Raw genomic sequence first — 47,902 nt, forward strand, 5'->3', positions numbered from 1 at the left:
CTCGTCAGGCTCATAACCTGAAGGCCGCAGGTTCAAATCCTGCCCCCGCAACCACTGAGACTTGTAACCGCTTCCAGTCGGCTTCCTTCTCCTTGAGAATAGCCTGGAAGCGGCTCAGGTAGTAGGCTTTCCCCTTAACATCACTGAACTCGCCGGCCTTCACACGGGTGCTATAGTCCCGATGATAATGCTCGCGCATTCTCGCGCTGTAATCCTGAAACGCTTCCATCGAGGCGAGGATCGACGCCAACCGGCCATGAATGGTCAGGTCTGCGCGCCGGTTGTCGGGGGAGGGCGCAATGACCACCTTCTGAACGAGCGAGCGAACAAACTGGCCGTAACCCGCAAGCGTGTCGTTGCTGTCGCCGACACCACCCTTCAATGCCGTTGTCATGGCATCCAGGACCGACTGGAACATTGCCGGGTTCACAACGATCGTTTCGCCCGGGTTGCGCAGGCCGGCCTTATCGCTCTTCTTCCGCCTAAGTGAAATGGGCGTGGCTGCTTCCAGCTCGAGTGTCAGCCGCGCACGCTCCTTCTCCAAATCGTCGAGCATCTGGTCAAAGGCGGCAATCTTCATCTGGCCAGCAAGCATGCGTTCGGTCATCTGCTCGGCGATCAGTTTCTGTTTGGAGTCGATCGCATTCAGTTTGGCCTCGAGCGTCTCGGTGGCCTTGGCGCTTGCAGCCGCGGCCTTGCGGACCTGGCGATTGATCTCCTCCTGGAAGGAGTTGGTGCGCTCCGGCGTCAGAAGGTTGGTTGGAATTGCGTCCAGCACGCGCGCTTCCAGTTCCCCGCGGCTGATGGTCTTGGCATTGGTGCAGACGATCCCACCGAGATCGTCGATCGGCAGTTTCTTTTGCCGGTTGGTGCAGCCGTAACGGTCCTTGGCCATGATGGCATAAGGGCCGCAGCAATGGTCGCATTCGAGCAGGCCACTCAGAAGATATTGCGGCCGGTGAGCACGGTTGAGCCGGTTGGTCGTCGTGTGGCTGAAGCTTGCCTCGACAGCCAGCTGGCGCTTCTTGACCTTCGCCCAAAGCTCGTCGGAGACAATCCGCAGCTCCGGCACCTCGCCGACCACCCACTCGCTCTTGTCATTCATCCGCGCTTCGCGGTTCTCCGTCTCCGGGTTCTTCCGGAAATTACGGCGGTTGAATACGAGACGCCCGATATAGGTCTCGTTGTTGAGAATTCCGGCACCCCGATCCCGATGGCCACGGATCGCGGTGTCGCGCCATTTGAGGCCCCGTGGACCGAACACCGTCGGGATACGGCTATTGAGTTCGACCGCCAGTTCCTTGGGTGATTTGCCGAGCGCGTATTGCTCGAAAATCCATCTTACGATCTCGGCCTGTTCTCCGTTGATTTCCCGTTCGCCAGGGATGCGATCGCCTTTGGCGTCATAGACTAGCTTTGCACGATACCCATATGCGATCCCGCCTGCAGCCCGCCCTTTCCTCACCGCCGTCTTCATGCCTTCGCGCGTCTTGTAACGCGTCTGCTGGATCATGTCGTGACTGATGATCGAGCGAAGGCCGAGCTCCATGTCGTTGACCGCGGAGCTGTTCTGCACCGTCCAGAGTTCGACGCCGTGGTGTCGCAGCTGCTTCAGAATGCCGGAGCTGTGTTCCATGTCGCGCGAGATGCGGTCGACGGAGACACACAGGAGAACGTGGATACCGCCGCGCTTGATGTGGCGCAGTACGCTCTGGATGCCGGGACGCGACTTCAGCCTGGTTCCGCTGATCGCCCGGTCCTCGTAAATCTCGACAATGGTCCAGCCGCGCTCGCGGGCAAATTCCCGGCCAAGCGCCACCTGTGTCTCGATGGATTGTTCGTCCTGGCGGTCGGTCGAATAGCGGGCATAGAAGAGGACGTTTTTGGTCATGATGGCTCTTCGCGGAATCAGGGTCGACAAAACCTAGTGGGAAAATTTCCCTTTCCAAGCCGGCGCGCGAAATTTGTTGCGCGCCGGCTTGGATGCAACGAACTGATCAATTGGTTGCCAAGCGGCAGATGCCGGACTCGAAAAGTTCTTCTGTTCCGTAGTGCCGATGCATTCCGACCGCATCAACCAGAATACCGGCGCTCTGCTTGATCCGCAGCAGGTCGAGCACGAAACTCGTTTCGAACACGATCCCGAAATACAGATTGTCGGCCACGTCGCGCCAGGTGGGATCGATGACCTTGTTATCGGCGTCGACGAGCCAGGCGTGTTGCATCGGAATCGCCAGTTCGGCGTCCATCGCATAGCCTTCGGCGTAGCGGACGCTGTTATCTCCCGCAGCCAGTCGCGAGATGAGAACCTGCGTGGCGTTATCGAAGCATTGCTTCGCAGGACCGCGGGTGAACCAGGCGGGGTTGGTGTGCGCCGGCTCGAAGGTCTTTGCGTATCGAAGCAAGGCGCTGGCCGGCCCCAAGCCACGCTCCATCTCGGCGTTCATCTGAATGAACGCAACGAGCCGTTCGAGATAGGGATCGGTGGCCGTTTGATCTTGGTGGTCGAGGTTCAAGGCGTCGGTCGTAGTAGTCTCCCTGCGCGTCGCGCATCGTTTGATCTTCGGAAATGTCGGAAAAAAACGATGACGGAACCGTGTGAGCCAGTATTTACCGTCGAGAGCTCTCTGACGAAGGGTCGTTTGTCCCTCACGCTCACAACCGCTTGGGACGACACCGTGAGTGTCCAAATACTCAATGCTGTCGAAATGACAAGGGAGATGGCGGGTGAGTACGAGGTGATCTCGCGGCTTGGTTAAGGAAGCGGCCCTGTTCGTTAACCTTGCTGCTGATCGGTGATGACCGGGTTGCCGACGCCAATCGGCCTAACTCCACCCTCACTTCCGAGGATCGGCGTCCATCTGGACGATGGGTGAGGTGTTGGGGGGATTGCTGTATGGGTAGCGAAAGGGGTCAAAAAACATCCTTACTCAATTGCCTGAAATAAATCATAGGTTGATTTAGTGATAGCGTAATTAAAATGCGAACTAAAAAAGTTTGCCTTATTGAATCCATTGAGAAATCCAGCTCGGCGATTGGCGGAAGTCCCTTATATATAACGAAAAAACGTTAAATTACATAGTGTTGACAATCGTGGTTGTAACACCTTTCCTCAATCCATGTCACCATTATCTCACGGTCGCTGATGAAGGCCGGATGAAAACGGAGACAAGAAACGAATGGTGAAATACACCCATAAGAAGAGGAAGGCGATCGCCGAGACCAAGCCGGGGCCGACCCTCAGCCGGGCACAGGAGGGCGAGCTGAAGTGGCTCCGCGACGCCTTCCAGTCGCTCGGACGTCGCACGACAACGCAGGCCTACGAGATCGGCGGCTACCTCGTGCGCGCAAAATCCATTCTCCCGGAGAAGGCGCTGGGCGCTTGGATCAAGGTGGTGTGCAAGTTCACGCCGAAGGCCGGTCGCAACTACATGGCGGTCCATACCAACCTGATGGACTACAAGGAGCGCCTCGAGGCCGCGGCGGTCGCTCCGACAGTCCTGTTCGTGCTGGCCTACGCCGAACAGCCGGACGTCGAACGGGTCATCTCGGCGATCGAGGCGGGAGAGGAGCTCACCGTCGCCCAGGTCAAGGCGATGGTCGGTGCGGTGCCTACGAAGAAGGCGAAGAATGAAGCGGTCCTCGACGTCGGCGGAATGGCCGGTCTGCGCAAGATAGCTGAGATTAAAGTCGAGGAGGACTCGGTGAAGTTCCTCCAGCTGACAACTGGCATCCTGAAGCGCGTCGAAAAGGCCATGGAACCGCTGGCGCAGAACCGTGCGGTGTTCAAGGGTCCGTTGCAGGAATTGATCATCGACGACTGCAAGCACGCGCACGATCTGATCAACAGCATCGCGGCCCCCTTGCAGCCGGCGATGGTTGCGAGCGTCAACTGGCGGCCGGCCAGGCTGACGGAAGGCACGACCTGGCGCAAGGTGCAGGAGCTTCTGTCCAAGATGGGTGGAGCCCACGGCTGGCCGGGCAGGGAAGACTTCGTCCCCTGGCTTCAGGCCGAGGTCATTCCCCTGCTTCGCTTCGTCGTCCACGGTGAAGCCCTGCAAGGCGACGCGGACGGGGAAGATCGTGCGGATGCCGCCGCTCCGCTCGACAAGGCGGTTGACGATGGGCCGCTCGCGTTCGACGACATGCCCTCCAAGGTACAGGAAACCGTCGAGAATGCCCTGGAGATCGTGTCACCCGAGCGCCGGGACGAGATCCGGAGCCAAATCGTCTTCGATCCCAAGCCCCTGAAGCGCCAGTACAAGACGCTGGCAGCTTGAAGATGATGTCCAGGAGCCCCGCCACCGTGCGGGGCTATTTTTTTATCCGCTGGCTGCCGCGTGTCCCGTTAACCATACCGGAGCTCTGTCGTTCCGGGTGTGTTCCAACCGGCTTGCCGGACACTGAACTCCGGGCTATGTCGACGGTGTCAGCAGAAATTGAATATCTGCAGACACTTAGCGGCCCCCGCCGATGCGCCAACATCGAAAGAGGGCCTGACCCGCAACCTTCTCTCGAAAGGCCTTGGGCTATGTCGACCCATATCTGCTTCGCTTCCGAACGGGAAGCTTCTCCGTCTCCTGATCCTGTTGACGACCGCGCTTCGCCGCGGCGCCGGTTGACTTGCTGTGCGATCGCCCACGCCTCTGGGCTGGCGCTCGCCTGATCTCATTCAACTGATCATCCCTGACTTCGGACACGGCTTCGTTTGAAGCCAGCCGGCCACCGGATGCGGAAATCATTTCCGCGTCGGACGCCGTGCGCCTGAAGTTGGCCGGCCGGTCGCCACCGTCAGCAGGAGCAATACCATGACGACCATTCTTTCCGGTGCGCCTGCCGCGCCAGCCTATCCGCATTCCGTCGATCTCGAAGCCCTCGAGTCCCGCTTTGAAGTCCTCATCGACGAGCTTTCGTCGCAGCCCTTCTCCGCCGCCGCCCTTTCCACGGCGCTTGCCGGCGGTGTCTCTGACGCCGCCGCGATCCTGCGCGCCATTCCTATCCAGGAGGGGAGGCTGCTCGAGCGCGGCATTGGGATCATTGCCGACCTTAACCCGGACCTCGTGGTGCTGACGCAAAATCTGCGGCTTCCGGTCACCAAGACGGCGCTCGAACTGGTCGAGAAAAACGATCCGAAGCACTTTCGATCCCTGACCCTCGATGCGGATACCGGCGGACGCAAAACGTATACGCCGGACCTGATCGTCGTGAACCGGAAGACGAAGCTTGCGCACGTCATCGATGTCAAGCGCAGCCTCGGCTCATACGAAGTCTCACGCATCAACGAGCTGAAGAGCCGCATGCTGGCGGCGGCGCTCGTCGTTCCCGATCTCCTCTACCGCGATCATCATCGGCTGGTGGCCGAAGAAGTTCGCGTCGTCATCCTCAACGCGGAAAACCAGCGCTCCGACATCGCCGGCGGCGTCTGGCCGCTGAGCGATCTCGATCATCTCGTCGAGGTCGGCGGGGCGGGGAAGGCGATCGGCATGTTGCGCGAACGCTTCCATGGTCGGATCGACGAGAACTGGAAGCTGGCTCGAAATTCCATTGCCGGGCCTGAGGAGCCGGGTCGCCGAGGTGCCTCGGCGGACATTGCAGAGGCGAACGGAAACGAGACTTGCGACGCGGGCTCGATCACCGAGGTCCATCAGCCAGCCGGTCGTGGCCAAATCCGTGTCGGCTTCGCCCGCATCCCACGGGCCGGCACGGGCTGACCGGCCCGCCGACCTTCCATTCCGCTTTCTGTTCCATTCGTTCTCGCCGAACCATGCTGTTCGGCGACAGGAGACGTCTGTCATGAGCCGACACCCTTCCAACGTGATCCCTTTCCCCAACAACCCTGCGCACCAGGTGCCTTCGACGCCGAAGCCATCCAGCCGGCTGAAGCGACTGGCGAAGTTGCAAGAAACCACAAGCCAGAGTTCGACTTCCAGGTCACAAGCCATTCCTCAGGCCATGGCCATGTGCGCGGCAACGCCTGATGCCTTGCCCGATCCGGCGATCGTCGCGCAGGTCGTGATCGGCTTCGCCCGACGCAAGGGCATCGCGATGGACAGCATCCCGAAAATCTTCCGTGTGCAACTCCTCACGCTGTGTGCAGCCGGCGATCCGACGGCGCTGATGTTACGCGATTGGCTTGGGGGCAATCGCAAGCTGCTCGCCGTCGATGGGGTGCCCGAACTTGGTGAGGCCCATGGAACCGTGGAGGGTGCATGATGGAAACCCTGACCGATCGCATCACGCGTTACCTCCTTGCCCGCATCCGCCGACTGGCCATCCTCGATCTCTACGAGCGCGCCGCTGTCGTTGGCTTGCTGGAGGCGGACTTCATCGTCGAAGGCGATGAGACGTCCGGCACGATCTGGCGTGTCCCGGAACAGTCCTTGCGCCTACTCGACGCTGAGGCGGTCAAGGCGCGTGCCGAACTCGAGCGGCGTCTCGGGAAAGCGCCATACAAGACGACAACCCTCGACGTGCTGATGCAGGACCTTCCCGGAGAGCCGCCGCGTGACAAGGCTCGCTCTGTCGGGAAGACCAAGAGCAAACATGAAACCCGTGCGGCCGCCGGCCCACTGAAGTCGACTTCGGGCGCGGCTCCGGAGAAGACGCCATCGACGTGCCGCGAATTCCTGGCACTGCTTCGGGAACATATTGCTCCACCTGTTGTCGCCCACGTCGCTGTCGCCCTGCTGGTCGCCCGTGCCGTTGGTTCAAGCGTTCCCGATCTTTCGGCGCTCTCAGCCGTCCTTCGGAACCCGGGAGCCTTCGTTCTCATCAAAGCGCCGGTTGGCCGTTTCGAACGTCGCTTTGGCCTCATGCTCGAGGACGGCCTGATCGTTCCTTACTGGACCAAGCTCGAAGACGTCCATCGCAGCAGCCCGCTCTCGGACGGATACGGTGATCGCCGCCGGGGCAAGACCCGCAAGACGATCAAGACACTTGCCGGGACAGATGTGCAGAAGGCGGTCGAGCGGTCGTTGAGCAGGTTTCTGGTGGATGTCTTGCTGGAGCGGTCAGCGCCCGTGGTTCTTGCCGATGAGACAAAGACCGCGCTTCCGCCCTTTGTGTCCATGACAGCCGATCTCGTTCTTGAGGCCGGTGGTCTCGATCATGAACTGATCGCGGAACTCCTGCAGACGTGCTGCGGCATCGCGCCGAAGCAGTCGCTGCGACAGATGGAAAGGATGGCGCTCGATCTTGAGGGCCTCTCGATCGATGCGCTGGCGCTGGCAATTCGTCCCGGGCGTGGTCTCGAACACATCTTGCCTATCCTCGCAGTCCTTGGCGAACGGGCGCGCTCCTCCGACAAGTCGGACGATGATGACGATGACGGCCGCGGCTCCGGGCGTGGCAGTGATCGGTCGGGCCGGCCGAAGGTCAAGAGCCGGTTTTTGATCAAGGACGGTGATGACCCGCCAAAATCTGTGGACGGGATCGACGTCGTTCAGCCGGAGAAGCCGGCGGAGGCATCCGGGAAGGAGGACGGCGGCAGCGCATGCGATGATCCGGCCAATCCGGAACACAGCCGACTGCGTCAGCTGCGAGTCGAAACACTCTCGGGTTATGGCGAGGCGCGGGATTGGGCGCTCGGCCTCAAGACAGACCTTCAGCTTTGGCGTGACGGTAGGCTGGCCTGGAGCGAGATGAGTACGAAACTGATCCTGTCGGGTCCGCCCGGCACCGGCAAAACGACTTATGCCCGCGCGCTCTGCAATACATTGCAGGTTCCGCTGCTGGTGACGTCGGTCGCTTCGTGGCTTGAACCCGGTTATCTCGGGGACGTCCTCAAGCGCATGTCCAGGGCCTTCGAGCTGGCACGGGAAAATGCTCCGGTCATCCTGTTCATCGACGAAATCGACAACATCGGAAGCCGGTCCGCAGGTCGACGGGAGCAGCATGATGACTACTGGGGCTCGCTGATCAACCGCCTTCTCGAGCTTCTCGACGGGACTTCGAAGACCGACGGCGTGATCGTCGTTGCGGCGACGAACCTCCCCGAAAAGATCGATCCGGCCCTGCTGCGATCCGGGCGGCTGGAAAAACATGTCGCGATCCCCATGCCGGATACGGAGGCGCTCACCGGCATCCTCGCTCATCATCTCGGTGACGATCTGGCCGGTGTGTTGGCGTCTGCGCCGTCAGGCCGTCCCAAAACGATCGAAACAGCACGGCAGCAACAGACTCATGTCGGCGGTGATGCAGATGTCATCGACCAATCCAATCGCGGAGTATCCCAAGATGCCTGAAGCCAGCCAGACGATCACAACTGAGCAGCACTCCGATCTACGACGGCTGGCCTTGCTGGCGACCGGCAGCACGGGAGCCGACATCGAACGACTTGTTCGTGACGTTCGCCGGAAATCCAGACGACAACAGCGGTCGCTGACCTGGAACGATCTCGAACAGGCCCTGCTCGCTGGTCAGATGAAACTCTCCGACGATGTGCGCTGGCGTACTGCCATTCATGAAGCCGGTCATGCCATCGCGTTCTGTGACACCGGAATCGCCGAGGTCATGACTGTCAGCATCGGGATTGGTGGTATGGGGCAGGTCGTTAGTCGGCAGCATCACCATCTCCTTCAAACCCAGGACTGGCTGATGCGCAGTATTGCCTGCATGCTGGCCGGGCGGACGGCAGAGGTGCTGACATTTGGCGATACCGTCGCCGGAGCGGGTGGCTACGACGATAGTGATCTCGCCAGGGCGACCGACCACGCGGTTGCCGCCGAGACCAGGCTCGGGTTCTCCGATCATCAACCGCTGCTCTATCGGTCCGTGGGCGGAAGCATCAACGAGCTCAGCCTTGACCGGCACCTGGCGGATCGGGTCAACGCTCGCCTGATGACCGCCGAAGCCATGGCCCGAAATCTGCTGGAGAGCCGCCGGGACGCTCTGATCGTCATTGCCGAACGGCTAAAGGATGTCGGTGCGATGACCGGCGAGGAGGTCAGGGCGCTGCTTGAGGCCTCCAGCGGGTCTGAACCCTAACGAAAATGATCGGAGTGGCTCCGAAACCGCGATTCCGACCGGCGCCACTGCGATTCACCGTTCCCGAATGCCGATTCCGAAGTCGCGAAAATCGATTCCGATCTGCGGCAGTTCGATTCCTGCATCCGCCCCAGCGCCGTTGCGCCGCGTTCGGGTGACCTGCCGTCGTCAGCAGCCGTCCGAGGTGGCGAAGGCTACAGGAAGACGATGACATAGTGTAAGGGGTGACCGTCGATTCCTCACCACAATCTAGCCGGAGAGCTAGTTGGACAGGCCTCAGGGTACGTCGTCGAGAGTTGTGATGCTGCCCCCGCCCGAAGGCGGCATCTCAACGTGGCCGCAATGCGCTTCACGCTGGCTCAAGGCTTCTGCAAATCAACACCCGTCGGATCAAAGCACCATGCGTTGTTCTACGTTCCGGGCAACTCGAGACACATCATCTCAATTTACTCTTCCGCGATTCCTGTTCCAATTTTCTCGTTGCCAAAGTCCTGATTGGCGATTCCAGCAGACCGCGTTTGCAGGCCGCCCACCGTCCGGCTGGCGATTGGAGACGATCCGGCGCTCCTTGTCCGAAATGTCAACACAGGTAGCCCCGCTTGTTCCTTGCGTGGCCGGCACCGAGGCTGAGGCTCCACAACAAGGAGACAGGCAATGCCCCGGAAATCGAAGAAACGACGCAGCGCAGAACAGGTCGCCCGGCAGCAGCGGGTGAGGGATGCGGCCAAGGCCCGACGCCGGCCGTCACGCGACGATCTGGCGAGGGTGCTGCTCTGGCAGATGATCACGGCCGCTCAGGGACGGGAAGATGCGCGGGTCGCCCTGGACAAGCTCTCCGAAGCTATCGTCGGCGAGCTGGAACGCCAGGGTTTTGATGTCCGGGAAAGCGAGGATGTCTTCGAAGACCTGGCCGATCGGTACTCGGATGGCCTGTTTCCGTTCCGGCCTAAATGGCATCTCAAGGCTCGACCTATGGTTTCCCAACCATGATGTTGATGGCGTGTGCGGCGGTGTCAGCTCACACTTCCTCTGAACGCTTGAAGCATCATTCCGCAAACGGCGTTCCATTATTTCCCAACGTCTTCCCCCCATTACTCCCGATCACGGCGTTTGCACAAGAATCGAAAATACACAGCAGGTCGTCATCGCCTGTTCTCAGGGTTGCATTGACGCTGCGAACACTATTCATATTGCGTAATCAATGGGAATGCGGGGGAACGGCATCCGGATGGACAAGCGCTCTTTGACGGAACGCGATATCTGCACGAAGTTCATCTTGCCGGCCGTAAAGCAGGCCGGCTGGGATATGATGCTGCAGGTCCGCGAAGAGGTCTTCTTCACGAAGGGGCGGATCACCGTGCGTGGCAAGCTGGTCGCCCGTGGCAACGCCAAGAAGGCGGACGTCGTCCTCTACTACAAGCCCAATATCCCGATCGCCCTGATCGAGGCGAAGGACAACAATCATGCGGTGGGCGACGGCCTGCAACAGGGGCTGGATTATGCCGAAACGCTCGCCATCCCCTTCGTGTTTGCCTCGAATGGCGACGGCTTCGTGTTTCACGATCGCACGGGCCTGCGACACCTGAAGGAGGAAAACCTCCGCCTCGACCAGTTTCCGTCGCCGGACGAGCTTTGGCGGCTCTACAGCACATGGAAGGGTCTGGACACGCCCGCCGAAGCGCTTGTGCTTCAGGACTATTATGATGACGGCAGCGGCAAGGCTCCGCGCTACTATCAGGTCAACGCCATCAATGCGGCCATCGAGGCTATCGCCAAGGGGCAGGATCGCGTCCTGCTGGTCATGGCGACTGGGACCGGCAAGACCTATACCGCCTTCCAGATCATCTGGCGTCTCTGGAAGGCCGGGCGCAAGAAGCGCATTCTGTTTTTGGCAGATCGCAACGTGCTAATCGACCAGACCATGGTCAACGACTTTCGCCCGTTCGGCGGTGCGATGGCAAAGCTCTCGACCAAGTCGAAAACGATCGAGCGCTCGGACGGAACTGAAGTGAACGTCCCGCTTGCGCTGGACAGGAAGCGCCGTATTGACACCTCCTTTGAAATCTATCTCGGCCTCTATCAGGCCATCACCGGCCCAGAGGAACGGCAAAAACTGTTCCGTGAGTTCTCGCCCGACTTCTTCGACTTGATTGTCATCGACGAGTGCCACCGCGGCAGTGCTGCCGAAGATTCCGCTTGGCGGGAAATCCTTGAATACTTCTCCGCAGCCAGCCAGATTGGTTTGACGGCGACGCCGAAGGAGACGGAATATGTGTCCAACACCGCCTATTTCGGTGAGCCGGCGTTCACCTATTCCCTGAAGCAGGGCATCAGCGATGGCTTTCTCGCCCCCTACAAGGTGATCAAGGTCCATATTGACCGCGACGTCGAAGGTTATCGGCCGGAAAAGGGCCAGCTTGACCGCGACGGCGAGGAGGTCGAGGACCGCATCTACAATGCCAAGGATTTTGACCGCACCCTGGTGCTGGATGACCGCACCAAGCTGGTCGCCGCCAAGGTGACCGAGTTCCTGAGGGAGAGCGGTGACCGCTACCAGAAGACTATCGTCTTCTGTGTCGACGAGGAGCATGCGGCCCGCATGCGCCAGGCGCTGATCAACGACAACAAGGACCTCTGCGACGAGAACGCCCGCTATGTCATGCGCATCACGGGAAGTGATACGCTCGGCCAGGCGCAAATCGGCAACTTCATCGATCCGGAATCGCGATACCCGGTGATCGTTACCACCTCACGCCTCCTGTCCACCGGCGTCGATGCCCAGACCTGCCGTCTCATCGTGCTGGATCGCCCCGTCGGCTCGATGACCGAGTTCAAGCAGATCGTTGGCCGCGGCACGCGCGTGCATGAGGATACGCAGAAATTCTACTTCACCCTCATGGATTTCCGCGGCGCGACGAACCACTTCGCCGATCCCGAATTCGATGGCGATCCCGTGCAGATTTACGAGCCGGGCGAGGCCGATCCCGTCACCCCGCCGGATGCGGAGCCCCCGGGCTTCGAAGACAATGGCCAGGACGGCTACACCACCGAGCCGCCGACCACCGGTGGCGAGGATGTGACGTTCCCGGGCGGTGGTGGCGAACGCGAGAAGAAGGTTTATGTCGATGGCATCAGCGCTCGTGTCGTTGCTGAACGTGTCGAGTATCTCGATGCCGATGGCAAGCTCGTCACCGAAAGCCTGCGCGATTTCACCAAGGCAGCACTTCTTCGGCATTTCGCCAGCCTCGATGATTTTCTGAAGCGCTGGAAATCTGAAGAGCGCAAGGATGCGCTGGTGAAGGAACTGGCGGCCGAGGGCCTGCCGCTCGACTTGATCGCTAAGGAACTCGGCATCGACCTCGATCCGTTCGATCTCGTCTGCCACATCGCGTTTGATCGCAGGCCGCTGACGCGCCAGGAACGCGCAGACAATGTGAAGAAGCGCGATGTGTTTGGCCGGTACGAAGGCAAGGCGCGGGCAGTGCTGGATATGCTGTTGACCAAGTATGCTGATGAAGGCGTCTTGAACCTCGACGACACCAATGTGCTGCGTATACCACCCGCCAACACGCTGGGCATGCCCGTTGAGCTTCTTCGTGCCTTCGGGGGAAAAGCGGCGTTTGAAAATGCCGTTCATGAGATGCAGAACGCACTTTATGAGGGGGCGGTATAACTTTGGCAGTTGAGTGGGAAGATATCGAGAATGCCGCTTCTCACATATTCAAGATGTGGGAGTCTGGCGGCGATTTGATTTTTGCCAAGGAATGCTGGGGTCATTTCGCTGAGGCCGGTTTGACTTGCGACGACAGTATCGTGATCCGAACTGAAACCCTTTTGCGGCTGGTGGCTCTCCGCCAGATCGTAGCCGAATTCAGCGCGGCCAAATGGGATGAGAATGCAGAAACGGAAATTTCCTATTTGGTTGAACACCTTGAGGTTGACAGGCTGTCTCTAGGGCTGCTCGCGGCTCCCCATCTCGAACACGGCGGAGCACTTTGTGAGGACGAGTACGAGTTACGGGAAGCCGCTCTGGCTGCCGTGGCTGACGCCTTGAAGGCTGAAACATTCGATTGCATTCGAGCGGCGTACGGGGGCCAGACTGCTCTGTATCGGCGACTTTCAGGCATGGCCGGAACTGAGGATGTGGATTACAACGACGGCGAATACGACTTCGAACCCGATGGGAATAATCTGGCTGGTTTCGAATTTAGCGAGCATGGCAGAAGGTAAGTGAATGTCAGTCCGTAATACCGTCAAATCCATCCAGGATATCATGCGCCAGGATGCCGGCGTCGATGGCGATGCCCAGCGCATCAGCCAGCTCTGCTGGATGTTCTTTCTCAAGATCATGGACGATCAGGACCAGGAACTGGAGCTGACCCATGACAACTATGTCTCGCCGATCCCGGAAAAATTCCAGTGGCGCAACTGGGCGGCGGACCCGGAAGGCATCACGGGCGAGGCGCTACTGAACTTCGTCAATGGCGAGCTTTTCCCGGCGTTGAAGACGGTGCCGATCTCGGCGAAGCCTGGAGACCGCCGCCGCGTGGTGCGCGATCTGTTCGAGGATGCCTATAACTACATGAAATCCGGCCAGCTGATCCGCCAGGTGGTCAACAAGATCAGCGATGTCGATTTCAACAGCCTGACGGAGCGCCAGCACTTTGGTGAAATCTACGAACAGATTTTGAACGACCTGCAATCGGCCGGCAATGCGGGCGAGTATTACACGCCGCGCGCGCTAACATCCTTCATGGTTGAACGCATTGATCCCAAGCCCGGCGAAACCCTGTTCGATCCCGCCTGCGGCACGGGCGGCTTTTTGACTTGCTCCATCCGCCACATGGAAAAGAACCATGTGCGCACGCCGGACCAGCGGGAAAAGATGCAAGCCGGATTGCGTGCCGTGGAAAAGAAGCCGCTGCCGCACATGCTCTGCGTCACCAACATGCTGTTGCACGGCATCGAGGACCCGAGTTTTGTGCGCCACGACAACACGCTCGCCCGTCCGCTGATTTCCTGGGGCAAGGATGAGCGCGTCGATATCGTGCTGACCAACCCGCCCTTTGGTGGGCGTGAGGAAGACGGCATCGAAAACAACTTTCCGACCTTCCGCACCAAGGAAACGGCAGACCTGTTTCTGGCACTGATCGTGCGCCTGTTGAAGGATGGTGGACGTGCCGCCGTGGTCCTGCCGGATGGCTCGCTCTTTGGCGAAGGCATCAAGACGCGGCTGAAGGAACATCTGCTGGAGGAATGCAACCTTCACACCATCGTCCGCCTGCCCAACTCAGTGTTCAAGCCCTATGCCTCGATCGGTACCAACCTGCTATTCTTCGAGAAGGGCACGCCAACCAGGGACATCTGGTACTGGGAACATCGGGTGCCGGAGGGTCAAAAGGCCTATTCCATGACGAAGCCGATCCGCCAGGAGCACCTGCAGGATTGTGTGGGCTGGTGGGGCGGCAAGGAGCGCCGGGGCCGCGAAGAAGGCCCGCAGGCCTGGCGCGTCAGCCTCGAGGATGTGAAGGCACGCGGTTACAATCTGGATTTCAGGAATCCGCACACAGTGGCCGATGACCACGGCGACCCGGAAACGCTGCTGGAAGACCTGATCACGGCCGAAACCAATGCGGCCCGCCTGCGCGATCAGCTGAAATCCATTCTGGCAGAGGCACTTGCCCGATGAATGCCGAGCGCCTGTTGCAGCATTACGAAAAGATTGCCGATGCACCGGATGCGATTGCACGGCTGCGGCGGTTCACCCTCGATCTGGCGGTACGGGGCAAGCTCGTGCCGCAGGACCCAGCGGATGAGCCGGCGTCGGAGTTGTTGAAGCGAATTGCTGACGAGAAGGTGCGATTGGTGAAGGCGGGGGAGATTCGAACTCCCAAGCCCACGAGTGATTTAGCTGACGTTCCGTTTCCGATTCCACCAAGTTGGTCTTGGTCGCAGATAGCTGAGATCGGCGTGCTGAGCCCGCGAAATGGCGCTTCTGATACCCTTGAGGCATCATTCGTTCCCATGCCTCTGATTGCCGCTGAATATGGCGTCGCCAATAAGCACGAAGTCCGTGCTTGGGGTGAAATCAAGAAAGGCTATACGCATTTCTCGGAAGGAGATGTCGGTCTCGCCAAGATCACTCCTTGTTTCGAGAATGGTAAATCGACAGTTTTTCGGAATTTGACAGGCGGCGTTGGGAGCGGCACCACCGAACTTCACATCGTTCGTCCATTGCTGATAGCAGCAGATTACATCCTGCTTTTCTTCAAGAGCCCCTATTTTATCCAGACCGGCATACCCAAAATGACAGGTACCGCTGGCCAGAAACGTGTGCCGACCGAGTATTTTGCAAACTCTCCTTTTCCCCTCCCGCCGCTCGCCGAACAACACCGCATCGTCGCCAAGGTCGACGAACTCATGGTGCTGTGCGACCAGCTGGAAGCGGCGCGAACGGAGCGGGAGGCGAAGCGGGACCGGATGGCAGCGGCAAGCCTCGCCCACCTCAACAATCCCGCCCCGGAGACATTCCGCGACGACGCCCGCTTCGCCCTGGATGCCGTCCCGGCCCTGACCGCCCGGCCGGACCAGATCAAGCAACTGCGCCAAACCATCCTCAACCTCGCCGTCCGCGGCAAGCTCGTACCGCAGGACCCGACGGATGAGCCGGTTTCGGTCTCACTCCGTAAGCTAGCGATAGCGCGCAATATACTTGAGACAGAAGGAAAAATTCGAAGGCTGAAGTCGGCTGTCGCCGTTGAAAACGATCCCTTCAAAGTGCCGAGTTACTGGGAATGGGTACGGTTGATACAAATATGCGATGTGGTTGACCCTAATCCATCACACAGAATGCCGGCTTACGTGACAGAGGGTGGGCTTCCATTTGTCTCATCGGAAAACTTCGCGGACGGCGACACAATACGATTTTCCATAGGCAAACGAGTCAACGCAGCCACTGTCCAAGAACAAATAGAACGGTTCTCCATACTGGAGGGTGCCTTTGGTTTCACTCGTATCGGGACCATTGGAAAAAGCCGCCCCTTGCCAACTGAAAGAAACTACGGGCTGTCACACGCTGTTTGCATTGTAAATCCCTTGGATGTGAACCAATTGTCTATGCGCTATCTTCGGCTCGCCATGACAGTCGATGGGGTTCTGGCCCATGCACACGGAGGAACACGAAGCATTGGTGTTCCAGATTTGGGCATGGCAGTCATTCGGACTATGGCGATTCCCCTCCCACCGCTGGCCGAACAACGCCGCATCGTCGCCAAGGTGGATGAGCTCATGTCACTATGCGACCAATTGGAGGCGAGCCTGACGAGCGCCGACGGTACCCGCCGCAAGCTGCTCGACGCGCTGCTGGCCGAGGCGCTTGCGCCGGTGGATGTCGTGGCCCTTCAGGAGGCGGCGGAATGAGCAGCCTGCCGCTTAAACCCCGCTCCATCCGCCTGCGCTCTTTCTACGGCTTCAGCCCGGAAGAGGACGGCTATCTCGGCTGGAGCAAGGAGGCGGCGCGTGACCGGATGCTGGAACTGATCGAGGACGGCGATCTCTTCCTGATTTATGGTGCAGCCTCTTCGGAAACGGCCAAGAACCAGCAACTCCGCATCCTCGGTTTCCTGCAAGTCGAGCGCCGCGCCATTCGCGATGCCGACAAGGCGTCGCCCACGGGCTTGAAGCGCAAGAAGGACAATGGCTGGCTGGACAAGTGGTGCCATGCGGTCCCGGTTGTCAGAGCCTGGCGGGTCGACGAGTCGGTACCTGTGGAATCCGTCGCAACCGTCACCTACCGCCCGGAGGCAGGCCAGCCCATTGCCGTCTGGAGCCCGGAGCTGACGCCATCGGAGATCGATCTGGCGCTGAAGGTCAAGGTAACGGAGGTCAACGTCTTCGGCGAAGCGCCAGTGACGGAAACGGCGGCAAAGAAAAGGCCGTTAGCCGAGGCGTTTCAACCCTCCAAGGCGTTTCCAGGCAGTTTCGGCGAACGGACATCCATCTACGAAGATGGCCCGACACATCTCTACCTTGCCCGCTTCGATGGTGACGGATTTACCGTGATGGGTCTGCCAAAGCCGCAATTCGACAAGTCCGACCTCATCAAGATCGGCGTTTCCAACGACGTTAAGCGGCGTTTGGAGGAACTGAACTGCGGCTTTCCGCCCGCTGCCAAAGGGCGCTGGAAGATCGAGATCACCTCGCAACCCTACGACAGCAAGGCCGCTGCCGAAGCGGCCGAGCAGATTTTCAAGGACCGCGGTCAGAAGGAGCTGACCAGCCTGGGCGGCGAGTTCTTTCGCGGGGATTGGACCAAGACGCAGATCATATTTGCTTCCGTGCCCGGCGTTGCGCGGTTTGGTGGCAAGTAGAGAGGTCCGACGGCTAGTGGGCAGACACGCTGCATATTCCAACACGACATTTGGAAAACAATGGCAATTCCTGACTATCAATCCTTGATGCTTCCCGTCCTGCGGCTCGCTGCCGAAGGCGAAACACGGGTGCCGGATGCAGCGGAAAAGCTGGCCGATCAGCTCTGCCTGTCCGTCGCGGAGCGGGAGGAAATGCTGCCGAGCGGCCGCCAGCGCATTTTCCACAATCGTATCCACTGGGCGAAGTTTTACATGACCAAGGCGGGCTTGATCGACAGCCCCGCGCGCGGCCGCTTCGTGGTAAGCCAAGCGGGCAAGGCCCTGCTGGCCACCAATCCCGCCTTCATCAATGTCGACACGCTGAAAACCTATCCAGCCTTTGCCGAATTCTATGCCTCCAGCACGTCGGGTGCCGGAAGCACGGATGCGGCTTTAGCCGGCGCGGGCGAAACCATCGATGCCACCACATTCGCGACGCCAGAGGAACAGATCGATGCCGCGCAAGCCGTACTGCACCAGGCGTTGAAGACGGACCTGCTGCAACGCATTCTGGCGCAGAGCCCGGCTTTCTTCGAACGCGCGATCGTCGATCTCCTGGTCGGCATGGGCTATGGCGGCAGCCATGAGAACGCCGCCCGCCGACTCGGCAAGACGGGCGACGGCGGGATCGATGGCGTGATAGACGAGGACCGTCTCGGTCTCGACCGCATCTATGTGCAGGCGAAGCGCTATGCCGGCCATGTGAGCGTCGGCCGGCCCGAGGTGCAGGGGTTTCTGGGAAGCCTTGTCGGCGTCGGTGCAGGGAAGGGCGTCTTCGTCACGACATCCAGCTTTTCGGCCCCGGCCATCGACTTCGTCCGCCACCTGCCACAGCGCATCGTGCTCATTGACGGTGACCGTCTGGCTGATCTGATGATTGAGCACGGCGTCGGCGTGCGCATCGCCCGTGCGGTGGACGTGAAGCGGCTCGACGAGGATTTCTTCGTGGAGGAGTGATGCTGCCTACTTACCCCTGAGCAGGATGCGGAAATAATTTCCACACTTGCGTATGTATCATCGTCGTCCGCGTTTGCGAGTGTAAAGGGGGAATTATTTCAGCTTTGGCCCCCAAAGCTGCCATCGTACTCGAGGTACTTGCGAGGTTGACAGTGGAGGAATAGCCGTGGGTGGGAGGTTGTTCACTCTCCCAGCGTGTCTTGCGATATGCCGTTCGCTTTGCTGACGGCATCCTGTGACGTCGTAGAATAAAACACGGCATTACCGCAACCAAGGCTTGAAAATATTCTGAGCACCTTTCAAGAGTTCCTATGAAGTTTCAACCAGCCGCGATATCTCGCTGGCCGGTCTGACGGGGGCAGGAATGAGCGACGGAAAAGACATAGTAGTAATCTCACTACATTTGCCAGATACCGCTTCGCTGCCGCCTGACTTCATCTGGATCAGGCCAAGCAATATGTCCTTTAACGATTTCACTTACATCTCTCAGGCCCAGATTCATCGAGTTGAGGCCCGCAAGATCACTTTTCGCTATGAAGCAAAAGCCGCGTATTTGGACGATAATACAAAAAGCTTCACTGGAGTAGGGAACGCCCTGAACCGGGACCGCCCGAACGATCCTGTTGTGACCGATCAAGCACACGTGTTTTCTCTGGCAGAGTCCCAGGAAGCCTACCGGGCATTGATCCGAGAGCTAGGCGTTGATGAGGGCATCGCATTTCTGTTAGCAACAAACGATCTTGTTGCAATATCGGGAAACGCACAATTGAGAGATTTGGAGCGCCGAGCGCTCGAGTCGGAGGTCTTCCGCTATTCTCTCGCACGATTTTCAGAGGCGTACTATGCACTCAAAAATTCGAAGCCCATCCTTCGCGGACTAAACCAGGAGGATGTGTCTTCCGGCCCGAGGTCCATTAAGATCGAAATTCCCGACCAGCAAGGTGGGATGCTGCAGGTGGACTTCGAATTCAACCACAACATTGGTATCCCCAAGCGCACATGCGTGCTGATCGGCAAAAACGGGGTGGGCAAGAGCAGCGCGCTTGGCAGTGTCGCGCGCAAAGCGCTTCGCGGAATTCGCCGCGGGGCCGCTGGTGATGATGACAGAGTTGTCGCGAGTCGGGTCCTGGCGTTTACACCAGGCAACGAATTCACCGGGACCTTTCCCAGCGAATGGCGAAAGAAGCCTGCGACATACTACAAGCGCCTCTCAACAAGCCGGCTTCGTCAGAGTGCGGCAGGCAACACGGCCGCATCAAGCATTGTCGAACTGCATAGAAATGACCGGGAAATCGCTGGAAAATCCCGGTTCCAGATTTTCCTCAAGGCTGTGTTCGAGATCAATCGGCCCCAGGAGATCGCATTCCGCTCGCGGGCCGGGAAGGGTTTCATATTCCTAACCGATTTGCAGCGAAGTAACGAGCAGCGTCGCCTCCAATTACTGTTCGATATCAATACGTCGATCGAGCCCGGACGGGTATCTGAAGGGTCCTATTTCCATTTGAGCACCGGCGAAGTCCGGTTCATCAAGTTGCTTGCACAGGCGTGTACCCATATCGAAAACGGGTCGCTCATCCTACTGGACGAGCCGGAAACGCATCTGCATCCCAACTTTGTCGCCCGGCTCATGAGCGCTCTTGAAAGCCTGCTGTCCGACACGGGTTCCTGCGCGATTATCGCCACCCACTCGGTATACGTTGTCAGAGAAGTGTTCCACGATCAGGTCTTCGTCATCGAAAAGGGTGATGATGGTCGAGTCGGCGTCAAAGTTCCAGGAATGCGCACTTTCGGCGCTGACATTTCGTCCATTTCATCGTTCATTTTCGGGGAGGACAGCCAGTCGTTTCTTGCCGAGGACGTGGTCCGCCGTTTGGTCGCGCAACATGCGTCCTTTGACGATGTGAAAGCGCAGTTTGGTTCGTACCTTTCGCGCGAGACTTTGAGCAGTATCAGGGACGCATTCTCGCAAAATCCATGAAGAGCTTCGATCATCATTTCAAAGGACAGTTTCCACTGCTCAAGAAGGTCGCCGCGAACAGCAAGTTCCCGCACCGAGCCACAATCGGCAGTGAAATCCCCCACCTTGTGTCAGCGTACATTGACTATCTTCGGAACCAGGGCAATCCGTGGAAGATCACCGGATACCCAAAAGACCCGGTCCTGAGCGAGGCCATGGGGGCGCTGTTCGCTTCCAAGATGAAGCTGATGGCGTATATCCCGGCCATTAGGAGGGCCAATTCTGGCAAGTGCTGTTCGATGTGCGGGTCGTTGGGCAGCACGCAGGTCGATCACTACCTTCCGCGCAAGCACTTTCCAGAGTTCGCTGTATTCAAGCCAAATTTGTTCCCGATCTGCGGTTGCAACCAAAGCAAGCAGCACAAAACGATCGGCTCCAATCCCGGTGAACGTTTTCTGCATCCGGCTTACGACAGGAAGATTTCGGATCGAGGAATTTTTGTCCGGATAAGGGAGCATGGCGGGACGCCGACATACACGGTGAGCTTTGTGAAACCAAAACGGGTTCATGACGCGGCAGCCTTCGATTTCCACGCGAGGACGCTGATATCGACAGACAGGCTGCAGCAGCATGTGAAGGAAGGCTTTGAAAGATTTTGCCGTCGGCCTTCAAGTGTTTTGACCGTCCTCAAGCGGAGAAACCCGGCTAGCAAGGCAGAGTTGAAGGAAATGCTCTGCGATGAGATTGAAGAAGCTTCGCGGCAACATCGAACCAAGAACAACTGGGACTCGGTATTTTTGCATGCACTGCTTGAACGGCGCACGTTGGACTGGATTTGGCGGCGGATGTCTGTCCCTGGCCGCGCGGTAAATGGTCCATTAATTGCTCTTTGAGCGACGGTACCGGGATTGGTGTTCCTTTTGTCGGACGCTCCCGGGCAGTTCGCGGGCCTTACCCTATAGGAACAATTTGAGAGCCCGATAAAACCCTCGTAATCAATCTGTGGTTTTAGTAGTTCTCTATGGAAAACGACGACCTTGCCGAGTCCACCGGAGGCTTTCGTCGCTTTCGGAGGGGTATACATGGCGCGATTGACGAAGTTCGAGCTGGAGTCTCGTCTACTCAAAGGCAACGAGCTCCAATGGAGAGACGCAGCCAATAAGAAGCACAAGCTGAAGCTTTCGACGCCGAAATCTCGTAGGCTCTTCAATTACATTTTGACCTCGACGGTCAGAAAACCAACCGAGCTTCCCGCCAGTTTCGTCACGGGGCTTGCAACTGCCTTGAACGGAAACACCGATCCCGCGGATGATCTAAGAGGGACCGCTACGGAAGTGGATGCCTCTACCTGGAGGCTTCAGACCGTCGTGACCGAGGGGCTGGGTGGCGTCAACCTCTTTGGGGGACCGTCATTCGAGTATGACTTTGAAGGTGCAAGCTGGCTAGCGGAGGGTCCCAATGGCAGCGGGAAGTCCTCGCTCTTGGGCGCTATCATTTGGGCGCTCACTTCAGTGAAACCTCGTGACTTCGGTGAAGTCCCACCGGGGGAAACCCGTCCTGTATATCATCTCGTGGGTGAGGGGGCCGCCGACAAGCCGTTCGAGTGGCCGCCACTTGCGGCGTTTCCGACCGAGGCGAAAGACCTAGTGGGGCACCCGCGGGTCTCTGTCACTCTCATGTTCAAGGACGGCTCCGGCGACACGGCCACCGTACGCCGATCCCTCGAGGGCGGTAAGGTAGGTGGTACGAGATCGAAGAACTTCGACGTCCCGCCTATCCTGTTGGAGGCGGGAATGCTGATGCCTGCACGATTGGCCGCCATGAAATTCGGAGAGGGCGATAACCAAATCTCCACGTCTGTGCAACGCCTCACTGGTCTTGATGACCTGATATCCATTGGCCTGCTTTGCGAGGGGCTCTGCAACAAAGCGCGCGAGTATCTAGCCTACAGGAAAAAGGAGTTGTCGACGTCGAGAACGGATTTCGACGCCGCAATAAGCGACGCGAAGACTGAGCTTAGGAAGATTGATTGGAAACTTCCTGAATTTGGTGTGGAAGACACCGATGACAACAGTGGCGAGCTCGCCAAACTTGGAAAGGACCTCGACGGAAGAGCGGCGCAACTGGCAGAAGTTGTGACGCAAGACCTCGCGAAGGAAATCGATCTCAAGACGCCAGCGAACCAGCAGGCTGTAGCAGCGGCGATTATCGCTGCCGAGCAGGATGTGGCCGTGGGTCTCCTTGGCATAGCCTTCTGGAAGAGGCTTGAACTGATACAGAGTGAGATCGATGAGAGCCGGCAGGAGGACATCCGCGGAGCAATCGAAAGTGCCAAAAATGAGGCGGCCGATGCCTTGGCAGTGTTCGCGAAGACTCAAAGTGACAGCCGGTTTCAGCTAAAGGCCATGGCCGCATCCTGGCACGTATCCCACTCCCATGGTGAGTTCGAGCATTGCCCTCTATGCAGTAAATCCCTCGACAACGATTTGAAGGGGGAGCTTGACGCCCTTAGGACCGTGGGAGAAGCAGCGTCCCGTACGTTTGCCGACAACCAGCGTGCGATTGTCGGCAAGCTTGTTGATCTGGTTCCGCAGAAACTCCGTGGTTTGACCGGCGCGGAACTCTTTGGATCGGCTAGGGATCGCCTTTGCAATGAGCTGCAGTCCAGGTTCGCGGATAACTCCAGATACTCGGACAAACTGGTGAATTTCACGAAGATTGTCGAGAAGTCGTTGGCCGATGCCCCAGTCGCAGAATGCTCACCGAGTGTTTGCAAGGGAGGCGACCCAGCGCTGCAGGCTGTCTGGGATCAAATAGCCGTGGCGGAGGCGCTGGTGGACCTACGGGCGTGGTTCGACGATGCCAAGGCCGGGTGGCAGCAGTGGTGGAAAGCGCAGGTTTCGCCGACACTGGCGTTTGAGAAAGGCGACGAAGCCGAGCCTGCGGAACCTCTACACGAGAATTGGATAGATCATCTCGGTCGGTTGTCTGAGGCGCTGGCCAAGGCCGAGCCATATAGACTGGGTGCGGCGGCACTTCGCAGGGCATGGAAGCACGGCATGGTGGCCCGAGAGATCGAAGTCGAGCTCACAGTACGACAGGATGTGGCCGACTCGATCGAGCCGCTGAAATCGCTCGGCTCGCTCGTAGAGGCGGAGGTCCGGGAAGCCATCGATGGCCTATCGGGGCGAATGGAAGCCATGCTCGAACGCACCCTTATATCTGATCGGGTTCGGTTTAAAGCCGCCAAGTACAACAAGAAGGAGGGCGTATCGGTACGCGCTGCGGTGAGCGAAAACCTGGTGGTTGACGCGTCGTTGATTGTCAATGCATCCTGGATGAGGGCGGTGCTCTGGGCATTTATTTTCGCCATCCGGGAGGAGGCCGTGGAGCAAACTGGCATCGACCAATTTCCCCTAATGGTGTTGGACGATCCGCAGGTCACGTTTGACGATCAGCACAGACACCGGTGGTCACAGCAGATTGCGTCACTCCAGGCCGGTCCTGGCGCGGTTCAGGTTATCCTGGCCACTCACGATCACAACTTCCTGGACCTCATCCGAATGTCTGGCATGACTGGCCGCACAGCCCTTGTGTCCGCTGCGGGAAGCGATGTGGGGCACTTAACAATTTTCGAAGGCGAGAGCCTCGAGAGGATGTGGAAGAACGCGGAGGAAAGCAAGCTGGACGCAGACGGTCGCGCATACATTAGCGCGGCGCGCGTGCAGGTCGAAACCGTTCTTCAGATCATGTTACGGGGAGAGGAAGCGGGGGTTGCACTCGTCGGCGACGGCTTCGTGGTGGGGAAATGCCGTGACAAACTGGAGCGCCTTCATGTCAAAGGAACGCCGCCTTGGGATAAGCACTCCGTTGCCGCATTGAAGAAGGAACTACGGCAGGACCTTACCGCCATCAAGCATCTGGAAATGTCACATCACGCGAGCGGCGTCCATCTGGGGATGGCGGAGGCTCTGGATGTTCGTACTCATTTGCAGAAAAAACTTCTGCCGGCGCTGATGGAGGCTTTCAGAACGCAGCGGGAGCATTTCCGGCTTCATGGCGGACTAAATAGACTCCACGCATCTGCCGACACGCTTCCTTTACCGGATGGCCACTCCGATGACGTTCGGAAGATTCCTTTTAGGCTTGTCGGGCGAGCTGCGGCCCTAACCGATGGAAAACTCGCCGACGGCATGATTGAAATGGCCGAGTACGATGAGGCGCGGTCTAAGAAGCTCGTTTTGGCGCACCATTCCGCCTATCGACTTTGCTCCGCAACATTGGAACCGGTAGCGAGTGCGGGAGATATTCTGATCGTCAGCGAGGCATCACCTACGCCGAACTCGTTCGTGGTTGCATCGACAAACGAGCGTTATTTCGCACGACGTCTGGAGTTCGCAGAGAACCACGCCGATGTTGCAGTCTTGATCGCCCAGGCCAACAATCCCCGCAAGATCGCGGCACCGGTGATTGCGCAGCGTTCAACGTTCGATCTGAAGAAAGTCGTTGGTGTCATTTACGACGACCCAATAACGGCACCGCAGCCGGCGGAATATGAGGTTGCGTATATCGGCGGTAGCGCCGCTTTATCTCATGTTCTGACGGGGACCATGGGTCTCGTTGAAGTCGTTGGAGACAGTGCCGAGCCGATTGCACTTAATAAGCAGTTCATTATCGTGAAGGACCCAATCGCTGCAGATGCCAGTTACGCCAGTTTAATTGGGCGTCCGGTAATCGCCGAGGATCGAGACGGCCAGCGGTACTTCAAACGCCTGCAGGTGGTGGCCAACGGCTTAGTCATATTGGAAAGCCTGGATTCCAGCGGCGAGCATGGTCCTGTCGTACTGACTTCACAAGCCAGCGGAATTGGAGGTGGGACGCTGACACGGGTGTGGCCTGTAGCTGGGATTTTATTTGAGATGCCAGGTCATTAAGCTACGTGCCTTGGTGCGCGGTGAGAGAATTGGCACTCACCGGGGCAGTGACGGTTTTGACCGTTTTATTCGCAATCTGAGGACGTCCGCTTCTTGGCGCGAAGCTGACATATCGGTGTGTAGCCGATAGACTTGTTCGTCCGTGGCTGTCCACCTCCCTTCGATCCAAAAACTATTTACTACAAGTCTCTGTGGACTCAGGCCCCCGCAACCAAAAATACATACCTAAAAGCCCGCTGGACAATAACGTCCGCGGGCTTTTTGGCGTTTTAACATTCCGACTATCCCGCCAAAGCCAACCAAGGGTCGCAAAGTGTCGCTGGAACAAGCACATGGCAGGCCGTGTGACCCCCTGACCTGCCACTGAAGTTTCATCCGGCTGCGATTAGAGCCTCGGCAGTTTTTGATAAGCCAAATGGCAGGGTGGGAGCAACCGGCGGAAACACGAAGCTTCCACATTGCGTAGCGTTGGAGCCGGTTGCGGTGATGACCCCGGCATAGTCCGCCGGGGTCTGATATCCGAGCGATGAGTGCGGCCGGAAATTGTTATAATCGTCGGCCCATTCTGCAATGGCGCTGCGGGCATGATCAAGACCGAAGAACAGGCTCTCGTTGAGCAGCTCGTCGCGCATGCGGCCGTTGAAACTCTCGACATAGCCGTTTTGCATTGGCCTTCCCGGCGCGATGTAATGCCACTCGACCTTGTGATCCTTCGACCAGGCAAGGATGGCATTCGAGGTCAGTTCGGTCCCGTTGTCCGAGACAATCATGCCAGGCTTGCCTCGTCGCTCGATGAGCGTCGTCAACTCCCGCGCAACACGGCGACCTGATATCGATGTGTCCGGGATCGCCGCCAAGCATTCGCGCGTGACGTCATCGACCACATTGAGGATGCGGAAGCGCCTGCCGCAGGCGAATTGATCGTGGACGAAATCCAGCGACCAGCGGGCATTGACCCTTGCTTCGACGAGGATCGGCGCACGCGTGCCAACGGCCCGACGCCTCGCTTTCCGCTTGCGCACGCAAAGACCTTCCTCGCGATAGAGCCGGTAGATGCGATTGACACCGGACGGTTCTCCATCTCGCCGGAGCAAGATGAACAGACGACGATAGCCGAACCGGCGGCGCTCATTGGCCAGATCGCGCAACTTCGCTCGCAACTCGATCTCCGGCGGTCGAGAGGATCGATAACGGATCGTCTTTCGGTCTGCGGATATGATCTGGCAGGCCCGCCGTTCCGAAAGACCCATGATGGCCTTCAGGTGCGCGACAGCGTCACGCTTGGCGGCAGGCCCTACCACTTTTTTGAGAGAAGCTCGCGGAGTGCGGCTGTATCCAACATCTGTTCGGCGAGCAGCTTCTTCAGCTTGGCGTTCTCGTCCTCCAGCGCCTTCAGACGCTTGGCCTCAGACACTTCCATGCCCCCGTATTTGGCCTTCCAGTTGTAGAAGGTCGCCTCGGAAATCCCATGCCTACGGCAAAGATCAGCCGCTTTCGCTCCGGCTTCCTGCTCCTTCAACACCCCAATAATCTGCTCTTCCGTAAATCGCTGCTTCTTCATAAGTCCGTCCTCAATGGGCCGAACTCTAATCCTTTCTGGAGGAAATTCTCAGTGGCAGGTCACCCCGCATCGAACGAAATCGACTGCTATGACGCCACCCGGTTCGGCGCGAGCGCTGCGGCGCAAGAAGGATCGGAAGACGCGGGGATTGCCGCCGCTGGCTATGCCAGGTTGGAGAAATCTCATTCCGCCCCGTCAGAGTTTCGGAGGTATTCGTGTTGAAATCCCGCTCAGGGATGCGCAATAGTCAGCGCATGCGCACCGCCTCTATTTTACCGGCTAGAAATCGCAACAGACATCTGCAGTAAAATGAAGAATACTGGTCTCGGTATGACAATGCGAATCGCCCATGATCTCGGGGGAGAATCTTATGCGACTGCGTCTGTTCAATGTCCCAAATCTGCTTCTCATCGCGGCAGTTGCGGCTGGCGGTCCTGCGGCCGCGCAGCAGGCGGTGAAGCCGGAGCAGGCACCACCCGCCGCGAATGCGACGCCGGAGCGCTGGATCCCGAAACTGCGGGTTGGCGACGACAATGCCTACCTGGAATTCTACGGACAGATCAACAAGGGTCTGCTGATCTATGATGACGGTGGTTCGACCGAGAATTACTTTCCGGTCGACAATGGCAACTCATCGTCGCGCGCGGGTTTCCGCATCTACACCCTCATGGAAAAGGGTTGGTCCTTCGGTGCCAATCTTGAATGGGAGTGGAACCCCTATTCGACCACCAATGTAAACCAGCTGAACGAGGGCGACTACGATTGGGGCACGGACCTGCTGCGAAAGGCGGAAATCTATCTGGATTCCAAGGAATACGGCAAGTTCTGGTTTGGCCAGGGCAGCATGGCGTCCGATACGACGGCGGAAGTCGATCTCTCCGGGACCGATGTGGTCGGCTATTCGCTGGTGTCGGATATGGCGGGCGGACCGTTCTTTCGCAATGAGGACGGCACGCTCTCGACGGTCCACGTCCGGGACGCGTTTACCAATTATGACGGCGTGAGCCGCAAGCTGCGCGTCCGCTACGACACCCCTTCGCTCGGGGGCTTAACTTTCTCGTCGTCGGTCGGCACGCAGGTGGTGCCGGACAGAACCGATGTGACCGTGTGGGACATGGCGGTTCGCTACAGCGAGACTTACGATGCGTTCAAGGTGAGCGCCGCCGTGGCGTTTTCGCGACCTGGTGCCGGCAATTCGATTTACGATGGATCCGTTTCGGTGCTGCACATCGATACCGGCCTCAGTCTCACCCTGGCGACGGGCTACTCCGACAAGGACGTGGTCGACGGACGCTACGGCTACGCCAAGCTCGGCTACCAGACCGAAATTTTCGACGTCGGCAAGACGGCGTTTTCGATCGACGCCTATTTCGGCAAGGACATTGCGGGCGAAGGCAGCACGAGCCAGGCCTTCGGTGCGCAGATCGTTCAGAGCCTCGATTATTTGCAGACCGAACTTTATCTCGGCGCACGGACCTACTCGCTCGAACAGCGCAATGCCGACCTCCAGGACAGCCTCGCGGTTCTGGGCGGTGCGAGGATAAAGTTCTAAGGGACGACCTGCATTTCATCCCGTCCGACGCGCACTTTGCGTGTCGACGGGGGGACTGTGGCTTTGGGTGGCGAGGCCACCCGATGCATGCGTAAGTCGACCTGGCTTGCGCCGATCTCCAGTATGAACGGTCAGCATCTGGCCGGGCGATCCGTTCAAATGCGCCTGTGATCCAGCGGGATCGCAGAAACGCTCGGCCCTATGCCAGCGGGCATTTCATGGCGGAACACCGCTTGGCCCTGTTCCTGAAGACGCAACAACGGGTCACGCGCGATGGTGACGCGGCCCAAGCCCTTCGCTTGGAACGGGGTCCGCTGGATGCGGTTCGCATGGCGTTGCGAACCGCAGCTATATTCGCGCTTTCCGCCACTTCGAGCGCGGTGCATGCCCCTCGTCACGGCTTGCCAAGCGCGGGCAACAGGCACAGCGCGAAACGGCGAACCCGCTGTTCCTGGCCGTCTCAGCTGCGCGGTTTTGAATTTTCCGGGTCGTAGAGCGGCTTGTAGCCAACGCCGGCGACTTCGACCGGATACGTCTCGGCGAAGTATTCGACGTTGAGCTTGCGGCCGACCTGGCAATGCGACCAGGGCAGATAGGCAAGCGCGATGTTCTTGCCGATCGTGGGGCCAAAGGCGATCGAGGTGGTGTAGGAGCGCCGGCCGAGTTCGTCGACGAGCACAGAGCCCGTTTCCGGGTCCATGACCGGCAGGCTGCCGACCGGGTAGCGCTTGACGCCGTTCTTGTCCGTATTCTCCGTCAGGATGAGCGTGCAGAGCATGGCCGGCTGGTGCTCGCGGGCCTTGTACTCCAGGTGCTTGGCCTTGCCGCGGAAGTCGACGTCCTTCACCTTCGGACGCGCCAGATCGGCCTCGATCAGGTTGTACTGGGTGAGAAGATCGGCGTTCTGCAGGCGCAGGCTCTTTTCCATGCGGCGCGAGTTCGCATAGGTTTCGACGCCGAAAGCCATGACGCCGGTCGCGCGCAATGCGTCCCAGACGGCGAGGCCGTCCTCGTATTTCATGTGCAGTTCCCAGCCCTGTTCGCCGACATAGGAAATGCGGAAGGCGGTCACGGTCTTGCCGGCGATCTCGATCGGCTTGATAGCGGCGAAGGCGAAGTTCTCGATGTCGAGACCCGCGGGATCGGCAACCACCTTCTTCAGCGTTTCGCGGGCGTTGGGGCCCCAGATGCCGATGGTGATGAACTTTTCCGAGACGTCGGTGATGGTGACGTCGAGGTCGCGGTCCTCGGCCACCCGGCGCATGTACTGGAAGTCGCGCGGGCCGGCATCGGCGCCATTCACGAGACGGCAGCGATCGGCCATGCGGAAGACGGTGAAGTCGGCGCGCACCATGCCTTCGTCGTCGAGGAAGTGGGTATAGATGCCCTTGCCGATGTTGGCGTCGCCGCCGATCTTGGCGGCGCACAGCCATTCGAGCAGCGCGACGTGGTCAGGGCCCGCAATGTCGACCATGTGGAAATGCGAGAGGTTGACGATGCCGCAATCCTCGCTCATCGCCAGATGCTCGGCGTTTGAAACGCGCCAGAAATGGCGGCTGTCCCACTCGTTCTCTCGGACCGGAACACGGTCGCCGTATTTTTCGAGCAGATGCTCGTTGGCGGCGTAGCCGTGGGCGCGCTCCCAGCCGCCGAGTTCCATGAAGTAGCCGCCGAGCTCCTTCTCGCGCTCATGAAAGGGCGAGCGCTTGACGTTGCGGCCGGTCCCATAGGGCTCGCGCGTATGCACCGCCGGATAGTAGATCTTCTGCGCCGCCTCGAAGCAGCGGCCCTCGATGAATTTCTCCTCGAGCTGGTGCGGGTAGAAGCGCGAATAGTCGATCGAGTTGTGGTCGATCTCGGTGCGCCCGTCCGTCATCCAGTCTGCGATCAGCTTGCCGTAACCGGGGCCGTCCTTCACCCAGATGGCGACGCAGTACCAGAGGCCGCGCACCTTCTGGCTCTCGCCGCAGGAGGGACCGCCGGCCGCCGAGACCTGCAAGAGGCCGTTGAAGGAATGGCCCTCATTGTAGCCGAGTTCGCCGAGGATCGGCGTCAGCTCCATGGCGCGCTCCAGCGGCTCGATGATCTGTTCCATATCGAGGTCGCGCTGCGAGGGCGACAGGCGCGCCTCGTGCTTTTCAAGAATGTTGCGCGGATGGCAGAGGCGCGGATTGGTGGTCTCGTAATAGCCCCACTCGATCTGGCCGCCTTCGGTGGTCTTCGGGTCGCCGGTGTCGCGCATATAGGCGGAGTTGCCCTGGTCGCGCAAAAGCGGAAAGCCGATTTCCTTGCCGGTGCCTTCGAATTCATTGTACGGGCCGAAGAAGGTGAGCGGATGGTCGACCGGCATAACCGGCAGGTCCTCGCCGACCATTTCGGCGATCAGGCGGCCCCAGATGCCGGCGCAGACGACGACATGGTCCGCCATGATCGTGCCGCGGTGGGTGACGACGCCCTTTATGCGGCCACCCTCGACGATGAGCGACGTTGCCGGTGTGTTGCCGAAGATCTGGAGCTTGCCGGATTTCTCGGCCGCATCGACCAGCTTACCGGCAACCGTCTGCGAGCGCGGGATGACCAGGCCGGCATCCGGGTCGAACATGCCGCCCATCACCTGATCTTCCTCGATCAGCGGGAACATCGCCTTGATTTCCGCCGGCGAGACATAGTGGGCGCGGGTGCCGAAGGCCTTGGCCGAGGACAGCTTGCGCTTGATCTCTTCCATCCAGACGTCGTCGCCGGTGCGCGCGACTTCCAGGCCGCCGATACGGGCGTAGTGTCCCATCTTCTCGAAGAAATCGATCGAATACTGCGTCGTCCAGACCGAGAGATAATCGTGGCTGGTGGTGTAGCAGAAGTCCGACGCATGCGCCGTCGAGCCGATATCGGTCGGGATGCCGGATTTGTCGATACCGACGATATCGTCCCAGCCGCGCTCGATCAGGTGATGCGCGATCGAGGCACCAACGATGCCACCCAGCCCGATGATTACGACCTTCGCCTTTTGCGGAAACTCTGCCATTGATTGCGACCCTGATTGAAACTGAAGCCGGATTTTAGGATTTGCGGCGCTGCGACCAGAGCCTGTCTACGACATAATTATCGTGCTGCACGACCAGAGCCTGCACTCTGCAAACAGGATTTGTTCCTCACCGGCCGCTCGACGACAAGGGCCCATCGTCTGGCATGCAGGATTTTCCTCGCAAGACCGTTGTCGCAGCGCGTCCTTCCGACCGGCTTGTCCCTGCCGCCGGCCGTTCGCCACGGCCACGCAGCCCGTCGTTCGGGGGCAGCCGAAACGATCGGGCGGCGTGGCACTCGCGGTTCCATCAGAAATCATCGCTCAGGCAAAGTGCTGTCACCGGCAAAATTCGAGACATTTCAGACAAATAGGAGGGTGTCGGCAAATTGATGTTGACATTGCACAACAGTCTTTGGCAAATGTCATCGCCGACCGCATTGGGTCGGCCGTTGCGGCAGCCGGGCGCGTGAACAGCCCCGGCGCACGATCATGGAGCATGCGCCAGACGCAGGCTGGGAGCCATGATCGCGCCGGCTCGCCAACGAGCAGGGTGGAGGGTGTGTCTTGGAATTTCGGGTTGATCGCCAGTTGGCATTCTTGGCCGTCGTCAACGTTGCCGTCCTGGCTGCGGGCGGTATTCTGGTCGGCGCCAGCTTCCTCGACATCTACAACCTGCAATCCATGGCCGGCCAGGTACCGGAGCTCGGGCTTCTCGCGCTCGGCGTGATGCTGGCGATGATTTCCGGCAACGGCGGTATCGACCTCTCGGGCATAGCCCTCGCAAACCTGTCGGGTGTCGTCGCCTATCTGGTGCTGCGCGATACGGTTTCGGCCGACGATGCGCCGCTGCTTTTCAGCTGGAGCTTTGCCGCGATCGCGCTCGTCGTCGGCCTTGCCGGAGGCATGCTGAACGGCTTCCTGATTTCCAGCGCCGGATTGACGCCGATCATCGCCACGCTCGGCACGCAATTGTTCTTCACCGGCATTGCCATCGCCTTCACCAATGGTTCTGCGCTCGGCCTCGGCTACATCGAGCCGCTCGATGCCTTCGGCAATACGCCGGTTCTGGGCGTGCCGCTCTGCTTTGCCCTTTTCCTGGCGATCGCGCTGATGCTGGGCGGCGTCTTGCGCTACAGCCCTTTTGGCCTGCGGCTCATGCTGCTCGGCAACAATGCCAAGGCTGCGCGTTATGCCGGCATTGCGGAAAAACGAATCCTGTTTCTGACCTATACCACCTGCGGCCTGCTGGCCTCGGTCGCCGGCATCGTGATTGCAGCGCGGACCTCCAGCGTGAAATGGGACTACGGCAATTCCTACGTGCTGATCGCCATCCTTATCGCGGTCATGGCCGGTGTTCGCCCGGAGGGTGGCTATGGCCGGGTAATCTGCGTCGTGCTGTCGGCGACGTCGCTGCAGATCCTGTCGAGCCTGTTCAACTTCATGGACATCTCCAACTTCTTCCGCGACCTCGCCTGGGGTGTGCTGCTGCTGGTCTTTCTCGCGACATCCGGCTTCGACGCAAAGGCCTGGGTCAGGGCATTGCGCCGCTGACCCCCAAGTTCCAGGGCCGGCGAGACGCCTTCGCACGCCGGTCGATCTGTCAAAATTCGAAGGTTCTTTGGGAGGAATGCATGCTTGCCATTTGTAAACTCGCTGCCTGCGCCGTCGCGCTCGGAGCCCTGACTGCGACCACGGCCGCCATCGCCGAGGAAAAGCCCAGCATCGTGACCGTGGTGAAAGTCACGGGCGAAAACTGGTTCACCCGCATGAACGAAGGCGTCGACGCCTATGGCAAGGACAATCCCGGCGTTGCCACCAGCCAAGTCGGTCCCGGCAAGGCCGACGCCGCCCAGCAGGGCCGGCTGATCGAAGACCTCGTTGCCAAGAAGGTCGCCGCGATCGCCGTCGTGCCGATGGATGCGTCCGCGCTCGAGGGCGTGCTGAAGCGCGCCAGCCAGCGCGGCATCAAGGTCATCACCCACGAAGCCGACAACATGAAGAACACGCTCGTCGACATCGAGGCCTTCGACAACAAGGTCTTCGGCGCGCGCTTCAACGAGAAGATCGCCGAATGCATGGGCAAGTCCGGCAAGTGGACGTCCTTCGTCGGCTCGCTCGGCAGCCTGACGCACGTTCAGTGGGCAGACGGCGGTTCGGAAAATGCCAAGAAGTATCCGGAGATGGAACTGGTCTCGGAGAAGAACGAATCCTTCAACGATGCCAACCGCGCCTATGAAAAGGCCCGCGAGATCCTGCGCAAGTATCCTGACATCAAGGGCTTCCAGGGCGGTTCGGCGATCGACGTCATCGGCATCGGCCGTGCCGTCGAGGAGGCCGGCCTGCAGGACAAGACCTGCGTGTTCGGCATCGGCCTGCCGAAGGATACCGGCTCATACCTGGAATCGGGTGCCGTCGACGGCATCAGCTTCTGGGATCCGAAGGATGCCGGCTACGTCATGAACAAGGTCGCCGACATGGTGCTGAAGGGCGAGGAGCTCAAGGACGGCATGGACCTCGGCGTCCCTGGCTACGACAAGGTCATCGTCAAGAAGGGTGCGGGCGATGGCGTGATCGTCGTTGGTCAGGCCTGGGTCGACGTCGACAAGTCGAACTACGCCAAGTACCCGTTCTGATCGGGTAGAGCAGACAGCGATGCCGGGCACGTTCACGGGGCCGGCATCGCACGTGGAATGTCGCAAGTGCCCGCGTCGAACGTAAGACGGGGGTCAGTGGCAACGGATTAACCTGCTGCGCCACGTCTCACCGGATCGATGGCGATCGAGATGCCGTGCAGCGGGACACGTTCTTTTTGGTCAGGACAGTGCCATGCAGCTGAAGCACGAAACCGGCGCGCCGCCTCAGGGCGGTGAAACCGCCAAGGCCGCTCTGCCCTATCTGGAAATTCGCAATGTCCAGAAGAGCTTCGGCGGTGTTCGCGCGCTGAAGGGCGTCAGCCTTTCGATCGAACCCGGGCAGATCTATCACCTGATGGGCGAGAACGGCTGCGGCAAGAGCACGCTCATCAAGATCATTTCCGGCGCGCAGCCGGCCGATTCAGGCGAGCTGTTGATCGACGGCAAGCCGGTCGGCCACCTCACGCCCGTCGCGGCGCTGGCGGCCGGGATCGAGACCGTCTACCAGGATTTTTCGCTGCTGCCGAACCTGTCGGTCGCCGAAAATGTCGGATTGACGCAGCAGGTGGTCGCGGCCTCCGGCAGGCTTGCCCGACGACTTGATCTCACACAGATGCGCGCGACGGCTGAGCGCGCGCTCGCCGCCGTCAACCTGCCGACGAGCCGCGCCTTCCTGGCGACGCGCACGGATGAATTGCCGATGGCGACGCGCCAGCTTATCGCCATCGCCCGCGCCATCGCGTCCGATGCCCGCCTCGTCATCATGGACGAGCCGACGACGGCCCTGACCAAACACGAAGTCGACAATCTGATCGGCATCGTCGGTCGCCTGCGCGCCAAGGGCGTCGCGGTGCTGTTCGTCACCCACAAGCTTGACGAGTGCAAGGAGATCGGCGGCCGCGCGGTCATCATGCGCGACGGGCAGAAGGTCGCCGAATGCGACATTGCCGATCACACCAAGGCCGAACTCGGCTTCTGGATGACTGGCAAGGTTCTCGACGAGGCGCGCTATCGCGCCCAGCCGAAGTTCGGCGAGGATCTGCTTTCGGTCGATGGCCTGTCGCTGAAGGATGCCTTCGCCAACGTCTCGTTTTCGATGCGGCGCGGCGAGATCGTCGGCATCACCGGACTGCTGGATTCCGGCCGCAACGAACTCGCCCGTGCCATTGCCGGCGTCGTTCCGGCCGATGCGGGCCGCATCCGCCTCGACGGCAAGGATGTGACGCCCCGCAAGCCGGCCGACGCGATTGATGCCGGTATCGGCTATGTTCCGGAGGATCGACTTTCCGAAGGTCTCTTTCTCGAAAAGCCGATCGAGGAAAACATCGTCGTGCCGGTGCTGGACCGCCTGCGCGGTGCCTTCGGCATTCTCGATGGAAGGCGCAGCCGCGATCTGGCCAAGCGCTCGGTCGAAGACCTGCAGGTGGTCACGCCCGATGTCGCCAACCCGGTGCAGTCGCTGTCCGGCGGCAACCAGCAGCGCGTGCTCATCGGCCGCTGGCTGACCATCAATCCCAAGCTTCTTGTGCTGCACGGCCCGACGGTCGGCGTCGATGTCGGATCGAAGGACACGATCTACAGGATCATCCAGCGCCTCGCCGACGAAGGCATGGGCGTTATCATCATCAGCGACGACCTGCTGGAGCTGCTGCAGAACTGCGATCGGATCATGGTGATGCGCAAGGGCGAGGTGGTTGAACGCTTCGAGGCCGAAACGCTGAAGGAAGAGGCGCTCTATCGCGCCCTGGTGGAAGAAACGACTGCGAGGACCGCGCGATGACGGACACGACCTTCAACGGGGCAACACCTGACGGCAATGATAAGGCGTCGCTCGGATCGGCCTGGCGTTGGCTGCTGCGGCATCCGCCGGTGGTGACCTTCTCGCTGATCGTGCTCGTCTGCCTGGTGGTCGGCGCGATCAACACGGACTTCTGGCAGGTGTCGAACCTGTTCGACATCCTGCGTGCCTCCGTCGTGCGAGGGCTCTTCGCGCTCGGCGTGCTGGTGGTTCTCGCCTCCGGTGGCATCGACGTTTCCTTTACCGCCATCGCCGCCTTCGTCATGTACACGGTGACGATGCTGGTGACCAATCTGCTGCCGGGAATGCCGATGCCGGTGATCCTGCTGGTGGCGGCCGCCGGCGGCGCCTGCTTCGGCGCGCTCAACGGCCTGCTTGTCCATACGCTCCGTGCGCCGTCGCTGATCGTGACCATCGGCACGCAATACGTCATTCGCAGCTTCCTGCTGACCTTCGTCGGTACGGCTCTCTTCATGAACATTCCGGGCTCGATGGAGGCGTTCGGCAAGCTGGCATTGTTCACCCACCAAAGCGCCAACGGCTCGATCTCTGTATTGCCAGCCTTCGTACTTGTGCTTGCAGTCGCGGCCGTTGTCACCTGGTGGATCCTCGAGCGCACGCTGATCGGGCGGGCGGTCTATGCCGTCGGCGGCAATCCCGGCATTGCCGAGCGTCTCGGCTACAATCTGCGCACCGTGCACATTTTCGTCTTTGCTTATGCGGGTCTGCTCGCGGGCATTGCCGGGATCATGCATGTCGCCAGCAACCGGCTTGCCAATCCGTTCGACCTTGCCGGCACCGAGCTCGAAATCATCGCCGCGGTGGTACTCGGCGGCGCCCGCATCACCGGAGGCTCCGGCAGCGTGATCGGAACGCTGCTCGGCGTGGTGCTGATCACGCTGGTCAGCAACGTCCTCATCCTCGTTGGAATTCCGAGCACCTGGCAGCTCGCCATCATCGGCGTCTTCATCGTTCTCGCCGGCACCGTCTTCTCGCTTCGTGCAAGGGGTTGACGGGCTTCGCCTGGCGTGCAGCGGTCACCAAATCATTAGGGAAGGTTCAAGTGCATGGCGCACGACGTATCTGTAATCGGACTGTACATTCTTGATATTCTCGGCCGGCCGGTGGACCGGATCCCGTCCGGCGGCAATGTCGAATTCATCGACGAGATCCGCCTGACGGTCGCGGGCACCGCCGGCGGCACGGTCGTCGACCTTGCCAAGCTCGGGCTGAACTGCCTGGCGGTCGGCGCTGTCGGAGACGATGAGAAGGCAGACTTCGTGCTCGCCACGCTCGACCGCTTCGGCGTCGACACCTCGCAGATGCAGCGCATTGCCGGCGTGCCGACGTCGGCCAGCATTCTCAACATTCGCCGCAATGGCGAACGGCCGGCGCTGCATGTGCGCGGCGCCTCGGGGCATTTCGAGGTCCCGGCCGACGCGCGCGAGCGGGTGCTGGCGCCGCCGATCGTCCATCTCGGCGGCACGGGACTGCTCGATCGCCTGGATGGCGAACCGAGCCGCGTTCTGCTGGAGGAGGCCAAGCGCTTCGGCCGGACGACGACCTTCGATCTCTTGGGCGCCAACGACAACACACTGTCGCTGATCCGGCCGCTCTTCCCCTTTATCGACTACTTCATGCCGTCGGTCGAAGAAGCGATGTTGATCTCCGGCCAGAAGAGTGCCGAGGACGCCGGCCGCTTCTTTGCCGATCTCGGCGTCAAGCACTGCATCTTCACGCTCGGCGGCGATGGTGTGTGCTTCCTCGATGCGGATGGCAAGAGCCTTAGACTGCCGGCCTTCGAGATCGACGTCGTCGACACCACCGGCTGCGGCGATGCCTTCAACGCCGGCTTCATCGCCGGGCTGCATCATCGCATGGAGACGGAGACCGCCTTGCGGTTCGCGCAGGCATCGGCAGCACTCGTGGCGACGGGCCTGGGGTCGGATGCCGGGATCACCTCGTTCGAGGCGACCTGGGATTTCATGAACAAGGCCCGTGTGAAGGCCAGCTGACGCCGGTTGGCGCACGGACCAACTGTTGCCCGATACGCCAACGGGCAACAGATCGACTATCGCAGCAGCATCTCCGCCGTGGCGATGTCGGTGACGAGGTGCGTGGCATAGCCACCCTTCAACGTTGCGTGGATCGCCGTCAGCTTGCTGGCGCCGCCGGCGACGCACAGCCGCCGCGGCACCTGGCTCAATTCGTTCAGTTCGATGCCGACCATGCGGTTGTCGAGGTCGCCGCGCACCGGCCGCCCTTCGGCGTCGATGAAGCGGCAGATCAGCACGCCCACGGCACCGCCGGCCTGATAGGCGTCGATGTCTTCCTGGCCGGTGATGTTGGCCGAGCGGATCAGCGTCTCGGGGCCGATGTCGCCGACGCCGAAGAGGATGATGTTGGAGGAGTGGATGAGCTCGAACTGCTTGACCAGCACCTGCTCGGCCAGAAGCGCCTGCTTCAGCTCCGGCGTCGACAGCAGGGCGGGGGCGAGCAGGTTGATGCAGCGCGCGTGAATGCGGCGCGACATCAGCGAGGTGCAGAATTCCGGAGCGAAATCCGGATTGGCGATCGAGCTTCCAGAGACCTGCACCACCGTCAGGCCCTCCACCGGCTCGGGCAGCGAGATGCTGTCGGCGACGGCCAGCACCGTGCGGCCCCAGGCAACACCGATCGTGTCGCCCGGCTGCACCATGTCGGCAAGCAGGCGCGCGCCGGCCTCTCCGAGTCGCTGCACCGGGTCGCCGCTGGCAAGGGCGGGGATGACCAGCGCGCCCTCGAGGCCGAACTTGTCCTTCAGGCGGCGTGCGATGCCGGTTCGGACGCCGACTTCGGTGTTCAGGCGAATGTTGACCAGGCCACGCTCGCGCGCCTCCTGCAGGTAATTGACGATCGTCGCCCTGGATACGCCGAGCATCTTGGCGATCTCGCTCTGGGTCAGCTGGTCGACGTAATAGAGCCACGCGGCCCAGACGACGCCGTCGTCGAATTCCGCGGGCAGGACTATGCCTTCGCCGACTGCCCGGTTTCCCCGCGCGGTATCCATCATCACCTGCTCCCCTGGATTGTCATGGTTTCTCCTGAAGCGGAAAAAGTGTCCGCCGTCAAACAAATTTGCCATCCGTGTTGACACATGACACCACATGGTGGCAATTGTCTCGACAGTGATTTTGGGAGGCGCCGAGATGCAATGGACGACTATAGGCGCATGCAGGCGGGTTGGAAACGAACCCGTGGGCCGAGACCGGCGTGCTGACCTTCGTGCCATTGCAACGAGGCTGCGGCCCGCTCCCGACATGGATTGCAGTTTCAGGGGCGCGCGGCCCCGAACCGGTGACACAGACGCGGGTCTCGGCATGCACTCGATCGACGGATAGTGGTGCGTCCTGACGGAGCGGGCGGCACGGTCTGAGTGTTGCGCGCAGACCGATCGGGGATGGCCGACGACAGGACTTGAATTGAACCCCCCAAGGAAACGCTGCCAAGCGCGGGAAGACAGGAGCCTTTGATGAAATCCAGATGGTCAGAAACCGAATTCGCCCGGGTCGTCGACACCTATGTCAATGCCGGCGTCAACCGCGACCTTGCGATCCGCACCTATACGACCCGTCTTCTCGGCTGCGACCCGGAGCTGGTGCTGCATGGCGGCGGGAATACCTCGGTCAAGACCACCTTTACCGAGATGGATGGTTCCGAGGTCGGCGTGCTCTGCGTCAAGGGCAGCGGCTGGGACATGGGCACGATCGAACCGGCGGGCCTGCCCGCTGTCAGGGTCGAGCCGCTTCAGGCCATGGTCAAGTTTCCTGAGCTGAGCGACGACGACATGGTGATGCTGCAGCGTCGGCTGCTCATAGATCCCGCAGCGCCGAACCCCTCGGTCGAAGCGATCCTGCACGCCAACCTGCCGTTCCGCCACATCGACCACACCCATGCCAATGCGATCGTGTCTCTGACCAACCAGCCGCATGGCGAGGATCTGGTGCGCGAGCTGTTCCCGGATTCGATCATCGTCCCCTATGTGATGCCCGGCTTCGATCTCGCCAAGGCCTGCGACGCGGCGTTCCGCGCCGATCCGGGCGCTGATGGCATGATCCTCTTGAAGCACGGCATCTTCACCTGGTCGGAAGATCCGCGCGAATCCTATGAAAAGATGATTGCCGCCATCGACAAGGCCGAACGTCGCATCGCACGCGGCAACCCGCGTCCGTTTGCGGTCGTCAAGCCGTCAGCGCCGCTCGCAACGGCCGCCGAGATCGCGCCGGTCCTGCGTGGCGCGATCGCCATCGACAGCGGCGTCGAAGGCTGCCCGCGTCGTTTCGTGCTCGAGCATCGCTCAGGTCCCGAGGTTCTCGACTTCTGCAATGCCGAAAATGTTGCTGACCTGGTGCATCGCGGCAATGCGACACCTGAACACGTCATCCACATCAAGCGCTTCGGCGTGGCTCTGCCGGCCCCTGTTGCCGGCGACATGGCGGCCTGGGCCGATAAGGTGCGCGCCGCCGTCGCCGCCTACAACGACGAGTATCGCGCCTATTTCGAGCGCAACAACGCCCGCGTCGGCGGCATCAAGCGCATGCTCGATCCGATGCCGCGGGTCTTTTACGTGGCAGGTGTCGGCCTGTTTGCCGCCGGTCCGTCGAAGAAGGCCGCCCGTGTCGGCGCCGATGTTGCCGAGGCGACGATCGCCGTCATCCGCAATGCCGAGGGTATCGAGAGCTTCGAGGCGCTGTCGGAAGAGGATCTGTTCGACATCGAATACTGGTCGCTGGAACAGGTGAAGCTGACGAAGCAGGCGGAAAAGCCGCTCAGCCGGCAGGTTGCCGTCGTCACCGGCGGCGCCGGTGGCCTGGGGCTCGCGATCGCCGAGGCGCTGCACGCCGAGGGCGCTGAAATCGCCCTGCTCGACCTTGCCGAGGATGCCCTGAAAAAGGAATCCGCTCGTCTCGGCGGCATCGGCCTCGTCTGCGATGTGACCAGCCCGGAGGCGGTCGACGCGGCACTTGCCGATGTCGCCAGGCACTTCGGCGGCGTCGACATCGTCATCTCGAATGCGGGTGCGGCCTTCCAGGGCGCTCTGCTGGATGTGTCCGAGGACGTTTTCCAGAAAGCCTTCGCACTGAATTTCTGGGGGCACCACTACATCGCCCGCAGCGCCGTCAGGATCATGAAAGCGCAGAAAACCGGCGGCGCGCTGGTCTTCAACGTCTCCAAGCAGGCGGTCAATCCCGGCCCCGACTTCGGTCCCTACGGAACGTCGAAGGCGGCACTGATGGCGCTGATGCGCCAATACGCCGTCGAACATGGCGCCGACGGCATCACGTCGAACGCCGTCAATGCCGATCGCATCCGCACCGGGCTGATGACCGACCAGATGATCGAGGAGCGCAGCCAGGCGCGCGGCATTTCACCCGAGAGCTACATGCGGGGCAACCTGGTCAAGCGCGAAGTCACGGCCCGTGATGTCGCAGCCGCCTTCGTCCACCTCGCAAAGGCGCGCACCAGCACCGGCGCTGTGCTGACCGTCGACGGCGGCAATGTCGCCGCGATGATGCGCTGAGTTTCTCCCGCCGGCGCGCGCGCCCGGCACGAAAACGGCCCAACCCCGCGACGCCAAACGTTGGCGGGGTTGGGCAAGACCCAACTTCGACAGACGCGGCTCGCCACACCATCCCAATGTTCCGGGCGCCGGCAGTCACCAGGGGACAAGGATCCATGCACGGCTTGCAGGGGTGGGCTGAGGTCTTGGCGCTACTGCCGGAGCGGGTGTTGGCCTATATTCCTCTCATCGAAGCGAACGAAGCGCCAAGGACTGGCAGCTGAGCTTCGAAAGCCCAAGGAAAGGGGATCATCATGAACGTAGCACGCTCTTTCAACAACTGGCGCAAGTACCGGCAGACGGTCTCCGAACTCGGCCGCATGTCTTCGCGCGAACTGCGCGACCTGGGCATCGAGCGCGCCGACATCCCGGCGATCGCCCGGGCCGCCTTTGGTCGCTAACCGCGGCTGAGACGACTAAGTTTCATAAAACGCCCGCTCGGAAACGAGCGGGCGTTTTCGTTCGTACCTTGAGCGTGCGCAAGGAGCGCGCGCCGGGCGACGGCGCGGTTACATGGCGTCCATGCCCTTGACCGCATTGCTCAGATGCGACTTGCATTTTTCCATGTCGTTGGCCGCCATGGCGTCCTTTGCCATTGCAAGCTCCTTTGTCGCCTCGATCTTCTTGGCGCCATCCGGGATTGCGCCCACATCCGTTTCGAGCTTCATCAGCGACGCCTCGTCGCAGACGACGTCGGCTTGCGAAAAGGCGGGTGTCGCCAGACCGAGCACCATGGCGGCTGCGCATAAGAACTTGCCTTGCATTGGGGTATCCTCCGTGGCCGCCTGGCGGAATTGCCGGCATTGGCCTCGTCACTCAACGCGCGAGAAATGGCTCTGTTCCCGACGTAAGGCAGGATCCGATCGTCATTCATGACTTACGGTGAGGTGGCCGCGTGGAGGGCCGCGTTCAAGAATGCCGGCGTGATGGGGCACGGCGTGGAGCCGTGGCGTCGGCAAGGTCCGAACCGTTGGGCAGCTTGACTGGGCCGACGGTATGCCTGCCTCAGGGGGCCACTTGCGGTAGCAGGCGCCGGCGCGCCTTCGTCCTGGCTGCGGTTGCAAGCGGCACGCTCGGCCGCTTCGTCAGCGCCTCGATCGCCGCGTTTGTCATGTCCGCTGCCAAGAAATCGGCGCCCGGGACCTGCTCGGCGTCCTTTGCGGGCTTGCGCGGGCCGGCTTCTCTGTCGGTCGAGGTATCCCATATGACAATGCCGACCCTCGCCCTTGTGTGGAGGCGCTTGAGGCGACGCACGACGAAGCGGGCGTGCTTGTTCGAATCCCGGTTGAGAAAGCAGACGACGATCGTATCGACCGCATCGGTCTCGAGTTTGCGAATGCTGGCGGGCTCGATCGCCTTGAAGCTCACGGCCGTGGCCGTCGCGCCTTCGGCCCGCAGCACCTGGGCGAGCATGGCGGCGGAGACGTCGTCGATTTCGCCGCGCCCGCCGACGCAGAGGATCGTCATGCCTTCGCCGTCCGGAATCGGCTGGTTGCCGGCTTCGCCTTCCGCGTCCTCCCTCTCGTCCTCATCCTCGTCGTCCCGGCTTTCCTCGATCGCGATGTCTTCGAGGTTGGAGACCAGCGTCTGGCCGCTTGCCGCGACCCGCAGCCGCTGTTCGTCGCTCATCACGCCGCGGGCGCGATCCTGCTCGGCCAGCGCCAGCGCGGGCATGGCCACCCCGCCGTAATAGTCGAGCAGATATTCCTCCTCGAGGATCTCCTCGGCCTGATCCGTCGCTTCATCCGGGTCGCCGGCCAGAAGCCGCTGATAGAGGCGGGCATGCGGCGCGAGCACCGGGTCGCTGCCAAAAAGCACCTGCAGAAACTCGAACTGCGGCACATGCTTGCCGAGCACGACGAGGCAGACCGTGAGCGGCGTCGACAGGATCAGGCCGACGGGCCCCCATATCCATGCCCAGAAGATCGCGGACACGATAATGGCCAACGGCGAAAGCCCGGTCTTCGAGCCATAGAGCATCGGCTCGACGACGTTGTTGATCACCAGCTCCATCGCGATGAACAGGCCGGCGGTCCAAAGCAGCATGGACCAACCGCTGTCCACTGCCACCGACAGGAACAGCGGCAACACCATCGCGATGATGGGCCCGATATAGGGTACGAAACGCAGGACGATTGCCAAAAGCCCCCAGAGCACCGCGTTGGGTATGCCGATGAACCAGAGGCCGATCGCCACGGGCAGGCCATAGGCGGTGTTGACGATCAATTGCATCAGCAGATAGTGGCCGACACGCGTGCCGGCATCCTGAAGACCCTCGGTGGTTCGGTGCAGGTCGCCGAAACCGGCAAGCCGGATGAAGCGGTCGCGCAGATCCTCCCGCTCCAGCAGCATGAAGATGACGACGACCACGACGAGGCCGGCCATGGCCACGGGGCCGATCAGCGGCGCGATGATGTTGGTCAGCACCGCAATCGGGTTGTCGCGGGAATAGATCTCGACCAGCAACGGGTCCGGCCTCTTGCTCTGCGGATCCGTTTGCGTTTCCGTCGTCGGGCGATCAATCTCGCGGTTGATGCGTTCGAGAACGTTGCCGATGCGGTCGATGATGCCGTTTTCGGATCCGGCCTCCTTCAACTCCTTCACCTTGGTGACGATATTGGATTGATAGGCCGGCAGGTTCCTGGCGAGTTCCGCCACCTGCAATGCGACGATCAGGCTGAAAATGCCGATCAGCGTAAAGGTGATCAATGCGGTGGAGATCACCGCGAATGCCCTTGGTAGACCGACCCGACGCAGCGCTGCCACAACAGGGGCGAGCGCGAATGTCAGGAGCAATGCGACCGCAATCGGCAGGAAGACGTCGCGTGCGAGGTAGAGCACGGCGGCAGCACCGACGAGCGTCAGCGATGTCGGCATGGCCGGACGCACGCCCTGCATCGAGGGCGCACCGAGGTCCCGGATTTGATCGATTGCCTTGCCCAAGCCTGTTCCCCCTGGAACGCGTCAGAAATGCTACCATGAAAGCCGGCCTCGCAGTCGAGGGGCCGGCCGCCTATTCGTCACGTGGTGAATGGAAACAATGCGGCATCCGGGTCTGCATGCCCCAGGATCGCCGAGGAGATGATCTCGGCGGCAATCTGGCTGAAGGTGATGCCGTTGCCGCCGTAGCCCATGGCTGCAAAGACATTCTGCATGCCGGGCGCACGCCCGATCATCGGCAGCCCTTGCGCGGTGACGCCGAAAGCGGCGGCCCAGCGGTATTCGGGCTCGCCGATGCGGAAGCCGATGAGATCGGACAGCTTCCGTCGCAGAATGTCGGACTTTGACTTGAGTTTGGCCGGATCCTGAAAGGCGTCGTCGCTTTTCTCGTCCTCGCCGCCGACGATGATGCGGCCGTCCCGGGTCGAGCGGAAATAGATGTAGGGATCCGCGCCTTCCCAGACGAGATAATCGTCCAGCCAGTCCGGGCGGGGGTGGCGCGGCGCCGTTGCCAGCGCCCAGGTCGAGACGATGGCGTGGTTCTTGTTTGCGACCGATTTCAGAAACTCGTAGCCGGTGCAGAAGACCACATGGGTGGCCAGAATGATCTGGCCGTCCGCGGTCGCGACCGCGTTTCGACCGCCGATTTCCCTGATATCGGTGATCTCGACATTCTCGATGATGGGGATGCCGCTCGCCTGGGCATGTCGGAGAAAGCCTGATGTCAACTGCGCAGGGTTGGCCGAGGCCGAGACCCGGGTCTCGATTGCGGCGGTGCGATCGATATCGAACCGCGCGCGCAGTTCCGCCTGCGTCAGTAGTGTTGCTTCAAGACTGGCCGCTTCGCGCGCCTTCACTTCCGCTTGCAGTGCGCGCGCACCGTAAGATGAGCCCGAAAGATACAGCGTGTTCCTGCGCTCAAACTGGCAGGGGATGTGCAGGGCATCGACGAGCGACGCCAGATTTTCGACTGCTTTTGCCGAGCGTTGCCAGATGCGCTGGGCGCTGGCCGAGCCGAGGGTCCGGTTCAACTGGTGCAGCGGAACGTCGAGTTCGTGTTGGATCATGGCGGTGCTGGCCATGCTGCTGCCGCTGATTGGCTTTCGCCTGTCGACCATCAGGATGCGCAAATCATGGGCGATGAGCGCATTGGCCATCAACGCACCACTGATCCCTGCGCCGACGATCAGGACGTCGACATCGTGGGCGCTGAGCCGCCTCTGCGTGCGCACGGTATGGCGCGGCGTGTCTGCCCAGAGAGGCTCGGCCTTTCGAAGATCCCGCTTGCGGGTCAGTGTCTGCACATGTGCCTCCAGATCTGCGCACACGTGAATGCACAGGTGACGATTAAGTTCCTCTTTGTCGCGCGTAACCTCAGGCGGTCGCAGCCGACAGCCGCCGCAACGCCACATACTCCCACGTCGCGACGATCAGGAGCACGGCGGTCGCCACCGCCTGAACGACGTAGTTGAGGGAGAAAGGCACGAGTAGCGCCGAGGCGGCGAGCAGCACCAGCCCGGCGATGTGCGAGACCGGGAACTGCCGCGTGGCGACAACCTTGATCCAGATGTTGCCGGCAAGGAACAGCGCAGGCCCGCCGAGCATGGCGAGCGCATATTTGAGAGAACTTTGCTCTTCGGCGTGCGAGAGGCTGAAGTCCTCCCCGACCGCCGTCAGGATGATGCCGGCGACAATAGGCAGATGACCATAGGTGAAGAGGTTGAGTGCCACTGTCTCGGGCCGCGACGTCGCCTCTGCCTTGGAGGCTGCCTTCTGCTGGCCGTGATGGAAGTAGATCCACCACATGAAGCCGGTGCTGAGGAAGGCGCTGCAGAACACCACGAAAGTCATGTCGTCCGTCATGTGTTCCGTGGCGTTGCGGCCGGTGGTCAGGATGGTTTCGCCGAGACAGATGATGACGAACAGGGCGCAGCGTTCCGCCATGTGGGCACCGGATACGTCCAGCGTCTCGTCGGGCGAGCGCCCCAGAAACGGCACGTAGTAGCGCAGTGCCGGCGAAGCGTATTCGACGAGGAGCGCAAGCGTCCACAGGATCAGGCGCCCTTCGAGTTCCATCAGCCCGCCGGCAAGCCAGAAGGCGCTGGACAGGAGCATCCAGACGGTGATGCGCAAGAATGTCAGGAACGACGGCCGATCTGTATGGCGAAAGGCATAGAGCGTGAAGGCAGACCTGCAAATTTGCATGCCGCTATAGATTGCCGCAAACACGAGCCCTTGCTCCGCGAATGCTTCGGGCAGCGCAATTGCCAGGAGCACGCCGGCAAACATCAGCCCGAACAGCAGCAGGCGGACGGGCTCCTTTTCAGTGTCGAGCAGGTTGGTGACCCATGTGGTGTGGATCCACACCCACCAGACCGCCAGGATCAAAAGCACCGCTTCAATCACCGCCGTCGTGCTGAAATCCGACGCGAGCTTGTGGGCGAGCTGGATCAGCGCAAAAACGAAGACGAGGTCGAAGAACAGTTCGGGAAAACTCGCCCGCGTCTGTTCGGCATCCGCCTTCCGGATCCAGTCACTTTGCCGTTTGCTTGCCATTCAGGTGCCCATGTTGATGCGAATAGAAATTTCGATGGAAGTAGGGCGCTGGCGACATTCAACAACGGCAGCCGCCGACGGCAAGGGCAGTACGCACTGACAGCCGTTCAACCGCCGGGTTTTGGCCTCGGTTTTGCCGTGCACCCTTCCTGCGAAGGAATGCCGCCGACTTTCTGAACCTTCCCGCTCGGCATGCGTTTGGCTTGGCGCTGTCACCGGACCGGCGGGCTTCATCACGTCTGCCGGAATGTACGTGGTTCGGTCGTAACATATTCAGTTGATTGGATAATTTAGAAAAACTTCGGCACGCTGACAGGAACCATCATCAAGCACTCGCGTTGTCCCAGCATCGATGAATGACCGACCAAGGAGACAACGATGAAAAGAATGATCGCCGCAACGGCCTTTCTGGCGGCAAGCACCTTTGCCGTTTACGCCCAGACTCCGACGCCGTCGCCTGAGGCGGAAACGCCGGCTGTCGCAACCCCCGACACCACCAACCCGACCGCTCCTGTCGCCGGTGCCAACAGCTTCACCGAAGAGCAGGCCCGTGCCCGGTTGCAGGAGGGCGGCTACACCGCCGTCAGTGGATTGAAGCTCGATGACAAGGGCATCTGGCAGGCCACTGCCACCAAGGACGGAAAGCCCGTCAATGTCGCTCTCGATTACCAGGGCAACATCGTCGCCAACTGATGTTGGCCAACCGATCTCAACACATGCATTCAAGGAAGACCGATATGAAAACTGTTTCTGGACTGTTCGACACCTATGAGCAAGCTTCGCAGGCCGTGCGCGATCTGAAAGCCGCAGGCATCCCCGACGGTGATGTCAGCATGGTCGCGAGCAATGCCGAGGGGCGATACAAGGTCGATGACACCGAAGGCGCTGCAGCCGGTGCCGGCACCGGCGCCGGTCTCGGCGCTGCCGTCGGCGGCGCTGGCGGCTTGCTGACCGGCCTCGGGCTGATGGCGATCCCGGGCGTGGGTCCGGTCGTGGAGGC

General features: G+C 60.6%; 34 protein-coding genes and 1 pseudogene. 25 read left to right on the forward strand and 10 right to left on the reverse strand.

Annotation, left to right across the window (positions count from 1 at the left end):
* Positions 1-10: 10 nt before the first annotated feature.
* The gene (locus tag RTP54_RS30365; protein ID WP_312367736.1) at positions 11-1,891 is read right to left on the reverse strand and encodes a recombinase family protein; all 1,881 of its coding nucleotides are present in this window, start codon (positions 1,889-1,891) and stop codon (positions 11-13) included.
* A gap of 106 nt (positions 1,892-1,997) precedes the next feature.
* Positions 1,998-2,516, reverse strand: a complete 519-nt coding sequence (locus RTP54_RS30370) for a hypothetical protein (RefSeq protein WP_312367738.1) — start codon at positions 2,514-2,516, stop codon at positions 1,998-2,000.
* Between the two features lie 663 nt (positions 2,517-3,179).
* On the opposite strand from RTP54_RS30370, the gene RTP54_RS30375 reads away from it, so the two are divergent.
* From RTP54_RS30375 to RTP54_RS30445, 15 genes are all read left to right on the forward strand, one after another.
* Positions 3,180-4,280: a hypothetical protein gene (locus tag RTP54_RS30375; protein ID WP_312367740.1), complete on the forward strand. Its 1,101-nt coding sequence runs from the start codon at positions 3,180-3,182 to the stop codon at positions 4,278-4,280.
* A 528-nt stretch (positions 4,281-4,808) separates the two neighbouring features.
* The gene (locus RTP54_RS30380; protein WP_312367742.1) at positions 4,809-5,711 is read left to right on the forward strand and encodes a hypothetical protein; all 903 of its coding nucleotides are present in this window, start codon (positions 4,809-4,811) and stop codon (positions 5,709-5,711) included.
* 82 nt (positions 5,712-5,793) lie between these two features.
* Positions 5,794-6,213 carry a hypothetical protein gene (locus RTP54_RS30385; RefSeq protein ID WP_312367744.1) on the forward strand — a complete coding sequence of 140 codons (420 nt, stop codon included), beginning with the start codon at positions 5,794-5,796 and terminating at the stop codon, positions 6,211-6,213.
* On the forward strand, positions 6,210-8,243 hold the full coding sequence (locus RTP54_RS30390) for an ATP-binding protein (RefSeq protein ID WP_312367746.1): 2,034 nt from the start codon (positions 6,210-6,212) through the stop codon (positions 8,241-8,243). The genes RTP54_RS30385 and RTP54_RS30390 overlap by 4 nt, the downstream gene beginning before the upstream one ends.
* Positions 8,200-8,985 carry an ATP-dependent Zn protease gene (locus RTP54_RS30395; RefSeq protein WP_312367749.1) on the forward strand — a complete coding sequence of 262 codons (786 nt, stop codon included), beginning with the start codon at positions 8,200-8,202 and terminating at the stop codon, positions 8,983-8,985. The genes RTP54_RS30390 and RTP54_RS30395 overlap by 44 nt, the downstream gene beginning before the upstream one ends.
* 654 nt (positions 8,986-9,639) lie before the next feature.
* Complete coding sequence (locus RTP54_RS30400) at positions 9,640-9,975, forward strand: hypothetical protein (protein WP_312367751.1); 336 nt, start codon at positions 9,640-9,642, stop codon at positions 9,973-9,975.
* A 238-nt stretch (positions 9,976-10,213) separates the two neighbouring features.
* Positions 10,214-12,658, forward strand: coding sequence for an EcoAI/FtnUII family type I restriction enzme subunit R (hsdR, locus tag RTP54_RS30405; protein WP_312367752.1), 2,445 nt, complete (start codon positions 10,214-10,216; stop codon positions 12,656-12,658).
* A 2-nt stretch (positions 12,659-12,660) separates the two neighbouring features.
* On the forward strand, positions 12,661-13,215 hold the full coding sequence (locus RTP54_RS30410) for a hypothetical protein (protein WP_312367754.1): 555 nt from the start codon (positions 12,661-12,663) through the stop codon (positions 13,213-13,215).
* Between the two features lie 4 nt (positions 13,216-13,219).
* On the forward strand, positions 13,220-14,674 hold the full coding sequence (locus tag RTP54_RS30415; protein WP_312367755.1) for a class I SAM-dependent DNA methyltransferase: 1,455 nt from the start codon (positions 13,220-13,222) through the stop codon (positions 14,672-14,674).
* Positions 14,671-16,404, forward strand: a complete 1,734-nt coding sequence (locus RTP54_RS30420) for a restriction endonuclease subunit S (protein WP_312367756.1) — start codon at positions 14,671-14,673, stop codon at positions 16,402-16,404. The genes RTP54_RS30415 and RTP54_RS30420 overlap by 4 nt, the downstream gene beginning before the upstream one ends.
* Positions 16,401-17,354, forward strand: coding sequence for a GIY-YIG nuclease family protein (locus RTP54_RS30425; RefSeq protein WP_312367757.1), 954 nt, complete (start codon positions 16,401-16,403; stop codon positions 17,352-17,354). The genes RTP54_RS30420 and RTP54_RS30425 overlap by 4 nt, the downstream gene beginning before the upstream one ends.
* Positions 17,355-17,441: 87 nt before the next feature.
* A complete protein-coding gene (locus RTP54_RS30430) occupies positions 17,442-18,350 on the forward strand; it encodes a restriction endonuclease (protein ID WP_312367759.1) in 909 nt (302 codons plus the stop codon).
* 364 nt (positions 18,351-18,714) lie between these two features.
* Positions 18,715-20,328 (forward strand): AAA family ATPase, encoded by a 1,614-nt coding sequence (locus tag RTP54_RS30435; protein ID WP_312367761.1) that lies wholly within the window; start codon positions 18,715-18,717, stop codon positions 20,326-20,328.
* Positions 20,325-21,200 (forward strand): hypothetical protein, encoded by an 876-nt coding sequence (locus RTP54_RS30440; protein WP_312367763.1) that lies wholly within the window; start codon positions 20,325-20,327, stop codon positions 21,198-21,200. Before RTP54_RS30435 ends, RTP54_RS30440 begins: the two co-directional genes overlap by 4 nt.
* Before the next feature lie 189 nt (positions 21,201-21,389).
* Positions 21,390-25,241: a hypothetical protein gene (locus RTP54_RS30445; RefSeq protein ID WP_312367765.1), complete on the forward strand. Its 3,852-nt coding sequence runs from the start codon at positions 21,390-21,392 to the stop codon at positions 25,239-25,241.
* A gap of 371 nt (positions 25,242-25,612) precedes the next feature.
* Here RTP54_RS30445 and RTP54_RS30450 read toward each other — a convergent pair.
* Both RTP54_RS30450 and RTP54_RS30455 read right to left on the reverse strand, forming a co-directional pair.
* Positions 25,613-26,551 (reverse strand): annotated as a pseudogene (locus RTP54_RS30450) (IS3 family transposase); the annotation flags it as partial.
* Complete coding sequence (locus tag RTP54_RS30455; protein WP_045021219.1) at positions 26,536-26,802, reverse strand: transposase; 267 nt, start codon at positions 26,800-26,802, stop codon at positions 26,536-26,538. The gene RTP54_RS30455 and the pseudogene RTP54_RS30450, both read right to left, overlap by 16 nt.
* A 370-nt stretch (positions 26,803-27,172) precedes the next feature.
* Between RTP54_RS30455 and RTP54_RS30460 the strand changes: the two genes are divergently transcribed.
* Entirely contained in the window at positions 27,173-28,354 is a 1,182-nt protein-coding gene (locus RTP54_RS30460; protein WP_312367772.1) for a porin, read from the forward strand.
* A gap of 460 nt (positions 28,355-28,814) precedes the next feature.
* Here the strand turns inward: RTP54_RS30460 and RTP54_RS30465 are convergent, their stop codons facing one another.
* A complete protein-coding gene (locus RTP54_RS30465) occupies positions 28,815-31,376 on the reverse strand; it encodes an FAD-dependent oxidoreductase (RefSeq protein ID WP_312367773.1) in 2,562 nt (853 codons plus the stop codon).
* A gap of 564 nt (positions 31,377-31,940) precedes the next feature.
* Here RTP54_RS30465 and RTP54_RS30470 point away from each other — a divergent pair.
* From RTP54_RS30470 to RTP54_RS30490, 5 genes are all read left to right on the forward strand, one after another.
* Positions 31,941-32,927, forward strand: coding sequence for an ABC transporter permease (locus RTP54_RS30470; protein WP_312367775.1), 987 nt, complete (start codon positions 31,941-31,943; stop codon positions 32,925-32,927).
* Between the two features lie 80 nt (positions 32,928-33,007).
* Entirely contained in the window at positions 33,008-34,009 is a 1,002-nt protein-coding gene (locus tag RTP54_RS30475; protein WP_312367777.1) for a substrate-binding domain-containing protein, read from the forward strand.
* 193 nt (positions 34,010-34,202) lie between these two features.
* The gene (locus RTP54_RS30480) at positions 34,203-35,789 is read left to right on the forward strand and encodes a sugar ABC transporter ATP-binding protein (RefSeq protein ID WP_312367779.1); all 1,587 of its coding nucleotides are present in this window, start codon (positions 34,203-34,205) and stop codon (positions 35,787-35,789) included.
* Positions 35,786-36,820, forward strand: a complete 1,035-nt coding sequence (locus RTP54_RS30485; RefSeq protein WP_312367781.1) for an ABC transporter permease — start codon at positions 35,786-35,788, stop codon at positions 36,818-36,820. Before RTP54_RS30480 ends, RTP54_RS30485 begins: the two co-directional genes overlap by 4 nt.
* 54 nt (positions 36,821-36,874) lie before the next feature.
* Entirely contained in the window at positions 36,875-37,822 is a 948-nt protein-coding gene (locus tag RTP54_RS30490; RefSeq protein ID WP_312367782.1) for a sugar kinase, read from the forward strand.
* A gap of 56 nt (positions 37,823-37,878) precedes the next feature.
* Here the strand turns inward: RTP54_RS30490 and RTP54_RS30495 are convergent, their stop codons facing one another.
* Positions 37,879-38,859 carry a sugar-binding transcriptional regulator gene (locus tag RTP54_RS30495; protein WP_312367784.1) on the reverse strand — a complete coding sequence of 327 codons (981 nt, stop codon included), beginning with the start codon at positions 38,857-38,859 and terminating at the stop codon, positions 37,879-37,881.
* A gap of 459 nt (positions 38,860-39,318) precedes the next feature.
* On the opposite strand from RTP54_RS30495, the gene RTP54_RS30500 reads away from it, so the two are divergent.
* On the forward strand, positions 39,319-41,367 hold the full coding sequence (locus RTP54_RS30500) for a bifunctional aldolase/short-chain dehydrogenase (protein WP_312367786.1): 2,049 nt from the start codon (positions 39,319-39,321) through the stop codon (positions 41,365-41,367).
* Between the two features lie 293 nt (positions 41,368-41,660).
* The gene (locus tag RTP54_RS30505; protein WP_112815170.1) at positions 41,661-41,807 is read left to right on the forward strand and encodes a DUF1127 domain-containing protein; all 147 of its coding nucleotides are present in this window, start codon (positions 41,661-41,663) and stop codon (positions 41,805-41,807) included.
* Positions 41,808-41,915: 108 nt separating this feature from the next.
* On the opposite strand, the gene RTP54_RS30510 is transcribed toward RTP54_RS30505, so the two are convergent.
* The 4 genes from RTP54_RS30510 to RTP54_RS30525 all read right to left on the reverse strand — a co-directional run bounded on the left by RTP54_RS30510 (position 41,916) and on the right by RTP54_RS30525 (position 46,902).
* Positions 41,916-42,170, reverse strand: a complete 255-nt coding sequence (locus tag RTP54_RS30510) for a hypothetical protein (protein ID WP_112832393.1) — start codon at positions 42,168-42,170, stop codon at positions 41,916-41,918.
* Between the two features lie 241 nt (positions 42,171-42,411).
* On the reverse strand, positions 42,412-44,304 hold the full coding sequence (locus RTP54_RS30515; protein WP_312367794.1) for an AI-2E family transporter: 1,893 nt from the start codon (positions 44,302-44,304) through the stop codon (positions 42,412-42,414).
* A 122-nt stretch (positions 44,305-44,426) separates the two neighbouring features.
* A complete protein-coding gene (locus RTP54_RS30520) occupies positions 44,427-45,650 on the reverse strand; it encodes an FAD-binding oxidoreductase (protein ID WP_312367788.1) in 1,224 nt (407 codons plus the stop codon).
* 70 nt (positions 45,651-45,720) lie between these two features.
* A complete protein-coding gene (locus RTP54_RS30525) occupies positions 45,721-46,902 on the reverse strand; it encodes a low temperature requirement protein A (protein WP_312367790.1) in 1,182 nt (393 codons plus the stop codon).
* 378 nt (positions 46,903-47,280) lie between these two features.
* On the opposite strand from RTP54_RS30525, the gene RTP54_RS30530 reads away from it, so the two are divergent.
* Positions 47,281-47,595: a PepSY domain-containing protein gene (locus RTP54_RS30530; RefSeq protein WP_112810717.1), complete on the forward strand. Its 315-nt coding sequence runs from the start codon at positions 47,281-47,283 to the stop codon at positions 47,593-47,595.
* Between the two features lie 44 nt (positions 47,596-47,639).
* Positions 47,640-47,902 (forward strand): general stress protein (locus RTP54_RS30535; RefSeq protein ID WP_312367792.1); only part of this gene is annotated, 263 nt, incomplete at its 3' end.

This window comes from Ensifer sp., from assembly GCF_031989085.1.
Classification (GTDB): Bacteria; Pseudomonadota; Alphaproteobacteria; order Rhizobiales; family Rhizobiaceae; genus Ensifer.

Excerpts from the sequence above, each read along its gene's own strand:
- RTP54_RS30365 (WP_312367736.1), bottom strand. The coding sequence starts at position 1,891 with ATGACCAAAAACGTCCTCTTCTATGCCCGCTATTCGACCGACCGCCAG.
- RTP54_RS30375 (WP_312367740.1), top strand. The coding sequence starts at position 3,180 with ATGGTGAAATACACCCATAAGAAGAGGAAGGCGATCGCCGAGACCAAG.
- RTP54_RS30380 (WP_312367742.1), top strand. The coding sequence starts at position 4,809 with ATGACGACCATTCTTTCCGGTGCGCCTGCCGCGCCAGCCTATCCGCAT.
- RTP54_RS30385 (WP_312367744.1), top strand. The coding sequence starts at position 5,794 with ATGAGCCGACACCCTTCCAACGTGATCCCTTTCCCCAACAACCCTGCG.
- RTP54_RS30390 (WP_312367746.1), top strand. The coding sequence starts at position 6,210 with ATGATGGAAACCCTGACCGATCGCATCACGCGTTACCTCCTTGCCCGC.
- RTP54_RS30395 (WP_312367749.1), top strand. The coding sequence starts at position 8,200 with ATGTCATCGACCAATCCAATCGCGGAGTATCCCAAGATGCCTGAAGCC.
- RTP54_RS30400 (WP_312367751.1), top strand. The coding sequence starts at position 9,640 with ATGCCCCGGAAATCGAAGAAACGACGCAGCGCAGAACAGGTCGCCCGG.
- hsdR (WP_312367752.1), top strand. The coding sequence starts at position 10,214 with ATGGACAAGCGCTCTTTGACGGAACGCGATATCTGCACGAAGTTCATC.
- RTP54_RS30415 (WP_312367755.1), top strand. The coding sequence starts at position 13,220 with ATGTCAGTCCGTAATACCGTCAAATCCATCCAGGATATCATGCGCCAG.
- RTP54_RS30420 (WP_312367756.1), top strand. The coding sequence starts at position 14,671 with ATGAATGCCGAGCGCCTGTTGCAGCATTACGAAAAGATTGCCGATGCA.
- RTP54_RS30425 (WP_312367757.1), top strand. The coding sequence starts at position 16,401 with ATGAGCAGCCTGCCGCTTAAACCCCGCTCCATCCGCCTGCGCTCTTTC.
- RTP54_RS30430 (WP_312367759.1), top strand. The coding sequence starts at position 17,442 with ATGCTTCCCGTCCTGCGGCTCGCTGCCGAAGGCGAAACACGGGTGCCG.
- RTP54_RS30435 (WP_312367761.1), top strand. The coding sequence starts at position 18,715 with ATGAGCGACGGAAAAGACATAGTAGTAATCTCACTACATTTGCCAGAT.
- RTP54_RS30440 (WP_312367763.1), top strand. The coding sequence starts at position 20,325 with ATGAAGAGCTTCGATCATCATTTCAAAGGACAGTTTCCACTGCTCAAG.
- RTP54_RS30445 (WP_312367765.1), top strand. The coding sequence starts at position 21,390 with ATGGCGCGATTGACGAAGTTCGAGCTGGAGTCTCGTCTACTCAAAGGC.
- RTP54_RS30455 (WP_045021219.1), bottom strand. The coding sequence starts at position 26,802 with ATGAAGAAGCAGCGATTTACGGAAGAGCAGATTATTGGGGTGTTGAAG.
- RTP54_RS30460 (WP_312367772.1), top strand. The coding sequence starts at position 27,173 with ATGCGACTGCGTCTGTTCAATGTCCCAAATCTGCTTCTCATCGCGGCA.
- RTP54_RS30465 (WP_312367773.1), bottom strand. The coding sequence starts at position 31,376 with ATGGCAGAGTTTCCGCAAAAGGCGAAGGTCGTAATCATCGGGCTGGGT.
- RTP54_RS30475 (WP_312367777.1), top strand. The coding sequence starts at position 33,008 with ATGCTTGCCATTTGTAAACTCGCTGCCTGCGCCGTCGCGCTCGGAGCC.
- RTP54_RS30480 (WP_312367779.1), top strand. The coding sequence starts at position 34,203 with ATGCAGCTGAAGCACGAAACCGGCGCGCCGCCTCAGGGCGGTGAAACC.
- RTP54_RS30485 (WP_312367781.1), top strand. The coding sequence starts at position 35,786 with ATGACGGACACGACCTTCAACGGGGCAACACCTGACGGCAATGATAAG.
- RTP54_RS30490 (WP_312367782.1), top strand. The coding sequence starts at position 36,875 with ATGGCGCACGACGTATCTGTAATCGGACTGTACATTCTTGATATTCTC.
- RTP54_RS30495 (WP_312367784.1), bottom strand. The coding sequence starts at position 38,859 with ATGATGGATACCGCGCGGGGAAACCGGGCAGTCGGCGAAGGCATAGTC.
- RTP54_RS30500 (WP_312367786.1), top strand. The coding sequence starts at position 39,319 with ATGAAATCCAGATGGTCAGAAACCGAATTCGCCCGGGTCGTCGACACC.
- RTP54_RS30505 (WP_112815170.1), top strand. The coding sequence starts at position 41,661 with ATGAACGTAGCACGCTCTTTCAACAACTGGCGCAAGTACCGGCAGACG.
- RTP54_RS30510 (WP_112832393.1), bottom strand. The coding sequence starts at position 42,170 with ATGCAAGGCAAGTTCTTATGCGCAGCCGCCATGGTGCTCGGTCTGGCG.
- RTP54_RS30515 (WP_312367794.1), bottom strand. The coding sequence starts at position 44,304 with ATGCAGGGCGTGCGTCCGGCCATGCCGACATCGCTGACGCTCGTCGGT.
- RTP54_RS30525 (WP_312367790.1), bottom strand. The coding sequence starts at position 46,902 with ATGGCAAGCAAACGGCAAAGTGACTGGATCCGGAAGGCGGATGCCGAA.
- RTP54_RS30530 (WP_112810717.1), top strand. The coding sequence starts at position 47,281 with ATGAAAAGAATGATCGCCGCAACGGCCTTTCTGGCGGCAAGCACCTTT.